The sequence below is a fragment of the Sporosarcina sp. FSL K6-6792 genome (assembly GCF_038004885.1).
Classification (GTDB): Bacteria; Bacillota; Bacilli; order Bacillales_A; family Planococcaceae; genus Sporosarcina; species Sporosarcina psychrophila.
This window is the reverse complement of sequence record NZ_JBBOSA010000001.1, coordinates 3,358,186-3,415,856: the sequence shown is the minus strand read 5'-3', so window position 1 is coordinate 3,415,856 and position 57,671 is coordinate 3,358,186. Positions and strand designations below refer to the sequence as shown.

The window sequence follows — 57,671 nt, the reverse complement described above, 5'->3', positions numbered from 1 at the left end:
CGTGAGCGCTTTTTTAAACATCATGCCTACACCATGCTCAAGCACTTTTTCCCGCTCGAATTTAATCTGACCCGCATATGAGATCATGGAGCCCATCTTTGCCCATACAAAGTCGGTTAAATTCACTTCCAGAATTCGCGGTGTTTCCAATTCAAAGTATTCACTTTCCCGCTCATCCTGCTTTGTTTGTTTAATGAATTCATTAATCGTATATTTCCCCATCTAAATCTCCCCTTTCGTAACAATGCCTATTACTTATTGGCGAAACTTAATCTTCGACTGTCATTGTACCAAGAAAAAATCCTGAGAGGTCTTCCCCTTCAGGACTGTAACTTCATTCAAACGGCCACTCTGGCAGCCGATTACTCAATTTCTTATCTTCACGATACCCAAGCACATATTCTGCCTGCATAACCGTATGGATCTCACGCGTTCCTTCATAGATGACAGGCGCCTTTGAGTTTCGCAGGAACCTGGCGACAGGGTATTCATCCGAATAACCATAAGCCCCATGAATCTGGAATGCATCATCCGCTGCTTTATTGGCAAAATCGCATGCCTGCCATTTCGCCAGCGACGTTTCGCGCGTATTGCGCAAGCCATTATTTTTCATGTCACCTGCTCGATAGACAAGAAGTCGGCTCATCTGATAGCCCGCTTCCATGTTAGCAATCATTTGTTGGACGAGTTGGTGTCTGCCGATTTCCTTACCGAACGTTTCCCGTGCATGACAATATTTCACGCTTTCTTCGAGGCAACCCATGATTAAGCCAACCGCTCCCGCAGCGACAGTGAAACGCCCATTATCAAGTGACGCCATGGCAATTTTAAATCCATCGCCTTCTTCACCTACTAAATTCGCAGCCGGGATACGCATATCCTCGAAAAATAGTTCGCCTGTATTGCCTGCACGAATACCGTATTTTCCTTTGATCGCTTTCGATGAAAAACCTGGTGTCGTTCGTTCGACGATGAACGCGCTAATACCATGGTGTTTTTTCGCTTTATCCGTATAGGCAAAAACGAGGAAATGATCCGCGACATCACAAAGGGAAATCCATGTTTTTTGACCGTTTAATACATAGTCATCTCCGTCACGCACGGCAGTTGTTGCCATTGCCGCAACGTCGGAACCTGCACCCGGTTCTGTCAACCCGAATGCACCTATTTTTTCACCCTTCGCTTGTGGTACAAGGTATTTCTGCTTCTGTTCTTCATCACCCCACTGCAGTAGACTCATCGAGTTCAAGCCGATATGGACCGATACCGCTGTCCTGAACGCCGTATCTCCACGCTCCAATTCTTCACACAGTATTGCGAGCGAATTATAATCCATTCCACTGCCACCATATTGTTCGGGTATACACACGCCCATGAAGCCAAGATCCGCAAGCTTCTTCCAAATCGCCTGATCGAATCCACCTTGTGCATCCCATTTCTGGATATGGGGCATAATTTCTGCGTCGACAAACTGACGCGCCGTTTTCCTCAGCATCTTCTGTTCTTCCGTAAATCCGAAGTCCACCTCTTCATCTCCTTTCATAAACCACTATGTCGTTAGTGAGATTAGAAACTATACGTTTTCAACATGGAACATTGTTCGACTCGATACTTTCTTCGATAACGACACCGCGCTTTTTCATCTCTTCAATATACAATTCACCGGGTACGATATTCTCTGGCGGATGGACTCCACGTTTCGAAATAGTGCCATTGCCAATCATTTGTGCCACGATGGAAATCGTATTTGCCGTCGCACGAGCCATCGCAGTCTCGTTTACTGCAGTGTCTTTCTCCGTAATAAGGTCATATTCGTATGTTACTGGCATAGCACTTTTTTCACCGCTCACAATAACGCGTAGCAACACTGCATCTGATTTCTTACCGAGGCGAAGTTGAGGCGACAGATGCTCTCTCATGACGTCGCGGACTTTCACCTTTTGACCGTCAACAGTCACTTCGTTGTCCCGAGATAACAAACCTAGATCGACAAGCAGCTGGAACTTCTCCGCGTGCCCTTTGTAACGAATCGTCTTGTATTCAAGTGTCTCCACGTCCGGGAACGACTTCGTTAGTGTCGACGTGCCGCCTGATGTATGAAACGCTTCAAGCTCGCCGTATTTATCAAAATAGATTGTTTCGATTTCGGACAATGATGGAACTTCCAACAGTTGCCCGTTTCGAATAACGTGGGAAGGGTCAGTGTAATGATCAAACACGCCTTCCAGTGAAAAGACGACATTATAATTAAGTGGCGGCTCCGGCTTTATCGGAATTCCTCCAACATATAGTTTGATGGAATTAACCTTTTCGAGTTTTCCCGCCCCGTAACCAGTAAGAATATTAATCATTCCAGGAGCTACCCCTAGATCTGGAATGATTGTCACGCCTTTCGCAATCGCCTGATCCGCCAGACCGAGCACCGCATCCGTAGCGCCACCGATATGACCGCCAAGATCAATGGAATGGACACCGATATCTACTGCGATTCGGGCAACCTTTTCATTAAACGTATAGAATAGCGCATTGATAACCACATCCCCTAGTGCCATCACTTCACTTAATTGCTTATCGTTTTTAGCATCCAGTAACAGGATATCAAGCTTATCGGACATGAGTTCCTCCGCAAAGTCTTCCGCTTGCTTGACGTTCAGATCCGCTAAATAAACTTTTTCAACGTCATCAGCCTTCACTAGATCGCGTGCCGCCTCTTTCCCCATTAAACCTGCTCCAAGTATGACAACCTTCATTTCCCCATCCCCTTACGTTAGGAATTAATCCGTGTCAATCTGCGCCCGTTGCAATTTCCCGCTGAAGTCTATATAAATACTCTTCCATTCAGTGAAGACATCCAGTGCAGCAACGCCAGAATCGCGGTGTCCGTTGCCCGTACCCTTTGTTCCGCCAAATGGCAGATGGATTTCGGCACCCGTCGTCCCCGCATTCACGTAGACAATACCTGTATCTAGATCACGTTGTGCTCGGAATACTTTATTGACATCGCGTGAGAAAATCGAACTTGAAAGTCCAAATTTCACACTGTTATTAACCTCAATGGCTTCATCTAGACTTGAAACTTCAATCAGCGAAACAACAGGTCCGAAAATCTCTTCTTGCGCAAGGCGGCTATCCCATTTCACATCTGTGAATAAAGTTGGTTCGTAATAATGACCATCTGCAAGCTTTCCATCTGTTAATATATGTCCACCTGCAAGAAGCTTCGCACCTTCATCCTTACCAATTCCGACGTAGCCATGAATTTTATCAAGCGCTTTTTGATTGATTACTGGGCCAATTTTCACTGATTCGTCCAGTCCATCGCCAATCGATAACACTTTCATCGCTTCCACGAGTTTTTGCTCGAGTTCTTCCTTTACATCTGTATGCACGATGACGCGGCTACATGCCGTACAACGCTGACCCGCTGTTCCGAATGCACTCCAAAGAATCCCTTCCACTGCCAGTTCGATATCCGCATCATCCATAACGATGACCGCATTTTTACCGCCCATTTCAAGCGATACTTTTTTCAAATGACGTCCACCTGTTTCCGCAACATGACGACCCGTTTCAGTCGACCCTGTGAATGAAATAACGCGAACATCAGGGTGTTCAATCATCGCCGTCCCAACTTCTGCTCCCGACCCAAAAACGATATTCGCAACGCCTGCCGGGAGTCCTGCTTCTTCAAATATAAGCGCCATTTCATACGCCATCATAGGTGTTTCCGTCGCCGGTTTCCAAATGAATGTATTTCCCGCGACAATTGCCGGGAACGATTTCCATGTCGCAATCGCCACCGGAAAGTTCCAAGGTGTAATAAGTCCGACAACACCGATTGGTGCACGGACACTCATTGCGAACTTGTCTTGAAGCTCTGAAGGCACTGTTTCCCCGAACATACGGCGTCCCTCACCAGCCATGTAGAACGCCATATCAATGCCTTCCTGCACTTCACCGCGTGCCTCTTCGATGACCTTCCCCATTTCTTTCGTCAACACTTGCGATAAGTGTTCTTTCTTTTCTTTCATAAGTCGTCCAATTTCATATAAAAAGTCTGCACGTTTCGGTGCGGGAACGAGTGCCCATTTTTTCTGAGCCTCTTTAGCCGACTTTACTGCAAGACTCACATCTTCTTTAGTCGATAATCTTACTTGTGCCAACTCCGTACCATTTGCTGGATTCAAGACTGCAGTATAATCTGCTCCCTCTGCCTCCTGCCATGTACCTCCGATATAATTGTTCAGTTGCATTGCAACATTCCCCTTTCTATAACACAGCATTTTGAAAGCGCTCACATCTATTTAACTAATTTCGACATTTCCTACGCAATTCCTTTAATCTTCCGACAACTATAATTTTACTTCCCTCCTACTTAAACACAATAAGCTATGAAAAACCCCCAATAACCAAGCTATTCGAGGGATGAGATTATTATTCATACTATGAACCCCATTTCCTCGAATTTTTCTCTCTGTCAGCACCACACCGAACGTGAGATAATTTCTCTTCACCTTCATCCCTGGTTAAAGTTCATATTCAAAATACCACGTCCGTTGATTAACCATTTTCTTGCATAAAGAGTAGGTAAGAAAGGCTTGAAAAACTCTATTTTCACTGAATCATTTCCGGTCTGCTTTCGGCGAACTATTCATGACATCTTTACCAAGTGGCAAGTATGGCTAGAAATGACTACGTCATTCCTAGCCATACTTGTTTCGGTCATCCTGTTGCGAATAGTTGCCTGTCGCGTTCCTACAACGTTCAAGTGAAAAATACAGCTGTTTTTTAAAAAGAATAGATGACTTTTTATTAAGGTTGTAAGTGCCCGAAGATACAATTTCGGGCACTCTAGCACTTTGTACAATGTTTTCCTTACTTACTTTTAGTAAAGAGTACGCGTCTTATCATGCGGCGAACTATAAGGAAGTGACTTTTCCTTAACTAAAAAAAGACAAGACTATGGAGAAGGCTTCAGCCGCCAAAATTGTATCTTTGGCGGCTATTATCCAGATAACAAGCGCCGCTATTCTTTCGTCCCGAAAAGTTTTAGCATTTTGTGTACGTATCCATTTGGAGCGCGATGGATGAATAAGCACCATACGATTACCGAAAAAATGTGTAGGAATGCGATGAAGTCGCATTCCTACACATCAAGACATCTCGGTAATCGTGTAGAGGTCGTTCAATCTAAAGCGATCCAAAAGTAATTGCACACGAATCGCCTAGTGTTGGATTCAGTTATTTACTGGTCGTTTTTGGGTAATCAACACATGTGACAAAATGCAGAAAAACTCCGCACTGGATGTATCAATCCCATGCGGAGTTTTCATAATGAAAAAATATTAAATTTGTACGTTATTTTGGTTTCAGGTTATGTAATACCCATTTGGTGTATATCCATTTCTGCACTATTGCTAATACTACGGATTATTCTTTTTCTTGCTGACGGCTCCGTTCGTACATTTCAATGACAAATTCACGGATGTTATCTGCATGTTTCATCATCGAACTTGTCGATACAACGAACAATTTCGCAATTTCAGCGTTCGTCAATTCTTCATCCTCCATAATTCCTAAATCAACTGCTACAAAAAATACGGCAGCGGCAATAACGCCAGGTTTACGGAAATTGGGGCGCTCTTTCAAAAAGTACGTTACGACAATATTTCTCAGTAATTCACGCGCTTCTTTAGGCGTATTTCTTAACTCAAGTACTTCATCCAGACTCTCGATTACTTCCTGCTGAACCGGTGTAAAATCATGCTCTATGAGTTCATCTACTGTTCGTGAATCCCTGGCAAGCAAAATTTCGTAGACATCCGTCATATGCTCTTTATAGAACGCAAGACTCTTATCGAATCCGCTTGACTCCGCAAGTTCAACTATCTGTTTTTCGAGTGCACCATTCCAATCATTAATGAACATAAGCGAAGAAATTACATAGATATCATTGTTCTGGTCCCGATTATCGGGTAAAACAATGCCGAATATGAATGAATGCTCTTCCAGTAGCATTCCTTCTTTCTTTTCAAGATTGAATATGCCCTCGCCAAGTATTTCTTGGACAACAACATATCCTTCCTTCACTTCTTTCACCTTAGCAAACAGTACAACAGGCTCTTTCCATAATTCCAGAACGGATCGAACTGTCTCTCTTATCGGGCTATTCAACACTCTTAGGAGGTGACGCTTCCACAAATCACGGCGTGCAACGAATAAGAAATATTCACTAACAGCCTCCTCAACATCATCCGGTCCCATCAGTTTTTCAAGTTTACTTTTCCAGTGTCTTCTATGGCTTTCGAACTCTGATATATCAGCTGGGCTTGTAGCCTGTTCATATGCACCAAAGATGATACGCTCAAGTTCCTCATCAATAAGCGTCTCTAAAGGTGATTCATTTTTCTCCGCACAACACTTTTTATATTTCTTTCCGCTCCCACATGGACACGGATCGTTTCGTCCAACCATTTTCCCACGTCCTAACAATTATACGTTAATAATATTTACCTCACATTCAATAGTAACAGAAACAAAAAAACTCCGCAGTGGTATATATATATACCCATGCGGAGCACTCTTTAATCCATCGCTTATTTTTTACTTTCCTCTAAATTAGTAAATGATTTTTCATTAGTTGGTAGTGCTACACGTTTCATGAAGAACGATAGAACCAAGGCAACGATCGCAACGATTGTCGATATGAAAAATGAGAAACTAATTCCATCCAACATCGCTTGTGCTTCGAGTTGCTCTTGTAATTTCGCAAGTCCCTCAGCGGTTGTTGGAGCATTGCCAGATGCTTGGGCTTCCGCAAATAGTCCTGCACCCGTCGATTCCATCCTTTTTGTCATAATCGTTAACAGAATTGCGGATCCGATAGCACCGGACACTTGCTGTAACGTGTTGTTCATAGCCGTACCATGTGGATTCGAGATCATTGGCAATTGATTCAACCCGTTTGTCATAACCGGCATCATTACCATTGAAATCCCTAACATCCGAATCGTATAAATCCACATAATGTAATAATAACCAGACTCCATACCTAGTCTACTTAAGTAGAATGTTGAAATGACAGTGATGGTAAGACCAATAACCGCCAAAATTCTTGCGCCGTACTTATCGAATAAACGGCCTGTAACCGGCGACATAAGCCCCATCACAATTGCCCCTGGTAACATCAGCAAACCTGAATGGAACGGTGAAATTCCCCGTATGGTTTGGACATAGAGCGGCGTAAGAATCATGCCCGAAAACATTGCAACCGATAGTACAATCGAGATGGCCGATGATAAAGCAAACATCGGATGTTTGTAAATCTTGAAATCCAACATCGGGTCATCCATACGTAGTTGACGCACAATGAACGCGATAAGTGCGATTGCACCAATAACGATTGTTCCATAGACTAGCGGTGAATCCCATCCCTTATCACCCGCTGAACTAAAGCCGTAAAGAAGACCGCCGAAACCGATACTTGACAAAATAAGTGAAAATACATCTAATTTCATGTCACGGTTCGGTGTAATGTTGCGCAATTTAAAGAACGCATAAACAAGTGTCAGAATTGAAAACGGCAAAACGATACCAAAAAGTGTACGCCATGTATAATGTTCAATTACCCATCCCGACAGAGTTGGACCAATTGCTGGCGCTGTAATCATTACTAGCCCAAAAATCCCCATTGCCGTTCCCCGGCGCTCAATCGGAAATGCCGTAAGCATAACGTTCATGAGAAGCGGCATCATCATTGCAGATCCACACGCTTGAATCATTCGAGCAGCAACGAGTACACCAAATGATGGTGCAATCATCGCTAAAATCGTCCCTAGAGTAAACAGCACCATTGCTGTTAAGAACAACCTTCTATTTGTGAACTTCTGAATGAAGAACGCACTTGCTGGTATTAAAATACCATTGATAAGCATATATCCTGTCGTTAGCCATTGGACAACAGACGGTTTCACATCGAACTCAACCATAATTGTCGGCAATGCAACGTTCAACAATGTATTATTTAGTAGAGCGACAAAAGCACCTATAAATAAAATTGCTATCATGCCGTAAGGCGGTTTTTCGTGCATTTTTTTTATATCCATTATTACTTCCTCCTATTTAATACGTAACGTATAAAATTTGTACCCCATGTACATCATGTTAAACATATTATACCGATAGTCCAAAACTTGCAACCTTAGAAAACGCTTTCACACAATAAAAACTTTTTCCGTTGATATATCAACCTTTTGGATATACCATAATAAATGTACTGATAGTATAAACCTGAATTCATTTCCAGGGAAACTCGACATATATAAGTTTATTAACACCCGTCAGATAAGCCGAATAGGTTCAACAACTAACTTTAGGATAAAGGTGATTAGTATGAATGATCGAAAACGCCAGGTTTTATTAACAGCGCAGCGACTTTTTATAGATAAAGGATTTTCTACCACGTCTGTCCAAGATATTTTAGATGAATCTTGTATATCGAAAGGGACATTCTACAATTATTTTTCGTCCAAAAATGAGTGCCTCATCGCGATACTCGTACACGCACGTGATGAAGCAACTGTAAGAAGACGTGAATTGCTTATTGGACAAGACTTATCAGATAAGAACGTTCTGGTAGAGCAGATTTTAATTCGTATGCACGTGAATCGCGAACAAAACTTGATGCCAATTTTTGAGGCAGTTTTCCATTCTGGTGATAGCGACCTAAGAACTTACATCAAGAACATGCTTTTAGCTGAATTTTCTTGGTTAACAAGAAGACTGGTGGATGTGTACGGCAAAGCTGCTGTGCCTTATGCAGCCGATTGTGCAGTGATGCTGTTCGGAATGATGCAACAAATACTTCATGTATGGTCAGCTGTTTCGAAAGAGGAAATGGACACTTCAAAACTTGTGAGATTCTTACTCCGAAGAATCGATTCCATCATCTTGGGTATGATCAGCACAAAAGACGCTTTCTTCACTGAAGATGTATTTTTCAAGTTAAGTGGGGATGAAGTAGAACAAACAGAAACAAAGGAGCAATTACTCGAACGTCTCACAGGATTTCTGGAGTTTCTTGGAGATGATACACTTCCTGCTGGCAAACAATATGTTCAATTTCTTTTGGATGAACTACGCGCCGAGTCTCCACGGGTATTCGTGCTGGAATCTGTCGTCCGCTCGTTCCGAGAAGCTTTCAAAGGATTTTCCCATGAACCTGAAGCCCACGAGCTTGCTTATAAAGTTTGGCGCTATATAGACACGGTAGAGTAACCGAAATTCTGTCTCAATTTCTTGAAACTTTTCCGACTTCATTTCGTATAGTTGAGTAGTAGAAAACTTATTTTAGGGAGGAACGAGACAAGATGAACAATCACGAAATTGATTACAAAATACATGGCGATGATATGCAGTTTGTAGAAGTCGAGCTTGATCCAAAAGAAACGGTAGTGGCAGAAGCAGGCGCGCTGATGATGATGGAAGACGGCATCGCCATGGAAACAATCTTCGGTGATGGATCCGGCTCATCAGGTGGAGGAATTATGGGCAAACTAATGGGCGCTGGAAAACGAATGTTGACTGGAGAAAGTTTATTCATGACAACATTCACGAATACGGGGGCAGGCAAAAAGCATGTCTCTTTCGCGTCCCCTTACCCTGGAAAAATAATTCCGATGGATTTAAGTGAGCATAACGGCAAAATTATCTGCCAGAAAGATGCCTTTCTTGCTGCCGCAAAAGGCGTGTCCGTCGGAATTGAATTTCAACGGAAACTCGGCACCGGCTTTTTCGGTGGTGAAGGGTTCATCATGCAAAAACTCGAAGGTGATGGTATGACGTTCATCCACGCTGGAGGTACGATTATCGAGAAAAGGCTGCGACCGGGCGAAATATTACGTGTAGACACGGGATGCCTCGTGGCAATGACACACAACGTTAATTACAACATTGAAATGGTAAAAGGCGTAAAAACAGCATTATTCGGCGGCGAAGGACTCTTTTTCGCAACACTGAAGGGACCTGGAACTGTTTGGATTCAATCACTCCCATTCTCTAGACTCGCAAGCCGTGTCTTTGCAGCTGCACCGCAAACACCTGGTGGAGGATCACGTGACGAAGGCAGCATTGCAGGCGGCTTGTTCAATATGCTTGGCGGTAAATAACTAATTCGTAGACATAACGTTGGATTATCAATCGTCTACATCCAAAACTCTCCAAACTAAAAAAGGGTTATATATCGATCTATTTTTCGACCGACGATATAACCCTTTTAGTATTAAATCTCACTTAATGAAGCAAAACTTATGTTTACTTCACACCATTCAACAACAGCCATATATACCGGGCTTCATCTTCACTACCCGGTTCAATCGCTTTAAATCTCGGGTACGGAATCGTTTTCGCTTTGAATGTCATCAAATGCCTAACATGGCCATTCAATTTCGTTGCAGCATTCAACATTTCTTCAGCATCTAACGATTTCCCTTCGGATGCTATGTGTTCAAGCTTCCAGTCAAGATAAAGATAAGCCGCGTCATGCTCGGAACCTTTTTCATAGCGCACCATGATTTCCGCCGCTTCTGTGAACCGTTCGGCGTGAATGAGCGAAGCCACCGCTTCATATCTGGCCCCAAGGTTGTCCGTACGGTTCATCTTCAATAGATCCGTGAACATCTCCGCCGCCTCTCCATACTCTTCGCGACTGAACAAGTGAACACCATACGCAAATGCCGAGCGCATGAATGGCCGATTCGGTATGTTTTGCCAAGGGTTCTCCCCCGGTTCAAATGTCCTGCTTGCAGACTGGATTGCTTTTTCATACAATTTAGCCGCTTTCTCAGCATCCTGTTCAACTTCCGCTTGAAGTAAGATGACATCCGGATTATTTGGTCCGATTTCCATAGCACTCTTCGCAAGTTTCCGACGTGCTTGTTCGGATTCCGCGCGATACGCCTCATATGCAAGAAGTTGCGCACGACCTTCTGCAATGCCAGGCTTCCGTTCAGGCTGAATAACCCCGCCCGTCGTCATCGATGTTTCCCAAAGTGCTTTTTCTGTCGGCCGAGGATCTGTTCCAATATCGTAAAGTCGTGCCGCCACCGGTTCATCCCCGCTATCCATCATGTCTGCATAAAGGGAGGCAAGTTCCACTTCATACAAGTGCATTCCTTCTTTTGATGCACTGTACTTCCGTAAAATGTCATCTTCTATAAGCCCTGTATCCTGTAGCACTCCAAGTTGAATGCCCGTTTTCACTGCAGCAGCAAGAAAATCACCTTCTATCGGAACATCTTTATTCTCATTCAGAAAGTAAGCGACGGCCAGTTTGTGCATGATTTCACGTCCATCCGCACTTTGATTCAGTTCACGAAGTGTGATGTCAAGTGCGGTCAGCGCACTCAATTGTGTGGGTACCAATACTTCTTCAACAAGCTCGTTCATGGAAGCCATGCTCCGTTTAATGAACAACTCGTAAATATCGAGCGTGTGGTCATCTAGAAATTGCTCAGTCGACTTGTCCGATACCGCATCTCTTAATTCAACGAGCGATTTTTTCGTCTGCTTGCTCCACTTCGCCAAAAACATCATTGAAGAAACAGGTGCAACCCCGAAGTCCCCTTTTCGAGGATCGTGGAGGACTACACCAAATAGTAACGTCCCCAAATCTGCCGGCATTCCCTCATTGCGCGTCACAAAATAATCCCGCTCACCAAACAGCTCCCGAACTTTTAGTCTACCTGACTCAACTTCGGTAATTTCTGCAAGGAGCATAAACGGTTCGTCCCACTTTTGTAATACTGAAATAACCGAATCACGTTTCATCTGTTCAAGCTGCTGTGCTAAATATGTATGCCAAATCTTTTTATTGTGGATGAATAAATAAAACTCACTTGCCGCCTCTTCAATATGTTCCTTTTCCCAGCTACCTGTAAGGCGGTTTACCCACTCCCGCATCATCTGCATCATTTCCTGGCGGTCTGTATCTTTCGGATAGTCATTAAAATAACCGACGAGCACACGATCAAGCTCTTCGTTGACAATCATATCAACAAGATCTGTTCCTTCCGTTCCACAACATTTCTTATATTTTTTCCCGCTTCCACAAGAACATGGGTCGTTTCGTCCAATCATTTAATTCTCCCCTTTCGGTTACAAAAAATCGTTTTACTCCTTATTTAATCATAACAGACAGACTGATTTGCAACGAATTAATCAGAAACTTTGTATTCGAAAAAACCCCCTACTTCCATTATGAACGCCTGTATAGCTGGAGAGACATACCTGTTTTTCATGTACGTCAAATACACGGTCCTTTCAAGTGCCCGGGAATCGATGATCTTACTTACAATCGAAAGATTATAAGGCCCCTGTAAGTAATTTTCTGGAATAAGCGCAATACCTAAATTTTCACCGACTAAACTTAATGCTGTTTCGAAACGCTCAATTTCATATTTAATTGTAGGGACAGTATCTTCCAATTCAAAAGCACGCAATATGTCCTCCCTCGTCTGAAACCCTTCGGTGCTAATGATGAACGGCTCCTGTTCCAAATCTTTCAGCATAATTGATTCCCTTGTAGCCATCGGGTGGTTTTCGTGAAGGACTAACACAAGTTTTTCCTTATACAAAGGGACCGTTTCTATATCCACTTCTTTAATTTGCTGGTTCGTGATAATGGCATGCGTTTCATATTTCCTCAACGAATTCTTCACATCGTCACCGCCTAACACCTCCATCAATCGAATGTGCATTTCGGGAAATTTTTTATTGTATAGAGAAATCACTTTTGGAATCCAATACTTCACCGATTCAATCATACCGATTTGGAGTTCACCTTTACCAATAAGCTTTACTTCTTCCATTTCCTTTTTTACAATCGCCATTTCTGATAAAAGATGAATCGCCCTGCCGTATAAAACCTCTCCAGCTTCTGTCAATCTACTATTCCTTGTATTGCGTTCAATGATTTGAAACCCCAAGTCTCGTTCCAAGTTTTTTATGGCGTTGCTTAATGATGGTTGAGAAATATGCAACTTCTCTGCCGCTTTAGAAAAACTCATATGATCCACGACTGAAACAAAATAACTTAACTGCTTTAAATCCATACTAACCACTCCTCCACTCAATTATAGATGCAGGCTATAAGTATATAGTAATTATATATTAGAATTAATAAATCATGTACTTTATAATAAATGAGTAACGCTGTATCTGAAAGTTCAGAAAGGGTGAGGCAATTGCTTAATAAGGTAAATGAACATGTATGGACCGGACGTACGGATCATACTGAAAATAGAACAAGTTTCCGATATCACCAAGTGGTTGAATTAGTAAATCTCGAGGTCATCTCCCAGTCACCCAACACATGTGCAATTATCGGTTTCGAAAGCGAGGAAGGCGTCCGCCGCAACAAAGGGCAATTGGGTGCAGCAAAAGCTCCCGATGCACTTCGCAGTGAACTTGCCAAATTGCCATGGAAATTCCCGGTAAATAAAAGGCTTATCGATGTTGGAAATATTCAATACATGGATACCAACCTGGAAAAAGCCCAACAACAGCTAGGCGATACGATTGCAAACGTATTAGAGAAAAAAATGACACCGATTATTCTTGGTGGCGGCCATGAAACCGCTTACGGTCACTATCTCGGAGTCCGAAAATCAATTGGTATGGAAGCTTCTCTTGGAATTATTAACATAGATGCCCATTTCGACTTACGCTCATACGATGAACAACCGTCTTCCGGCACGATGTTCAAACAAATCCTGGAGCATGATAACATGAGCAGCTATTTCGTCGTCGGAATCCAGCGCTATGGAAATACGCAGGAATTGTTCGATACAGCCGACAGGCTCGGTGTCAAATATGAATACGAAGATAATATGCATATCGGAAATATGGACAAATTAACATCGGATCTCGAACAATTCATCAACCAACATGATTATGTATTTCTAACATTATGCACGGACGTACTGAACTCTGCTTTCGCACCCGGTGTCAGTGCTCCTTCACCATTCGGATTAGATCCTTCCGTTGTTCGTTCAATCATTCGAACAGTTACAACACATAACAAAACACTGTCGTTCGATATTTCGGAAGTGAATCCCGTTTTAGATGAAAACAACCGTACAGTTAAACTCGGTGCTTACTTAACAAATGAAGCAATTACAACTTTTTTAGGAGGGGAAATTCATGACGCTAGTTCTTAATCAAGTCACCACAATTTTCCTTTCCATTGCATTGCTAACTTTAGGGATGGTGTTAGTTAAGAAAGTTGGTTTCTTACGGAAATTCTGCATACCTGCTCCCGTTGTCGGCGGATTATTATTCGCTGTTTTTGCGACCATTTTTAAGTCTCTCGGATGGCTAGAAATTACACTTGATACATCATTGCAAAGTTTATTCATGCTTACATTTTTTACAACAATCGGTTTAGGAGCAAGCTTTAAACTCATTAAACTCGGCGGAAAGGTTCTTGTCATCTACTGGCTGGCATGTGGATTTTTAGCGCTCGCACAAAATACAATCGGTGTATCCATGGCTTATTTGTTCGACCTGCATCCACTTATTGGAATGATGGCTGGAGCAGTTTCAATGGAAGGCGGACACGGAGCCGCTACCGCATTCGGACAGACGCTCGAAGACATGGGTATCAATTCAGCCCTTTCGATTGGAGTTGCAGCAGCTACATTTGGACTTGTTGCAGGAGGTCTCGTTGGTGGTCCTACTGTAAAATATCTTATTTCAAAACACAATCTCAAGTCATCTGAAACGGATACTGATCTCGGTATTCCTATTGAAAAGAAAGAAAAGCCGATTCAAACAGATTCGTTCTTCACACAAATTCTACTCATCACACTTTGTATGGCCCTTGGTACGTATTTGGGTGAACTATTTTCAACCGCAACAGGGTTCGTTCTACCGGGTTACGTAGGAGCCATGTTTGTTGCTGTTCTTGTTCGGAATATCGTTGACAAAATTAATCCTAAAGCGATCGACATGAAGAGTATCGGCTTAATCAGCGACGTTACACTGGGGATTTTCCTGTCAATGGCATTAATGAGCATCAAATTGTGGGAAGTTGCCGATTTGGCCCTTCCATTACTTGTTATCGTCTTCGTCCAAGTTGTCTTCATCGTCCTGTTCGGGATTTTCGTCTTGTTCCGTCTACTCGGCAAAGATTACGATGCAGCCATTATGGTAGCTGGTTTTACAGGACATGGTCTCGGCGCCACCCCTAATGCTATGGCAAATATGGCGGCCGTCACTGAAAGATATGGTCCTTCGACTAAAGCGTACCTCGTTGTTCCGATTGTTGGTGCTTTCCTCATCGATGTATTTGCGATGCCAATTATTATAACGACGATTAACCTATTCAATTGATAATAGTAAGCTTCCCTCATTACATTTCCATGTAATGAGGGAAGCTTTTTCGTTCGTTCAGATACTCATACACAGGTTTTATTCATAATCGCTCCTCTAAGCCGTATACTTATAATGTTCTGAAACCTGTTATTTTAATGACAGCCTCCTTAAAATACGCTACCCTTAAACTAAACGACTTGTTTTAAGTACATACATATTCGTTTCATCGAAAGGACTGACCTTATGCCTCAACAAGAACACTGGAAATCAAAAATAGGTTTTATACTAGCTGCTGCCGGTTCAGCAATCGGGTTAGGCGCTATTTGGAAGTTCCCTTATGTAGCCGGGACTGGCGGTGGCGGCGCTTTTCTACTGGTCTTTTTATTATTTACGCTGTTATTAGGATTCCCCCTCTTAATCGGTGAATTCATTCTCGGTCGTAAAAGTCAAAGTGACGCAATTACTGCCTACAAAAAGCTTGCGCCCAATTCAGGTTGGCATATAACAGGGATCATTGGCGTCGTAACCAGTTTCTTAGTGCTATCATTTTATAGTGTTGTTGGAGGATGGATTATCCTCTACTTATTCAAAGCATTAACCGGTGGTATTTCCGGACTTTCGCAAGACCAGTTCGGACCGTTATTCGACCAAATCATTGCAGATCCATTCGCTACGTTAGCCGGTCAACTGATTTTTATGGTGCTAACAATTGTTGTTGTAGCCCAAGGCGTTCAAAAAGGGATTGAGAAAGCAAGCAAGATTATGATGCCTGCTCTCTTCATATTATTTATCATTATCGTTGCCCGTTCTCTTAGCTTGGATGGGGCAATGGAAGGCGTAAAATTTCTGCTGGTACCGGATTTCACTAAATTAACGTCTGAAACGATTTTATTCGCTTTGGGACAAGCCTTTTTCACTCTCACATTAGGTGCCTCTGTCATGGTTACGTATGCTTCCTATCTTCCTAAAACGCAAAACCTGCCGAGCTCGGCGATGTCTATTATCGCTATGAATATCGTCATCGTTCTGTTAGCCGGCCTAGCGATTTTCCCGGGTGTGTTTTCATTTGGAATGGCACCGGATGCAGGACCGACATTGATTTTTTCAGTACTGCCAGCTGTATTCAACCAAATGCCCTTTGGGGTGTTTTTCTTCATTGCATTTTTGGTTTTATTCCTATTCGCGGCTTTAACTTCCGCTTTCTCTATGATTGAAATTATTGTTGCAACAATGACGAAAAATGATCCTTCAAAACGAAAACGATTCACTTGGATAATTGGAATGGCAATTTTCGTTGTTGGAATTCCATCTTGTTTATCATATGGAGTAATGGCTGATGTGAAGTTTTTCGATAAAACGGTATTCGATTTAGTCGATTTCGCAGTAAGCAATATATTGATGCCTCTTGGCGCATTATTGATTTCGATATTCATCCCTTTGAAAATAGCTAAAACAGATCTGTTCAATGAGATGAAGCAAGGTTCGAAAGTCGGAAAGACCTTCTTCAACATTTGGTTCTACCTATTAAAATATCTGACCCCTATCGCAATCATTATTGTTTTCCTTGATGCACTGGGTGTGTTTAACTTGTTCGCAAATCGGTAAAAATTGAACTGGCAATAAAAAAGGAAGACTCCTTCGACGAAGAGTCTTCCTTTTTTATCCTTCTTTCTCGCAGTTCAAATCCCACGTAAAGCCAAACTTATCTTTCACTTTCCCATACTTAGCTCCCCAGAACGTATCTTGCAGGGCCATTAGTACTTCTCCTTCTTCCCTCAGGCCGTCGTAGAGATGGTTCGCTTCTTCCACGCTTTCACAGTCGATAAGAAGGGTAACGCCGTTTTTGTTGTATTCAGACGGCTTGTCCGCAGAATCGGCAAGCATGATTTGAAATTCACCTTTTTTCAGATGGCAATGGAGGAGATAATCTGCTGCTTCCGGCGGATGCGGAAAATTAGCATCCGCATATTTCTGCATTCCGACTTCCTCAAGTCCTAGCAAATTCGCATAGAATTCAGCCGCTTCTTTTCCTTCTCCGTAAAACGTTAGATATGGAATGATTGGACCTTTCATATTGTTACCTCCTCCTATTCGACGACAGTCATCAAGTCAATTTAGACATAATTCATTCGTCTGCTGTTCTTTACTGAACGATACCTTTTGGCTTGCGGCCTTCAAGTACATCCGTAATTGCCTGTGCGTTCAAGTTCATCATCGCAAGGCGTGTCTTAATGCTGGCACTTCCGATATGCGGAAGGACTGTTACGTTCGGCAATGTAAGAAGCGGATGATCGAGTGGTATTGGTTCTTTTTCAAACACGTCGAGCCCCGCCGCCCAAATCGTACCGTTTTTCAATGCATCATAAAGAGCAGCCTCATCAACAATTCCACCACGAGCGACATTAATAAGAACGCCCGTATTTTTCATAAGGTCAAGTTCCCGTGCACCAATCATCCCGGCGGTTTCCGGTGTAAAGGGAGCTAGAATGATAACGAAATCCGCCTCTTTCAGCAGCGTATCCAACTCCCTGAATTCAAGTCCATACTCAGCTTCTGCGTCCGGCTTGCGGTTGCGATTATGATAAAGAACTTGCATATCAAAGCCTTTTGCCCGGCGCGCAACCGCTTCACCGATTCGTCCCATGCCAATGATGCCAAGTGTCGCTCCTCCAACATCCATGCCTGTAAATCTCATCGGCGCCCATGAAGTCCAATTGCCTTTTCTGATTTCATTTTCTGCAGAGATCAATTTACGTGCCGTCGCTAGCAGAAGTGCAAAAGCAAGATCTGCAGTTGTTTCAGTCAACACCCCCGGTGTATTTGTTACGATGACGTCATATTCCTTTGCCGCTTCCAAGTCAATATTATTATAACCAACGGCCATATTTGCAACGATTTTAAGCTTCGTACCCGCTTCAAAAACCTCGCGATTGATGCTATCCGCCAAAACTGACCATAGTGCATCCGCTTCTGCCACTTCTTTCAATAAAACAGCGCGAGGAACCGCTACACTTTCTTCGTCCCACATCCGCACATCAAATTTTTCATGAAGCGGCGCAACCGCCTCTTCTGTCAGCTTTCTTGTAATGAAAATTCTTGGCTTCACTTAAATCCCCCTATTCTAACAATTAACAATAGTGTAGCATATAGTGTGAACCAATTGGTCGACGATCAACTGTGTAGAAAGCCTGCCCAAGACTAATGCAAGTAGATACGGTTACTTCAAGATTGAGAGATGATTTCCATGAAACCCGCTACTTTACAATCCCGCATTTTTTCATATGGCGCACTCTTTGTTTCCATAATAGCAATCATTATCGGTGTATCCTTCTACTTTACAATGTCGCAAGGTATCGAGCAACAGATTGGGGACCAGGCGCTAAGTATAGCCAGGACAACAGCAGACCGCCCCGATGTCCGTGCAGGGTTTGGACATGCTGATCCAACGGAAATATTGCAGCCTATCGCCGAAGCGGTACGACTCAAAACTGGTGCTGAATATGTCGTTATCGGAAACAGCGAAGGTATTCGGTATGCTCATCCTGTTCCTGAACGGATTGGGCAGAAAATGGTGGGTGATGATAATGAACGTGCGCTTCTCCTGGGCGAATCCTATATTTCCGAGGCGACTGGGACACTTGGGGCCGCCTTACGCGGGAAAACACCAGTATTTAACGAAGATGGCGAGATAATCGGGATTGTTTCCGTTGGTTTTTTAAAGAAGAATATGTCCTCTATCTTTTTTCAGTATGCCGACAACATTTCCTATATCGTACTTATCGCAATCATTCTAGGTATTATTGGTTCCAGCATTCTGGCGCGCAATATTAAAAAAGAACTTTTTAATTTAGAACCTGCGGAAATAGCGAACTTATTCACCGGACGAAACGCTCTTATTGAGTCTGTGCGAGAAGGAATCATTATGGTTGACGCAAACGGTATCATTACAACTGTGAATGTGGCTGCATATGAAACCCTTTCCCTCCCTAATCAATCGGAACTAATCGGTCGGACGATTCAGGAAGTGCTTCCAAACACACTTCTTCCGAAGGTACTTGAAACCGGAGAACGGCATCTCGATCGCCCGATGGAAATTCGCGGCAAAAAGGTAATTGTAAATCGCATCCCCATCCGTGTTGGCGAACAGATTGTCGGTGCGGTTTCAACTTTTCGGCTACAATCAGACATTGACCAACTCGCAATGGAATTATCACAAGTGAAACGGTATACGGAGGCGCTTCGTGCACAAACCCATGAATACAATAACTTTTTATATACAATATCGGGTCTCATTCAACTCAATTCATACGACGAGGCACTAAGCCTGATTCACGAGGAAACAGCTGAACATCAATCGCTCATCCAATTCGTGACAAAGAGGTTGCAGGATCCCTTTCTAGGAGGAATTGTTATCGGTTTCTTCAACCGGGCAAAGGAATTGAAGGTCCGCTTCCTTCTTGATGAAGATAGTCTCTTAAAAAAACTCCCGAAACACTTAGAAAAAAACCATTTCGTTTCAATCATTGGAAACTTAGTTACAAATGCTTTCGAAGCGACCGACTCTTTTCCGGAAGAAAAACGAATGGTCCGCATCTTCATTCTGGATAACGGCGAAGAGATTTTAATTGAAGTTGAAGATTCAGGACATGGGATAGCTGATGAAGTGCTGAATGTACTCTTTCAAGAAAAGGTATCGACAAAAAAACAGGGTCACCGTGGATACGGACTTATGAAAGTAGCAGAGAATGTGAAAAATCTCAGCGGTTCTATCACACTCGAAAAAGGAGATTTAGGCGGTGCATTGTTTATCATTTCCATACCGAAAGGAGGTTTTTCAGATGACAACTCTAATTGAAGTCTTAATTATTGAAGATGATTTACGAATTGCCGACATCCATCAGCGGTTCATCGAGAAAATAGAGGGCTTTACAGTCGTAGGTTCCGCTCATACCGGTGATGAAGCAAAAGATTGGATTTCAGCATTGTTGCCAGACCTCGTTTTACTCGATGTCTATTTACCCGATGCACTTGGTACAGAGCTGATGGATTTCATCCACAAAAACAGCCCTGAAACAGACATTATTTTCATCACTGCTGCGGCAGAGATTGAAGTTGTAAAAAAGGCATTTCGCCACGGAGTCATCGACTACATCCTAAAACCGCTCACATTCGACCGATTTAAGGAAAGCCTCCTTTCTTATAAAGTTAAAAGGGAAACACTTTCAGGTGAAGGACTCATACAGGAAGATTCCATCAAATCTCTTTGGAATAAAACGCTACCCGCTTCATCAAACCCTGATTTCATTCCACCAAAAGGGATTGACCCCATGACGAAAGAGAAAGTGGTCAGCCATATAAAAAACATAGAAGGCGGAATTACTGCAGAAACTCTTGGATTGGAAATCCGCGTGAGCCGTTCGACCGCAAGACGTTATCTAGAATACCTCGTCTCAGAAAAACGTGCATTTACAGAACTTCTATACGGCTCAGTCGGGCGTCCCGAAAGAAGATACTTCATAAAAAAACGCTGAACAGTATGAACAAAATGATGTTTACTCTCATTATCGAACTTATAAACGATAACTTTTAATTGAATAAATATTCTGATAGATTGATGACAGCGAATGAAAACGCTGTCATCATTTTTAATTATAAGGGGGATTACATGAAGATGTGGAAGAAACTTACGACGGTTGCCCTAGCAAGTATGCTGGCACTCGGCCTCACAGCATGTTCTGCGGATGAATCTGAAGGAAAAGTGGAAGGCGCTACCTCGAAATATCCGGAGAGTAACATAACAATTGTCGCTCCATCCGGCGCAGGCGGTGGATGGGATTTAACTGCCAGAGCGATTGCAAAAACGATGAGTGAAACAAAGCTAATCGATAAGTCAATCGTAGTTGAAAACAAACCCGGCGGCGGTGGTGCTGTTTACATGGCAGAATTTGCAACAAAAGAACTAAAAAATGATCATGTCCTTCTTGTAAAATCTCCGCCAATCTTAATCAACAATAACAAAGCGGAAGGAAACAGTGCTTACGGCTATAAAGACACAACACCATTGGCTCAACTGACGCGTGACTACGGAGCTATTGTCGTCAAGGCGGATTCGAAGTTCAATTCATTGAAGGATGTACTAGAAGCAATTAAGAAAGACCCGAAATCGGTAACACTTGCCGGCGGATCGGCTCCGGGATCGATGGACCATCTTGTCGGCGTCTTGCCCGCATTTGAATATGGAATTGATCCAAAAACAGTAAAGTATGTATCGTATGATGGCGGCGGAGAGGCAGTCGCAGCATTGCTCGGTGGAAATGCAGACGTCATCGCCACAGATGCCTCCACTATTGGGGCGTATCTGAAATCCGGCGATGTCCGTGTCCTCGCTGTCAGTTCTTCCGAACGGCTTGGCGGTGAATTGACAGAAGTCCCTACATTTAAAGAAGAAGGAATTGACGCCGAATTCACCATTTGGCGCGGCATCTTCGGTCCAAAGGAAATGTCGGAAACGGCTTATGACTATTGGTCCGAGAAGCTAGAGAAAATGGTGGAATCAGATGAGTGGAACGCAGAATTAGAGAAAAATGGGTGGGAAAGCGAGTACCGTAATGCTGACGACTTCACTACCTATTTGGAAGAACAAGATAAAGTGATCGTGGAATTGTTAACGGCACTTGGAATGCAGAAATAACATTATTCGGGCGGCTTCAGCGCCGCCTTTTCTTTTAGGGAGGTGTCAAAGACTATGAGTAAAACGTTCGATCGATATGCCAGCATCGTCTTTTTACTAATCGGTCTCTTATTTGTAATCGAAAGTCAAAAAATTTCGGACAGTGCTTACGGATCATCAGTTGGACCGAAAATCTTTCCAATGTGGCTTGGTATTATTTTAATTCTTTTAAGTTTGAGATTGCTATTCGAAACATTTAAATACAAATCTGAAACGACAGCTGGAATGAAGCTTCAATACAAGAAATTCCTTATTATTATTGGCAGCGCGGTTTTGTATGCATTTCTATTGGAAATGGTCGGATACGTCATCTCAACGTTCTTATTTTTACTCATCTCTTTCCAAACAATGGAACGTGGCCGATTACTGCCCTCCTTCATCATTGCAGCGGCATTTTCATTTGGAATTTATTATTTGTTCGCGAAACTTCTTGGCGGGTCATTGCCAGGATTTCCTGTATTTTAGCGTGAAGGGAGTTAAGCTATGAGCACTTTACAGTTTTTAGCCGATGGTTTCAGTGTTGCTTTTCAATGGCATAATCTATTATTTGCATTCGTCGGGGTCATAATCGGCACGGCTGTCGGCGTGTTACCCGGCATCGGTCCAATGAGCGGTGTTGCCCTTCTCATCCCCGTTACTGCAACCATCACTTCTGGAATGCCGACAGAAGCAGCCGCTGCCAGTTCAATCATTTTACTTGCCGGAGTCTATTATGGAGCAATGTATGGAGGTTCTACAACATCGATTTTACTGAACACCCCTGGTGAATCTTCGTCTGTCGTCACGACGCTCGACGGTTATCAAATGGCTAGGCAAGGGCGTGCCGGAGCAGCTTTGGCTATCTCGGCAATCGGCTCATTTTGCGCCGGAATCATTTCGCTAATCGGTCTGGTCTTATTAGCGCAACCTCTTTCCAATGTCGCAATCAAGTTCGGCCCTGCAGAATACTTTTCCTTAATGCTATTGGGTTTGGCTGCTGTAAGTGGACTTGCTGGAAAGTCGATGACGAAAGCATTGATGATGACTGTTTTCGGACTTATGCTTGGAACAATCGGCATTGACGCAGTTTCAGGAATTGCCCGCTTTACATACAACCAGCCTATTCTTTTTTCCGGATTGGAATTTTTAACAATTGCTGTTGGATTGTTTGCGCTTGGTGAAGTATTCAAAACGGTATTGGAACGCGATGAAGAAGACGGAGCCATTGCAAAAATCAATCGCATCCTCCCGACAAAACAAGATATGAAAGACAGCGCAGTTCCCATTGTACGCGGTTCCCTACTAGGATTTTTCATCGGGGTACTTCCAGGCGCCGGGGCAACACTCGCATCTTTCTTCTCCTATATAACAGAGAAAAAGTTCAGTAAAAATCCCGAAAGCTTCGGAAAAGGGAACATTGCCGGAGTAGCGGGTCCTGAATCTGCCAATAATGCTGCTTCAGGGGGCGCAATGATTCCTTTACTTACATTAGGAATCCCTGGTTCCGGTACAACAGCCATATTAATGGGCGCACTTATCATGTATAACATTCAGCCTGGCCCCCTTCTCTTTGACGAACACCCGGATATCGCATGGGGGCTCATTGCAAGTATGTTTATCGGCAACTTGATGCTGTTAGTACTGAACATGCCGCTCGTTCGTGTGTTTGCAAAAATCATTCAAACGCCTAAGAAGTACTTATTGCCTATTATTATCGCCATTTCATTTTTCGGAGTTTATGCCGTACAGTACACGACTTTCGATTTATACTTGTTGCTTGGTTGTGGTGTAGCGGGTTATTTACTATCAAAAAATGATTATCCGGTAGCTCCATTAGTTTTGGCACTCGTATTAGGTCCAATGATTGAAAACAACATGAGGCGAGCACTCACCATTTCGAACGGTGAATTCAGCATCTTCTTCACAAAGCCGCTATCGCTTGTTTTCATCATAGTAGCTGCATTATGGCTTCTTGTTCCAATGTTGCTGAAACTCAAAGGACGCTCAGTCGTCGTGGAAGATGAAGGTTAATAGCGAACGTATATTTCGAAAGCGGATCGCCTTAGATGTAAGGCGATCCGTTTTTTTATTAAAGAGTGTAAGCAACGTTTTAAATAGACTTAACAACGTTTCCACGAAACTTCACAACACTTGAACAACTTAACAACGTTTTGCCCAAACTAGGCGACGTTGCAACTTAAGTTCCAAACGTTTTAAATGGACTTCGCAATACTCCCGTGAAACTAAGCAACAGTCTCATAAAACTAAACAAAGTCAGCATCCCCCTCCGTCTCTCTCCATAATAAAAAGCGTCGCCGCAGCAACGCTTCACCCACCTATATAACTCATACCAATCTTTTTCCGATTCTTCGCTGTCTGTTCAGTTCGCTCATCTGAATAACGGTCTCCACGGTTTTGCCACACGCCTGTAATGACTTCCAACAATTCTGCGTCTGTCAGTCCACTGCGAATTAATTCACGCAGATCGAACCCTTCTGATGCGAACAGGCACGTATACAGTTTACCGTCCGACGACAGTCTGGACCGCGTACATGTTGAACAGAATGATTCTGATACAGACGTGATAAAACCGACTTGTGCTCCATTATCCAAGTAACGATAACGTTTTGCAACTTCTCCGTAATAGTCTTCTTCCGCCGGTTCGATATCATAAACAGCACTGATCATTTCGTAAATTTCTTTTTTCGTGACAACCTTTTCAAAGCTCCATCCATTATCATTACCGACATCCATAAATTCTATGAACCGCAACGTAATATCACGCTCTTTAAAATAAGCGGCCATTGGTAGAATTTCTTCCTCATTTACGCCTTTTTGAACAACCATGTTCACCTTGATTTCAAAGCCGATCTTTTGTGCATGATCGATATTGGCTAGTATCAGTTCTGGTTTAATTCCGCGTCCATTTAATTTACCGAATGTTTCCGGATTAAGTGCATCGAGGCTCATATTCAAACGACGCAGACCTGCATCATAAAGAGGTTGTGCGTATTGTTTCAACAGTACACCATTCGTCGTCAACCCTATATCTTCAATTCCTTCAATCTTCATCAGTTTTTCAACCAGTTTTGGCAAATCGCGCCGCATAAGCGGTTCGCCGCCCGTCAAGCGGAGTTTTTTCACACCAAGTAACGCAAATAGCTTCGCGAACCGTTCAATTTCTTCAAATGAAAGCAGTTCGTTCTTGGGTAGAAAAACATAATCATCACCAAAAACTTCTTTTGGCATGCAATAGGCACATCTAAAGTTACAGCGATCCGTTACGGAGATTCGGAGATCCCGGATCGGACGTCCGAGCTTATCTTTAACTGTTTCCATTTCGTCATCCCCTTTCCAGGGTATCCGGCGTATTCACGTTCGTGAACATCCGTTTTTCATCGTCAGTCAGAACGCTTCCTTGAACCCACGCTGTAGTACTAATAGAAAGTAATTTCATTACACTCAGTTGGTTGTTTTTCAAGGCTTCTTTCACTGCATTTTTCATTTGCGTATCCCAGATAGACACGAGAGGATGATATCTACCATCCGAAATGACAGCCGTGACACATTCGTTATGAAGCGTTATCAACTTCGATATAGCCTTATCATCTACAAACGGCATATCACACGGCAATACTACATAGCGGTTCGCTTCCACGGATTCCATCGCGGACAGAATCCCTGCAAGCGGACCGAGTCCAGCATATTCCACTTTATCAGTCATCAGGTTTTCACCATCACCAAATTGTTCCATTAGTTCAGGTAGTGTCACAATAACAACCTCGTCACAGGATGCCGACATTGCTTCGACTGCAATTTTATAAAAGTACTTATCTCTGAGTTTAGCAAATGCTTTCGGTGAACCGAACCGCCGCGACAATCCGCCCGCCAGAACGATGCCTACTGTCTCATTCATCCCCCGCTCACAGGTGGGATGAATGCACAAATATCTCCCGAATGAATGACATCTTCCTTTAGGGCATATTCTTCATTCACTGCAACATGCACTGTATCTTTCCCAAAACCCGGATACATCATTTCCGCCCAGTCCAGCAGCTCGCGGACAGTCATCGATTCCCGTTCGATGGTTTCTTCCGCCTTGCCGGTCAATTCGCGCAGCCTTGCAAAATAGTTCACTTTAATCACTTTTGTTCGCCTCCTTTTTCAGGATACTTTTTTTGACCGCCAATCCATTCTTCGCCGTCTTCCCAGATTTCCTTTTTCCAGATAGGGACTATTTCCTTAATGCGTTCAATTGCATACTCATTCGCTTCATATGCTGCTTTCCGATGAGGGGAGGAAACTGCAATGACTACCGCAATATCCGAGATATGCATTTCCCCAATCCGGTGAGCAATCGCCACTTTCACGCCTGGCCATTTCGCTTCCATTTCTCCACCGATTTCCGCCAGTTTTTTTTCGGCCATTGGTACATAGGCTTCATATGCCAAATATAATGTTCGGACCCCGTGTGTCCATTCCCGGACATGTCCTGTGAAAACAGTGACAGCTCCTGCTCCAGCATGAAGGACATAATCAGTATATTTTTGCGGTTCAATCACTGTTTCAACAATTTCAAACGGTTTCATTGCCATCCTCCTTTTCAATCCAGTCAAGTAGCCACGAATCGAGTTGTTCAACATTCTGCGCAGATTCAATATGTGAACTAACAGCTGTAATTTCTGGACATCCGATAACTAGCTGTATGCCATCCAATCTGCTTAACGATTCCCAATCCCCGGCATCCCTAAGAAGGACTACTTTCTCCCCTTGTTCTTTCTTATACCCTTCAATGAGCAGAATATCCGGTTTTCCGATTGCTGCCAGCACCTTAAGCTCGGCAAATTCGGGCTCTTCATTCAACAGGATTTGAACCGCACCCCCACCTGCAACAACTGAAACGTCTGCCCCACTACCAAAAAACTGCATCGTATCCGTCGATGGATTTGGCATGGCAGGCTGCCCACCGTGGCCATGATGCTTTAATACAGCGACTGAAAGTCCTTTGTTTTTCAATAAACAAATCCATCTCGATGTAAGTGTCGTTTTGCCACTATTTTTATAACCGACAACTTGAAGTGTCTTCATAATACCCACTCACTAACGCCTTGCTCAGAACCGAGCAGCAAAATATCAACATGGGTTCCTGCTGTGTAACCGCGCGTTCCGCTTGGAAGAGCGATAAGGCAATTTCCCCGGGCAATCGATGATACTGCATTTGATTTATTAAAGCCTGCGGGTACTGCAACAATACCTTCCGATGTCATTTCCCAGAATGCACGAATGAAGCGGGTAAAAGGGTTCGGCTTTCCGAAATCTTCACCTAATATCGCTTGCATGCGCGGCATATACGGTGTGTTTGCACCTTGCATAGCAAGAATGGCAGGTCTAGCGAATAATTCAAAACCCGTGAAACAAGCAGACGGATTTCCCGACAGACCGAATAATAGCTTTTTACCAAGCACGGCGACCGTCGTTACACTACCCGGACGCATTGCAACTTTGTTGAATAGGACCTTAGCTCCCAGCCTTTCATAGATTGTGGGTAAATGATCATAATCACCAACAGAAACACCGCCTGTCGTAATAAGTACATCTGTTTCAATGAGAGCTTTTCTGACGACTTCTGTGCATGCATCTAGATCGTCTTCTTGCATGCCATATGATTTGTAACCTAATCCCATACGAGTTAACTGGGCAGCTATCATCGATCCGTTCGAGTTTCGTATTTTTCCAGGGGAAAGTTCATCTGACACATTTAGCAACTCCGTTCCCGTTGAAAGAATTCCAACAACTGGTCGTTTCGCAACTTTGACTGTTGCATAACCAAATGTCGCTAATAACGCGATTGTACCGGGATGGATAAATGCTCCCGATTCAACAAGGAGTTCCCCCTCCTTTGCGTCTTCACCCTTAAAGGATATATTTTCCCCTTCGCTAAACGGTTTACGCAATGTAAAACGATCTTTTCCTTCTGTCGTCTGTTCGAGCATGACAACCGCATTGGCATTATCCGGTATCGTGGCACCCGTCATGATTCTGTATGCCTCTCCAGGACCTACTCCACGAGCTGCTACATGACCCGCACCAATTTCACCAATTACAGTGAAAGGTATACGATTATCTCCAGAAGCACCCTCTGTGTCCTTTGCACGGACAGCGAATCCATCGTATGGCGATCTGTCGAATGATGGGACATCATGCTTTGCGATAATCGGTTCCGCAAGTATTCTTCCGTATGTATGTTCAAGTGGAATCGTATCAGTTCCACCTAGATAGCTATGTTCCATGACGAGTCGAACAGCCTCAGATACTAAGATAGGCTTTCTCATTTCTACCATGTAGATTCTCCTCCTTCTGCTATACTGAATGTATTAGATATGTACGAAAGGAATGACTCCATTGTCAGAGCTCACACATTTCAACGAACAAGGCCGTGCAAAAATGGTCGATGTTTCCGACAAAGCAGAAACCACTCGAACAGCTATCGCAAAATCGTCCATCATTGTTAATGAAACAATTCATTCACAAATCACAGAAGGTACCAATAAGAAAGGCGATGTATTCGCGGTCGCTCAGGTCGCGGCAATCATGGCAGCAAAAAGTACATCATCCATAATTCCTATGTGTCATCCGATCCCACTGACAGGTGTTAACATCCATTTCGAATGGAATATAGATAAATCATCTGCTCATTATGAAGTATTGATTGAAGCGGAAGTGAAGACAAAAGGTGTGACCGGTGTTGAGATGGAAGCACTTACTGCTGCCTCCGCTGCTGCACTCACTATTTACGACATGTGCAAAGCGGCCGGCAAAGAAATGGTTATTGGACCAACAATGCTATTACGTAAAACAGGTGGAAAAAACGGCGATTACGAAAGACAATTCTAATTCTCTTCCACGACTCACTTCAGGTGAGTTTTTTGGTCAGTAGAACCAATTTTATAATAGTGGATTTTGTATTGAAATCCTTACAAGGTTGATTTACACTCCAGGCGGACGCCTTCCGTTACAATCAACGGAACTCATCCATGCAAACTAATAATCGATATAGAAATTTCGTTAGCGTTAGGTTTTTATTTAAAATAAGTAATTACGGAATTAAGTTAGTCCTCTAGATGTTTGGTAAGTTCATGTACAATATGGTGAATTTCAGGCAAAATTAGCTTGTCCATTGCAAGTTCCACTGCTTTAACGGATCCGGGAAGCGCGAAAAACACCTTCTCTTTTACCACGCCTGCCGCAGCCCTGCTTAATAGCGCCTTTGAACCTACATCTTCTGTATAGCTAAGGTAACGGAATAACTCGCCGAATCCATCAATCGTTTTTGTGAAATAGGTCGACACAGTTTCAATAGTAACATCACGAAAACCAATGCCCGTCCCGCCTGTAGAAATAATGCCATGAACGTTAGGATTCCGTAGCCATTCTTCGACAATTGATTCAATTTCCATCGCGTCATCCTGACAAAGCCATGTTTCAAATACATGATGACCTGCCGATTCAAGCTTTTGCCGAATTGTCCAGCCACTGCGATCATTCGAGACATTACGCGTGTCACTCGTCGTCAGTACGCAAAAAGTGAGTTTCTTCTCTTTGTCCGATTCATTCAAATGTGACAATCTGATTCCTCCCTTTCATCCAAAAAATTGATGGTACAATTTACGTCCTATCTTTATATCCTTTAATCCATGAATTAACAAACGACCATTGCCAAATAGAATACAGCGATAACTATCCGCATTAAATTCCACAAAAAATGGTGTCACTTTATAGGGTGACCCCAGCCTTTTAGCGACTGTTTCCCCATCCTCAATCGTCAATGTGCGGTTTGCGTTCGGAATGATTTGCACTGTATCCCTACCGCATAACACTGCGTATCCGGTATCTTCTGCTCGATGCAACGCCGGGAAGGTCGGTGTATTTCCGCATGTCTCACATACTTCGTTTCGCATACGGGAAATCCCTGCTTCTATATGCTTATTGTTCCATACATCAAAATGGAATAGCTTCTTGCGCATTGCATCTTTATTCCCCGTTAACCATTTCAGTGCTTCTGCACTTTGATGTGCCGCTGTAATTTGAACAGCAGGCGCAATGATTCCTGACGTATCACACGTTTCATTAACCGACGGTAAAACCGGTAGCAAACAGCGGAAACAAGCTGACTCGCCTGGAATGAATGGAAAAACTGTACCTGAACTGCCTACACACGCACCATAAATCCAGGGAATATCTTTTTTCCATGCAATATCATTTATCAACAGACGCGTTTCAAAGTTATCCGTCGCATCCATGATTAAATCAGCGTCATCAATAATTTGTTCCATAATGGATCCATCCACATGATCAAGCACGGTTACGATTTCAATGTCTTCCCGAATCATTTTCAAACGAGCTTCAGCAGCAACCACTTTCGGTATGCCGTCCCGTGCATCTTTCTCGGTAAATAGCTGTTGTCTTTGCAAGTTAGACGGTTCTACATAATCTCGATCTGCAATCGTCAGTTTTCGCACTCCACCACGGACAAGTGTCTCTGAAACAGCTGAACCTAAAGCCCCGCACCCAATGACAACAACGTGGGAAGAACTTAACTTGTCCTGTCCTAATTTCCCAATTGGTTTGAACAGCGTTTGCCTTGTATAGCGATTTTCCAATGTCCACTCCTCCTATAAATTGAAGCGAGGGCTACCGGTCTTTACGACCGGATGCCCTCTTAGCCTCGCGGCGTTATATCACTGAATGTTCCGACGTAACGAGTTACATCTCCGGAACCATCCTTCACCGCACTGATTGACAGCAGTTCAAGGTATTCTTCGCCATTTTTACGTTTATTCCATATTTCACCTTGCCATAATCCATCTTGACCAATTTGACTCCACATAGACGTGTAGAATTCTTTCGAGTGTCTACCTGAACTGTACATATTCGGATTACTTCCAATCACTTCTTCTTCGGTATATCCTGTCAGCCTTGTAAAAGCAGGATTCACAGACTGAATTGTTCCCGAAGCATCTGTTACAAGAATCCCTTGACCCGTTGAATTGAAGACTTCTGCAGACATGCTAAGTCGATCCATATAATAAAGCCAAATGACAAGGACCAAGCTCGCAAGTGCAACTTGAGAGAATGCCATGAAACCGATTGAATAGGAACCTGTCATCGAATGAATAATCGATAGTAGTAAAGGTGGGAAAAATCCACCAAGCCCCCCCATCATCGATACAATCCCATTAGCAATTCCAGCTTGTTTGTTGAAGTAAAACGGAACAAGTTTGAAGATTACACCATTACCTATTCCTGCTGCAACAGCAATTAACATACTACCCGCTGTATATAATGCAATAGTAGGTGAAAATGCGAGAATAATAGCTGCAAATGTAAGTCCTGCAAAGACACCCATCAATAAGAACAACGGTTGGAATTTGTCAGCAAGCCATCCTCCGACCGGGCGCAGGAATGTTGCCACTGCAATGAAACCTGCAGTTCGCATGCCTGCATCCACTTTTTCCAGTTCGAAGTATGTGACCAAAAAATTCGGTAAAAATATTGTAAATGCAACAAACGAACCGAATGTAATGAAATAAAATAATGAGAAGAACCACAGTTTTTCATTTTTATAAACGCCTTTAATTTGCTCAAGTATCGGTGTTTTCACTTTCACTTCCTGCTTGTCACCAAATATGAAATTCAAAGCCGCGAAGATAAGCAACAGTACGAGATAGAATTTGACGGTCATTGACCAACCGACTTGTGTGGCAATTACTGGCGCAGCAAACGTTGAAATTGCAGTACCCATATTCCCCATACCGTAAATACCATTAACGAGACCATGCTTCTCTTTCGGGTAATACTTAGGTAGCGATGTTACACCCACGGAGAATACAGCCCCCCCGATTCCGAGGAACGTACCGCCAACGATCAAATCCGCGAACGTTGAAGCAGCACTTATGTAAAATACCGGAAACAGGAGTAAAATGAAACTCACAAAAAAGATAATTCTTGCGCCAAATATATTTGCATAATAGCCAAGTGGAATTCTAAGGATAGACCCCAAAACGACCGGAACAGCAGTTACAATCGCAAGTTTTTCGGCAGGAATAGCAATATCTTCCCGGATGAATGGCAATAGTGAGGATATGAGTACCCATACCATAAAACCGACTACTAAGTTCGCCGTCTGCAATGGAAGTTGTAATTTTTTATTCATTCAAATCAATCCCATCATTGTATTTTGAATGAAACCGACATTGATTCCCTGCTTTAATTATAATTGAATTAGTTCAGTGTAAAATAGTAGGTAGTCCCCGATAACCTATAAGGGTTTTCCCTACATCTAGCAATTTACGCAATATGCTTAAAGAATCGAAGTATATAATTGTTCATAGAGTTTATCCTGCTCTTTGATAGTAAGGATATTATTAACCATTAAAAATAGTACAGATTCTTCTTTCACAAAATGAACAGTGATAACCTCAAATGCTTCTGCGGCGTCTTGAACAACCTTCTTCATTTCCTCCAGCGTAAAGTGGTTTACATCACCGCGTGTGTGATGAAGAAAATGACCGATGTAGGCATCAATTTCACCATGTTCTTCCTCCGTTGCATTGACTGGTCCCTGTTCTGAACCGACGTATTGGGCAAGCATTGGAAACAAAAATTCTTCTTCTTTGTCTGTATGATTCTTTAACGGTTCAATGAAATCAACGATGAGTTTCCGAAGTGACTTCAATGCTTCGTGGCCTTCTTTGACAGTATAGATATCCCGTTCAAAAGCCAGAACAATTGTATGCCAGCCACTCATTAAATACTCTAAATAGCGATGTTCATTTTCAAGCACACGTAATGCTGGTAAGTCGAACTTGAACTTTTGTGCCTCAGCCATTTGAAACACACCTTTCTGCTAAAAGTTTAATAGTTTTTTGCGTAACGCATATTCAACGAGTTCAGGTCTGCTTTTCAACTGCAGTTTTTCCATAATCCTAGCTTTGTGCGCTTCGACAGTCTTAACAGAAATATATAGTTTCTCTGCAATTTCTTTGTTTCCAAACCCTTTTGCCGCAAGCGGAAGAACTTCAATTTCGCGTTTTGTTAAGATCTTGAAAGGATCATCTTCTACCACTTCCGTGCCCTTTTTAACAAACTCACGGACAAGTGAAGTGGTCATAGCAGGATGAATATACGTATCACCGGCGTGAACTGTACGTATTGCGGCAAGTAATTCACCATCGGGCGCATTTTTTAGAACATAGCCCGATGCTCCATTTTTTAACACATGAAATAAATACTCTTCATCATCATGCATTGTCAAAATAAGAATTTTTGTTTCTGGAAAATCTTCATTAATTTTACCGGTAGCAATTAGACCGCTCTCTCCGGGAGGCATGCTTAAATCCAACAGCAATACATCTGGTCGGTACTTTGCGACTAAAGCATATGCTTCTAGACCATCTGCGGCAGTGGCAACGACTTCCATATCACTTTGGAAATTCAGGATATGCATAAAGCCACTACGAACGACGGCGTGGTCATCCGCAATAATTATTTTCATTTGCTATCCTCCCCTTCCTCAGACGCTCTAAGTGGGATTTCCAATCGTACAGAAGTACCTTTACCAATACTCGATTGAATAACGAACTGGCCATTCACCAGTTCTGCTCGTTCTCTCATTCCATAAAGGCCAAGACCCGTACCAATTGGATTGATTTTATTTTTATCAAATCCTGCACCCTTGTCATACACACTCAATTCAAGGTTTCCTGAACGTTCAAACAACCGAACGTAAACTTCATCCGTTTCTGCATACTTAAGCGCATTGAGAATGGACTCCTGGCAAATCCGATAGACAACTGTCTCAATTTCACCTTCATATCTTTTAGCTTCAAGTTCAGCAGTAAAATGAACGATTAATCCATAATTTTTCTCAATCCATTTAAAATGTGTCCTAAAAGCAGCCTCGAGGCCAAGGTCATCTAAAGTAGCTGGTCGTAACTCAACAGACAAGTGACGAATATCATCCAGTAAACGCATCAATGAGCCTTCCGCTTGTTGAATCTTTTTGAGTACTTCAGAATCGACATTCATGTATTTCAACACACGCAAGTCAACAAGGGAACTTAACATTTCCTGGGCTACGCTATCATGTAATTCCCTCGACAACCTCTTGCGTTCATCTTCTTGTGCTTTAATGACATTTTTCATCATGGTTTTCTGGTTAAGTGTTTCTTGTGTCTTGTACTGCTTCGTCAAATCTCTCAACATGAAGACACGAATTCCATTTTCTTCATCGATGGTCTGATAACTTGCCGTGTACGGAGTTATTCCTTTGCCTTGCGTGTCCAGGTAAACTTGAAATGAGCTGAAATCTTTTTGTGGACTTACCAAATAGCAGGATAGGCATGTCTGAAGTTCCGATTCACTTGTATACCCTTTACAAGACATGCAAATTGCTTTTACATCTCCCGCAATCATTCCATTCAGTACTTCCGCACCTATAATAAGTTCCGCCGCACTATTCATAGCAATTACTTTTCCAGCTGAGTCAAAAAAGAAGATGGCCTCAGCTGAATTGTCGTACATTTTCATTAACAAGTCTGTCAACTGAAAACTCCCGATTTGCATCACTGTTTTACCATCTCCTTATTATAATACGGACCGAATCTCAGGCCGACATGATTTATAAAGCCTGAAAATTCTTCTGCAGTCATCCTTTTTCCCTCTCGATAAGCTACAAGTAACACACCATGGACGCGATTATATTTATAAAGAGGTATCGCTCCAAAACTTTTTAAGTCTTCTGCAATAATAATTGGATAGTTAAACAGATCCATTGAATCAAGTTCCAGGTCTCTATCGTGAACAAAAAATGGTTTTCCTGATTTAAAAACATGCCCTGCAACACCTTTTCCAGTTTGCAAAGTGATACGTTTATATCGGTTGCTACGATTGCCTGTTACGTATTTCCATTTCTGGACGAAACGCATTTCCGCTGACTCAACAAGAGCCAGAGCGACAAAGTCGAAACCAAAAATCGATTGTAACCGTTCTATTTCTTGCTGATAATCAAATCTTAATTGTTCATCCATTGCTATTTCTCCCTATATAGAAAAAAGGCAAAGCTGCCTTTTTTCGTTCATTAGTTTTCACGGTGCCTTCTATACAGGATATAGCTTCTTCCTACATAATTCAACGGTACACTCCAGACGTGAACCAATCTGGTAAACGGCCACATTGCAAAAATGAGGAACCCAGATAAAACATGAAGCTGAAATGCCAGTGGTACACCTATCATATAGGCACCTTCCGGTCGGAAAATCAGCAAGGAACGGAACCATATTGAAATTGAACTTCGGTAATCAAATTCTGGCTGTGTAATACTAGTTGCAATTACACTGTACATACCGATGAATACGATGAACAGCAATAGGGAGTTGACGATTAAGTCTGATGCAGATGACAACTTACGTACGCTTTTTAATGCAAAACGGCGATATGTCAAAATAAACATCCCCGCAAATGTGACTACACCAAAAAATCCTCCACCCCAAACAGCGCCCATATGATACATATGATCACTAACACCAAGCGCTTGCGTCCATTCCTTCGGGACAGCAAGCCCCACGACATGGCCCGCTATTACGGGCATGATGCCAATATGGAACAGTAAACTACCTATCATCAGTTGTTTCTTTTCTATAAATTCACTTGATTTTGCAGTCCAGCCAAACTGGTCGTTCCGGTATCTGAAAATATGCCCTACAACAAATGTTGCCATACACAGATAAGGGAAAATGACCCATAGAAATTGATTAGCCATTTGTAGGCGCCTCCTGACGAGCACATGACTTAAAGGTTTCCCTCATCCCCTTAATTAGATGGAAATAGGGACTATTATATTTCTCCAGCGCTTTTAACAGATGATATGTTCCGTCTTCCAAAACAGCGAGTAACATACCAAAACTTTGTTCTGCCCTCGGGTCACCTATCCATTCGCATGCGTAGATAAATTCACACATAAGCGGCAAGAAGTCGGACAGTTCACCGTCTGGCATATTCAGGCCAAACATTTCATAAAGCACTTTTAATTTAGCAAGCATTTGACCGCGATCTTTCGCATCCTGATACTTTACGTAAGTCATGAACAGCGTTGAATCCGTTTGGAAATCAAACGTATATGTATACATTTCCTGGATATCATCAAAGCTGTAGTCATGCATTAACTCCCAGTAAGTTTTAATATGCACATACGCCGGATGGGAAGAGTCAACTGACTCTTCCATGACTGACGGATGAAAGTTTATCTTTTCCGGGTACGTAAGTTGCTGTGCGAAGAAGCCAAATGTGTGTTTTTCGTTATACAGCTTCTGCAGATCAATCACGCCAAATCCCCCCGTAAAAGTTCTCTTCGTAAATTTCTTTACCTGACTTCGCTTGTGGTTGTGTACCACAACCATCACAGCTACTATCTTCTTGTTTTATACCTGCGTAGTTGTATGGACTTTCTGAAGTACCCATACTGTAGTCGCCCATTTCCACATAGCCTTCAGATCCTTGTGAACGGTATGCATTCATATGACCTTCTTTATGTGCTGTCGGGATAACAAAGCGATCTTCGTACTTTGCAATCGCCAGAAGTCTGTACATTGACTTCGTTTGATGAGCAGTCAGACCGACACGTTCTAGACGTGATTCATCGAATTCTTTACCAGATGACATGGCACGCATGTATGAACGCATCATTGCCATTCTTTGCAGTGCACCTTTCACTGTTTCGGTATCTCCTGCTGTAAGCATATTTGCGAGATACTGAATCGGAATACGCATTTCCTCAATTGCTGGGAAAATCATATCAGGATTCTTAATCGAGTCTTTACCTTCAAAATAGTTCATGATTGGGCTCAATGGCGGGACATACCATACCATCGGCAACGTGCGGTATTCAGGGTGAAGCGGGAAGGCAAGTTTATATTCAATTGCTAGTTTATAAACCGGTGAATTTTGTGCGCCTTCAATCCACTCTTCGGAAATACCATCTTTTCTAGCCTGAGCAATAACTTCCGGATCATTTGGATCGAGGAATAAATCAATTTGCGCTTTATACAAATCTTTTTCGTTCGGTGTAGAAGCCGCTTCTAAAACGCGATCTGCGTCATATAAAAGAACACCAAGATAACGGATTCTGCCTGTACACGTTTCAGAACAAACCGTTGGTAGTCCCGACTCAATCCTCGGGAAACAGAATGTACATTTCTCGGCTTTATTTGTTTTCCAGTTAAAGTAGACTTTCTTGTATGGACAACCGGTCATGCAATAACGCCAGCCTCGACACGCTTCTTGGTCTACGAGGACGATTCCATCTTCATCGCGTTTGTAGATGGCGCCTGATGGACAGGATGCCACACAACTCGGATTGAGACAGTGCTCACAGAGTCTTGGCAAGTACATCATAAATGCTTGTTCAAAGTTAAATTTAATTTCTTCTTCTATCTTTTCAATATTAGGATCCATTGGTCCCGTAATGTGAGCCCCAGCAAGTTGGTCTTCCCAGTTTGGACCCCATTCTAGATCAATGTATTCTCCTGTCACAACAGACTTTGCACGAGCAACGGGCGTATGTTTACTGTCTGGTGCCGAAGTTAGTTTTTCATAGTCATATGTCCATGGTTCGTAATAGTCCTTCATTTCAGGCATATCCGGGTTATAGAAAATCTTCCCTAGAGCAATTTTTGATAGCTTCGAACCGGATTTCAATTCGAGTTTACCTTTTTTATTAATTTGCCATCCGCCTTTATAAAGCTCCTGGTCTTCCCAGCGTTTTGGATAGCCTATCCCCGGTTTTGTTTCGACGTTATTAAACCACATATACTCTGCACCTTCACGATTTGTCCACGTCGTTTTACACGTAACACTACATGTATGGCAGCCAATACATTTATCCAGATTCATTACCATTGCAACTTGTGCTTTAATTTTCAAGCCAGTTTACCTCCTTCATCTTACGGACTGCAACGTACTCATCTCGCTGATTTCCGATTGGTCCGTAGTAGTTGAATCCGTAACTGAGTTGCGCATAGCCGCCAACCATTTGCGTCGGTTTCATGTGAATTCGCGTCGGCGCGTTATGGCTTCCGCCTCGTTCCTCTGAAATTTCAGAGCCTGGTACTTGAATATGCTTGTCTTGCGCGTGATACATGAACATGGTTCCTTTAGGTATTCTGTGACTGACTACGGCACGTGCAGTAACAACACCGTTTCGGTTGTAAACTTCAAGCCATTGGTTGTCGTCAATACCATGCTCTTCGGCATTTTCACTGGAAATCCAGACAGTCGGTCCCCCACGGAATAACGTCAGCATATGCTGGTTGTCCTGGTACGTCGTGTGGATATTCCATTTACCATGCGGCGTCAAATACCTAAGTACAAGTGAATCTTGACCGCCTATGATTTTTTTGTCTCGCGGTCCGAATACCATTGGTGGAAGCGTCGGTTTGTAAACGGGTAGACCTTCTCCGAAATCCAGGAATAATTCATGGTCAATGTAGAAGTGCTGTCTTCCGGTCAATGTCCTGAACGGAACCAGTCGTTCGATATTTGTCGTAAAAGGCGAGTAACGGCGCCCGAGTTTATTCGAACCGGAGAATACTGGTGTCGGTATGACTTCACGCGGCTGTGCAGTAATGCTTGCAAACGTGAAGCGCTCTGCCGCGCGATCGGCTGAAATATCTTTCAGTTCAACGCCGGTATCTGCTTCTGCTGCTACGAAAGCCTTTTGAGAAACGCGACCATTCGTTGCAGAAGATAGTGTCAGCATTGCTTCTGCCGCATGTTTTGCTGTGTGCAGTTTAGGCAATCCGTTTTTGATAGATTCATCGAAATAGGTGCCGTTGATGCCCTTCATCATTTCATATTCATCGGCTACAGAAAAACTGACGCCGTGCGCTCCCACTTTACCAGTCGATAATAATGGTCCAAGCGTGACGTATTTATCATAAATTTGTGTATAATCACGTTCGACAATTGTCATAGCTGGCATTGTTTTACCCGGTATCGCTTCAACTTCACCTTTTTTCCAGTCCTTCACTTCGCCATAAGGCTGAGCAATTTCCTGGATAGAATCATGCGCAAGTGGTGAAGTGACAAGGTCTTTATAAACGCCTGGAAGATGAACTTTTGCCATTTCCGAGAATGTTTCCGCAAGTGCGCGGTAAATATCCCAATCAGAACGAGATTCCCAAAGCGGGTCAACTGCTGGGTTGAACGGGTGAACAAATGGATGCATATCTGTTGAAGAAAGATCGTGTTTCTCATACCAAGTTGCTGCTGGAAGAACGACATCTGCGTACAACGGAGTTGTTGTCATTCTGAAATCCAGTGCCACAAGAAGATCGAGTTTTCCTTCCACATCATCGCGCCAAACAATTTCTTCAGGCTTAACATCTTCATTTGGTGTTGCAAGCAGAGCGTGGGAAGCGCCGAATAAATGTTTCATAAAGTATTCCTGACCTTTTGCAGAACTCGACACTAAGTTGGAGCGCCAAACAAATAGAGAGCGCGGGAAGTTTTCCGGTGCATCCGGATCTTCAATTGCAAATTTTGTTTCGCCTGACTTGATTTGTTCCAGTGTATAATTAACGATTTCTTGTGTTGTTGTTTTTCCTTCTTTGGCTGCCTCTTCTGCAAACGTCAGGCTGTTCTTGTTGAACTGAGGGTAAGATGGCAACCAACCAAGTCGTGCAGCCAAGACGTTATAGTCTGCGGGATGCTGATAGCGGGCTTTTCCTCCTGTCGGTGACATAAGAAGATCCGCGCCCATTTCCTCGTACTTCCATTGATCAGTTGCAAAATAGAAATAAGATGTCGCGTTTTGAAGTCGTGCCGGCGCTTGCCAGTCACGTGCAAATGCGATTGTGCTCCACCCTTCAATCGGACGGCATTTTTCTTGACCAACGTAATGGGCCCAGCCACCACCATTAACGCCTTGACAACCAGTCAACATAACGAGGTTAAGGATCGATCTATAAATGGTGTCACTGTTAAACCAGTGGTTAATACCCGCCCCCATAATAATCATGGAGCGACCGCCTGTTTCAAGCGCGTTATGTGCGAATTCTCGCGCGATTTGGGTAACCAGTTCAGGTTTCACACCTGTGATTTTCTCTTGCCACGCCGGCGTGTAGAATGATTCTGCATCGTCATAACCAGACGCTTCAAAATCACTGCCAATTCGGTTAACACCATATTGGCTGAGCATCAAATCGTGAACAGTTGTTACAAGACTTTCGGTTCCGTCTGCAAGTGTTACTTTTTTCACCGGAATCGGACGTTTGAATGTTCCGTTTGACACGTTGTCGAAGAATGGGAAAACAATTTCTTTCCATTCCGCCCCATGATCAGCCACTGACAAAGCCGGTTCAACGCGTGTTCCGTCTGCATTATCAAGAATTAGGTTCCACTTCTTGTCCTCTTCCCAACGTTGTCCCATCGTACCGTTCGGAACAATAATTTCATTTGTCGTTTCATCAAAAATAACCGGTTTCCACTCAGCGTGCTGGGATGCTTGCCCTATATCACTTGCCCGTAAAAATCGACCCGCTTTATAAGAATCTTCATGTGTATCGAGTGTTATCAGGAAAGGCATATCTGTATATTGTTTCGCGTAATTCAAGAACATCGGCTCTTTACGCTGTTCATAAAATTCATCGAGAATGACGTGCGTCATTGCTTGAGCAACTGCAGCGTCCGTTCCGGGATTTGCCGCAATCCAGTCATCCGCATGTGTAACACTTTCTGCGTAATCCGGGGCCACAGAAACTACTTTCGTTCCTTTGTAGCGCACTTCTGTCATGAAGTGAGCATCTGGCGTTCTTGTTAGCGGTACATTCGATCCCCACATAATGATGTAACCAGCGTTAAACCAATCACTCGATTCAGGGACGTCTGTCTGCTCACCCCAAATTTGTGGTGAAGATGGTGGTAAATCCGCATACCAGTCATAGAAGCTAAGCATTTCGCCGCCAAGAAGAGAGAGGAATCGTGCACCCGACGCATAGCTGACCATTGACATTGCTGGAATCGGTGTAAATCCAGCTATCCGATCGGGACCGTACTTTTGGATTGTGTAAATAAGCTGTGCCGAAATCATTAAGGTTGCATCTCTCCAGTTAACCCGGACATGGCCGCCTTTGCCGCGCGCTTTTTTATATTCATCTGCCTTATCAGGATCTTCTACGATGCTAGCCCATGCTTTTACAGGGTCTTTCAGTTCAGAAACTGCTTTAGTCCACATACGCCATAACTTTCCTCGTATGTATGGATACTTCACGCGAAGCGGGCTATATTCATACCAGGAAAATGAAGCTCCACGGGGACATCCACGCGGTTCAAATTCAGGCATGTCAGGACCACATGAAGGATAATCAATTTGCTGGTTTTCCCAAGTGATAATGCCGTTTTTCACAAATACTTTCCAACTGCATGACCCTGTACAGTTCACGCCATGCGTTGTCCGAACCACTTTGTCATGAGACCAACGTTGGCGGTACATATTTTCCCAATCTCGACTTTTTTCTTCTAAAATTGACCAATTTCCTGAAAAACGTTCAACTGGCTTGAAATAATTAAGTCCAAATTTTTTCTTCATTGGAATAGCTCACTCCTTTTTAGAATAACTAACGATCTATGACGGGAATCAAAGACTTATTCATTCACATACTATTAATTTTAAGTATCATCCTGATTCTTTCCTAGTAGGGATGTGCCTATTTGATGTGGGGAATACCCTTATAAAAAGAAAAGCGGAAAGCGCCCGGAGCTGACCAACGTTCCATGTTGAAAATCTATAGTTTCTATCTTCAAATTAAAAAGCCGCCTACTCTGCCCATTACGGACTAGAATAAGCGACCTTTTTCGAAACGATATATACGTGTTATTACTTTCTCTGTCTCTATCAGTATTGCTCCAAACTTACCGAGCACCCTGGCGAACGTTAAAACGACCCCCGCTAGCAAACCTAGCCATGCAAGTGGTTTCATACTATCCCAGACTCTTTCATATCTATTTCTATAGTCATAACGGACTTCGCTAAACCATTACACACAAAAAACCACCTTTGTAGATAGGTGGTTTTTGTCCTTTAATCAATCACAGTGCGACCCTGACACGGTCGAATAAGTTGTTATTTTCGAGATGGACATGTTCAAATGTGTCTTTTTCAAGTTGTGCAAGACGTGCGTACACGAGTCTATACGTTCCGCAGGCTTCGTCTGGTAGCGTGAAATTATTCGTTAGATCACGTATTTCAAATAATAATTTACCTGCGTGTTCGTGCTCTTGCTCAAGTTCCGTTACAAGCGGCTTAACCTTTTCTTTCAATTCAGGTGTAGGATTTTCTAAAAACTCCAGAATTAGCGGAAATACGTTGGCATCTTCGTCTGCCGTGTGATCAAGAAGTTCACTTCGTAATTCTTTAAAAATCTCTTGAACGCGAAGTAGATGCGGATGATTTTCTCCGTGGACACGGGCAACTTTTGTAATGTACGGTGCGAGAAGCGGTAATTCTTCCCGTAGCCCAGTATGATACTTTTCTTGAATATAGGAGACGAGCGTTTTTGAACCGAATGACGTCGGATCGATTCCACTTTGCTGCTCGCGTTTCTCCTCTATTTTTTTGACACTATTTAGAACCTCTTCAGGATTGAGTTTTCGTTCTTTGGCTGCATCTTCAAGAGCAATTTTTCCACCGCAACAGAAATCGATGCGCAAACTTCTAAACAAATCAGCACTTTGAGGGAGCTCCGTGACGATATCACAAACTTGTGTATCAAGTGTTAGTCGACTCATAATTATTTCCTCCTCTGCTTGTTTTAATGAGAATTATTCTCACCCTTAGTTTACAAGGCAGCAATTCGTACCGATAGTAGGGTTTGCCCTATTTAAGATACTACCTCCCCATTCAAATCCCTTCTTACTTGAAAAAAATAAACGCACACGATTTTTCACGTGTGCGTTCATATACTTACAAATCATCAAATCCATTAAGATCGCTTGTTTTAACGTATTGACGTGAAGATTGTTCAAAGAAGTCCGTTTTTGTATCGTCGAAGCTGTCGACATATGCACGAATCCATTTCATTGGGTTGTCAGTGAACTCCGGATAAATTTCACTAAGTCCGAGCATGCGAAGCATTTTGTTCGCGCGATATTTCACATAGCCTTCCATTTCGGCAAGTTCGATACCTTCAATATCTGCTAGTACGTAACGACTCCAGATGACTTCCTGTTCGACCGAATGTTTGAACTGATCGTAAATCCAAGCCGTGAATTCATCTGTATTTTGTTCAGGGTTTTCTGCAAGTGCTGCGCGGAAAATGTCACTAATTGCTTTCCCATGTTGCAATTCATCACGGTTAATGTACGAAATCATTGTCGAAGTACCGACCATTTTCTGATTGCGTGCGAGATTGTAGAAGAATGCGAATCCACTATAGAAAAATAGCCCTTCAAGCAGCGTCGTATAGACCATCGCTTTCAATGCTGATTCGATTGTCGGACGCTCGGCGAAGTCATTGTATACTTCTACAATGCGCTCATTCCGTTTCAATAGCACTTCGTCTGAGCGGCCCATTTCAAATGAAGCCATCTGCTTATTAAGTGTCGTAACGGAAGATAGTACGTACGCATAGCTGTGATTATGTTCACTTTCTTGATCGGCAATTGTGGCCATAATTGATTTAACAGAAGGATCGGTTGTATAATCCGCCATTTTCAAAGCGATTGTCGTCTGTGGTCCGTCAAGTGTCGCAAGTAAGCCAATAATTTTAAGAAATGCGTCTTGTTCCGGCTTTGTCAGCGTCGAGAATTGCTTAACGTCTTGTGTCATATCGACTTCATTGGCCGTCCAGAATAGTGAACGGATTTGTTGACGCAATGTATAGAAATGGGGATGTGCGATGTCATTCCAGTTGAGGATACCACTCGCCTTGCCCCCGAAAATAGCCGTTGATTTGTTTGGATGTGCAGGTTCCAAGACCTTCACTCGTTTAAGTTTTTCCAATTTCTGATGACTCCCTTCGACCATTCAATTACTTTTTCTTGCTGTATGCCACGTGGACTTTGTTCGATTTTAAGCGGCTCATAAGGGGATGCGTAAAACCGCGCTAACTTCACCGCTGCGTGGCAGAATAATGCATCGCCGCCAAATTGGGTATCACCCGTTCCGAAGACGTATACATTATCCGGTTTATACCCTACATCCGCTACAAAGTCTTTTACTTCATCAGGCGTTGAGCCTTGCTCCCACGTGAATGACCCCAAGAGCATCGCATCGAAATCACGAGGGTTCGGAATGACGCCCCCACCGATTCGATACGTTGTAACAGCTATATTTTCTGCTACTAGCGTTTCTTCAATCATTTCAGCAACTTCCTGCGTGTTTCCGCTCCACGATGCGTAGACGATTAAGAATGACACCATTCACACTCTTCGATATCCGTCGCAGTTGAACGTGTGTAGTATGTCGTTTTCATACCAGACTTCCACGCTTGCAAATGAAGTTCAAGCAGAACCGATGCGCGAATTGAATTCGGAACATAGATGTTGAAAGAAATTGCTTGGTCAATATGGCGCTGTCTTGCTGCGTTTTGTTTGATTGACCAACGCTGATCGACAATATAAGCGGAGCGTCGATAGACGTCATATGTGTTGTGATTAAGGTCAGGCGCAACAACTGGAAGCTTATAATCTTTCTTTTCTTCATGATAAAACGGTTTGAAAACCGGATCAATTGATGCAGTTGATCCTGCGATAATAGACGTCGAGCTATTCGGTGCAATTGCCATCAAATAACCATTTCTCATACCATTTGTTGCAACATCGATGCGGAGTTCATGCCATTCCTTCGAGTCATAGTTCTTGTTGTCGAAATAAACGCCAGACTGCCATTCAGATCCTTCATATAATGGGTACGATCCTTTTTCAGTAGCCAGTTGCATCGAAGCTTTAATCGTCAAATAAGCTATTTTCTCATATAATTTATCAGCATAATCCACTGCTTCGTTTGATTCCCATTGAATGTTTTGCAAGGCAAGCAAATGATGCCAGCCAAATGTCCCTAGACCGATTCCACGGTAACGCGCGTTAGTTCGCTGCGCTTGGACAACCGGTATTTTATTAAGATCGATGACGTTATCAAGCATACGCACTTGAATTGTAATGAGTCTTTCCAAAACGCTTGCTGGAACAGCGCGTCCAAGGTTAATGGATGATAAATTACAGACGACGAAATCACCCGGTTTTGAGCGCGTCACCACGATATCGTCTTCGAGCGTAACAGACTCGAATTCAGTCGGGCTCATATTTTGCGTGATCTCTGTACAAAGATTCGACGAATAAATCATGCCTTCATGTTTGTTGGCATTCGCACGGTTCACTTCATCACGGTAAAACATGTACGGCGTTCCTGTTTCCAATTGGCTACGCATAATCCGTTTCATAAGATCGATAGCAGGAACGATTTCCCGGCTAAGTTCAGGATTATTAACACACTCTTCGTATTTCTCACGGAACGAACCTGCCCCTTTTGTTTCATCGTAAAAGTCCTCTAGTGAATAACCCATAACCACCCGAACTTCATGCGGATCAAACAAGTGCCAGTCTCCACGTGCATCAACTTGTTCCATATAAATATCAGGAAGGCAGACGCCCGTGAAAATATCGTGTGCGCGCAAGCGGTCGTCTCCGTTGTTTAACTTGAGGTCAAGGAACGTAAAAATGTCTTTGTGCCAAACATCGAGATAAACGGCGATTGCACCTTGTCGCTGACCAAGCTGGTCAACACTTACTGCCGTGTTGTTCAGCTGCTTAATCCATGGAAGTACGCCACTTGAAGCGCCTTTAAATCCACGAATGGATGAGCCACGACTGCGGACTTTCCCCATGTAAACACCAATGCCGCCACCGTATTTCGACAAGTTAGCGATATCCGTATTGCTGTCATAGATGCCTTGCAAAGAATCGTCGACCGTGTCGATAAAGCAACTTGATAACTGGCCGTGCGGTTTTCCAGCATTCGACAATGTCGGTGTTGCAACCGTCATATAGAGACTGCTCATCGCCCAGTATGATTCCGCTACTTTTTCAAGCCGGTTAGTTGTCTCATCCTGCATCAATGTCATCGCAATGACAAGCCAGCGTTCTTGCGGAAGTTCAACCGATTGTTTGCTAAAGTCAACAGCGACATAACGGTCCATAAGTGTTTTCAAACCGATATATGTAAATAGCTTGTCCCGTTCTGGTTCGATTAGATTACCGAGAATAACAAGATCTTCGCGTGAATACTTTTCCGTTAAGACGGGTGTGTATAATCCCTGCTCGACTAGACGAGCAACGTTTTCAGCAAAATCCGTATAGACCTTTGCACCGCGAAGCTGAGCTTGACGATTGTAAACATCACGTAAGTGAATTCGGGCCGCAACGAAAGTCCAGTACGTCGATACCTCATCGATATTGCTGAGCGTTTCTAGAATCATCGCTTTTGTCCATTCTGATGCGCTTGCTCCAGGATGACGCTCATTCCATTTTTCACTTGCAGTAAATAATGGACGAATCTTCTCCCCACCAAACTCGTTCTGTAAGTCTTCCAATAGCATCTCCGTACTCGTCTTAGTAATATTCATTGTCATTTTCATCGGCTCCTTTATCAAACCTAATTTTTCTATTTCCAATAAAAAACGATAATCCCACCTTTTTCAGGCAGACCCATCGTTTATGAATTTTATTTACTGAGGGATAATTTGTTGGCTGTAGTTAGGTAGTCAAGAACTTATTTGACACTCTAAATTCCTATTTGTCAACAATACAGCTTTCGTTCAATTTCGCCACTAACACTATATGTAGTGTCTTAATCATTATACATACCCTAACATGTTGTGGTCTAATCGTAAATAGGGAAAAAGTTTACTTGCCCTACCATCAATAACTTATCCACATATCCACAGTCATTTTCTCGTGTCGCTTTGACCGTCATCATCGTCATTCTTGCAAACGATACACAAGTTATAAACATTAATTTAAAATCTAAAAAAATATCCTTTTTTCTCGATGTTGGTTCTATTTTGTCATTCAGCACTAAATGCAGTGTTCTACACATAGTTTAGAAGTTAACTCCAAACAGTTTTCACTTGTGAATTATTGTTACTTTCCATTGACACCCAATCACCATTTTGATACATTCAACTACAATATCTGTGATGAAGAGAGTAGCAATGATTTCTTTTTCAGCGAACTGGGGAAGGTGGAAGCCCGGTAAAGAATACTTGTGAACCGCACTTCGGAGATGCTTTTCCAAGCTTTTTAGGAAAAGCCGGTGTCTCGCCGTTATGAGGAAGTGGCCCTATACGGGCAATTTGAGTGGTACCGCGGAAGTAAGCTTTCGTCTCATTAATTTGAGATGAGGGCTTTTTTTTACGCTTTTTTAGTTCAATCAACCAAAAGGAGTGTTGACAATGAAAATGGATGTCTTGCAAGTGCTGCAACAATTTAGTCCGATTCCCTTGAATGAAAACATGCTAGAAAAGCCTGTCCATGCACATTTAGGCGATTTGGCTTTACCATGCTTCCCATTCGCAAAGGAACTTAGAAAATCGCCTGTTGTCATTGCCAATGAAATCGCCCTGGCAATCGAACATCCGCTAATTCGTAAAGCAGAAGCCGTCAACGGATATGTGAATATCTTTCTGAACCGTACTACAATTACCAGTGCCCTACTGCAGAAAATTCTGGATCCATCCGTTTCCTATGGCTCATCTAATGAAGGGAATGGCGGGACTGTCACAATCGATTTGTCGTCCCCAAACATTGCCAAACCGTTTTCCATGGGGCATTTACGCTCCACAGTCATCGGGAATTCGATTGGGCTACTACTTGAAAAGAATGGTTTTAAGACCGTGAAAATCAATTATATCGGCGATTGGGGCACACAGTTTGGCAAGCTACTGACAGCCTATCGGAAATGGGGCAACGAACAAGAGGTCCAACAAGCGCCAATCCAGACGCTGCTAAAACTGTACATCCGTTTCCACGAAGAAGCGGAACAAAATGACTCCCTTAACGATGAAGGCAGAGCGGCATTCAAAGCCCTGGAAGACGGAGATGTAGAAGCGCTGGCATTATGGAAGTGGTTCAAAACGGAATCCCTCAAGGAATTTCAACGCATTTATGATTTACTCGGTATCGCCTTTGATTCCTATAACGGCGAGGCCTACTATAATGACAAGATGGAACCCATCGTTAAAGATTTGGCGAATAAAGGACTTTTAAAAGAATCGAATGGTGCACTCGTCGTTGAACTGGGTGAGGATATGCCGCCTTGTTTGATTATGAAGTCAGATGGCGCGACGTTATACGCCACACGCGATTTAACCGCTGCAATCGATAGAAAAGAAACGTATGATTTCGTGAAATCTCTCTATGTCGTTGGAAATGAACAAAGTCTCCACTTCACACAATTCAAGAAAGTACTCGGTAAAATGGGCTACGAGTGGGCAGACGATATCCAGCACATTCCTTTCGGTCTCATATTAAAAGCTGGAAAAAAGATGTCCACCCGCAAAGGGAAAATTGTTTTGCTAGAACAAGTTTTGAATGAGGCGATTTCACTTGCACAGTCGACAATTGAAACGAAGAATCCAAACTTAGCGAATAAAGCGCAAGTCGCTGAAGAAGTTGGCGTCGGTGCCATCATTTTCGGTGACCTGAAACAACATCGCAAACACGATATCGAATTTAACTTAGAAACAATGCTCCAGACAGAAGGTGAAACCGGTCCCTACGTCCAATATGCTTTCGCACGGGCCAAATCAGTGTTAAGAAAAGCTGGCGACATACAGCCCTATAGCGTGGATGACGTCAATGATTTCGAATGGGAAATCATTCGAGCATTGGAGCAATTCCCACAAACAGTCAAGCGCGCTGCGAATGATTTAGACCCTTCCATCATCGCAAAATATGCAATCGATCTCGCTCAAACGTTTAGCTCGTTTTACGGCAATGTCAAAGTGCTCTCAGATACAGACCATCTACCGTACAGAATTGCGCTGATCACGAGTACCGCGATTGTCTTGAAAGAGGTGTTACGTTTGTTAGGCATGAAGGCACCCGAGGAGATGTGATCGGAAATAAATCATACCGAAGTCAACAGGTCCGTTCAGCGGTAAAAAAACAGAAAAAAAGCTCTAGTGAATTGCCAAACATTTACGTTTGGCATTTCACTAGCGCGATTCATTAAATTCTCTTGTTGATTACTTGTTCTTTGTTCAACTAACTATCATTAGTTGAGCTAGAATGGATTTTCTCCTTTATTAAAAGGAATAAAGACGACATAAGCCGAGACAATAAAAAGTACCCAAAAAACCTTGGATTTCATACGTTTTTTAAACAATTGGTTATTTTCATTTGTAAATAGTACACGGATTGTTGTATAGAAAAAATACAAAAGATACGACAACCCGAACCAATTAACCCATACGTTCCCCATAAAACTAATCCCGAAATCTTCATAAATTACCCCTAATACATTTTCAGTTAGGATGAAACCAATAGCCAAATAAATTAACACTTTAAAAAATGTAATAGCATCCCTTTTCAAAGCTGACAATTTTATTCCTCCTTACTCATCTATTATATTAGGCCAAAATACGAATCTCTTTTCCAACTCTTTTTCTCCTATTGTTCAAAAACTTATTTGGTATATTTTTTGTAGCAGAGTATCTGTTTTTTTGAACTCTAAGTATTTCTACCCTATCAAACCTATCCTACTTCTTAATCCAATCTTATATATGTTGAACTAATGATTCTATATAATCTCCAGCGAAGGTGCCTCATAGGGGTAGCCGAAGTAATAAGACTAACAGCGGTTTTCGAGGGCACTGAAAAAGTACGATTACCTTCAATACCGTTGATTTCCGTTCCGAGCGGACGCTTTCCGCGGGCACGGCTTCAGCCTCCTCGTCACTGCGTTCCTGCGGGGTCTTCAGCTCGCGCTGTTCCCACCGGAGTCGCCGCTCTTCACTACAATCAACTAGTTCTTACTATAAAAAAGAACTTTTTCAGTGGCCTCGCGGTTTTCTGTTTGGCTTATTGCGGGAGGCATCCCCAAGCGCCAAGCGTTGTTGAGAGGATTCTCTATGTCAACATTTATAGTCATTGGAACGTATCACTAACCACAAAGTATACCATTTTCTCCCAACACAAACCTGTACAAAATTAAAAAACCACCTGAGTAGACTGACATAGCGATATGAAACACATATAAAACACCTTTATTAGGCTGCCGTGACACCATACTTTACGGGTGTTAGGTAGCCTAATTTTTCTTGGATACGTTCTTCATTATAATAATTTAAATAGGTAATTACCCGCTCAGTTACGTCTTGATTACGTAATGAATTAAATTTAACATATTGAAATTCCTCAGACTTCAAGTTCGAATGAAAAGATTCAATCACCGCACTATCCCAACAGTTTCCTCTACGCGACATACTGCTGGCGAGGTCGTTATCCTTAATGCAGGCCTGGTACGCATATGACGTGTAGACACTTCCTTGATCTGAAAGCACAATCACGCCTTCGAGGTGATTACGGACAACCAGCGCCTCCTTTAACGTGTCAATCACGAGCGGGGTTTGTTGATAATCATATAATTTGTAAGCGACAATTTCGTTATTGAATAGATCCATAATAGTCGAAAGATATTTTGTAGTACTGCCATATTGGATATATGTGATGTCTGTCACCCACTTCTTGTTCGGTTTACTAGCCGTGAAATCGCGGTTAAGAAGGTTAGGGGCAATTATGATACTTTCACCTTGGGATTTCCACTTCCGTTTTGGCTTGATACGACACTGTAAGTTATGCTTTTGCACGAGGTTCTGAACTGTATTGAGATTCAATTCTATATTATAGTTCTGCTTCAACATAGCCTTTATTTTTCGATGACCATTCCGATACCTAGTGCTTTTATACAGTTCCATAATGGATTTCTCTTCTACTGAAAGCGGCTTATTGATAGCTTGAAGACACCATCTATAATAGTTCTCCCGTGGTACTCCTAACGCGGACAAAATGGCTGTAATCGTGTACTTCTTTTTAAGTTTCTCTACACTCTGTAGAACTATTTCTTTTTTAACTCCCTTTCGATCTCCATGTACTTTTCAAGATTTCGTTCTCCATCTTCAAATGAGATAATTGACGTTCCCGCTTGTCGTCTTCACTGGCTAACTCGGGACCGTGACCAAATGTATATTGTTTACCGATTGGCTGATCAAATCGATAAATTTCTTTCGCACGGTACCATTTCATCCAAGTTTCAACCTGTGATTTATTTTTGATTCCGTGTTTTTCCATAATTTCATTAGTTGTCAATTCACCACTTAGTTTATCTTTAACAACTGCCCATTTAACTTCGCTTGAATATACGTTTTTGCCCATGCAAAAACACCTCCGATGTAAGTACATTTTACAAGTGTACTTACATCGGAGGTGTTTTATATTGTCTCAATAATTTAGGTTAGTCCAGTTCAGATATATGGATAGGTCGCTTTTTAACAAATCATCTTGACTTTGATTTCAGCTTAAAGGTTCATCGTGAACAGTATCAAAAATACCCTTATAACCCATTTTTATATAATCAATATTCTTAGGGTCTTTAGAAAGGATATTGATTACGTCTCCGCTCGCTCCGAAATGGATTAGATACTTACTCGTAACAATAATAAATAAAGCATTGAAAGCACAAGTGTTTTTATTGAGAAGTACATCTATTGTATATAAGATTGCCTCACTTACTGGTACATCTTTTATTGATGCAATCTTACCAAACCCATCGTCAAGATCAAACTCTTCACTTGTTAGTTTATATTCTTTCCAATTAACTAAGCATATACGCTTTGATAAGTTATTAGAAATATATTTCTTTCTCCTATTGTATTCTAGGGAAATGAATAGATCGATAGTTGGCTCACCCATCGTGAGGTCGTTAATAAACTTTTGAATACCTTTTACTCGAACTTCACTAAAAAAATCCGTGGAGAATCTAACACGATTCTCCATGGGTGCATCAAAATACATAGAAGAACTCCACGGTTCAGTTAGGAGAACCCCGGACTTAGTATTAATCGATTTAGTCGGCGACCCTGTCGAGTTTCGTATCATACGTACCACTCCTTCTATCTTTTGAACAGAGATTTTGCGGCGAAGTGCCACCTTTCCAAGCAGCCTTACCGCTATGATTATCTATATCACGAGATATATAACCAGGCACTTTTGTGGATTTTTTCACCTTATCAAAAATCGCGGCTTTACCACATTTCTCACTAATTTTTTTATAACCAAGTTTTTTTGCAGCTGCTTCTGCTTCCTTTATGCTTCCACCATAAACAGTATATATATCATCTCCTTGATAATCTTCTAATAAAACTCCTTCATCGGATGACTCTAACTCTTTTATTATTTCGAGTACTTTCAAATCATACTTAGTAAGCTCACTTTGTGGGCTCTCTTCCAGTCGGTTAAAATCGGTGGAAGTTAGAACCTCTCTTTCTTTTGCACTTGCTAAAGGAACCAAAATAGTAGTGCTGAATAAAACTAAAAGACTTAATAACGTAATAACTTTTTTCATCTTTTCCATTCATAACTACCTCCAAATATTTACTTTAAAGCCAAAATCGATTATCACACACAGGATTAACCAGATACAGGGTATCATGTATCATTTTACCAAATTGAATGTATATTTTTCTTCTATTTTGTTGCAGAAAGAGGATAAGATGTGGCAATTATCAACGGGAAATGTCGCAACTCTACTGGCAGACTTCCACGTAGAGAAAGAAATCGTTCGAAAAGAAACCGAATTGGCTATACTCGAATTTTATTTGGGGGAAATCCAACAGGGGTTGCAGTCTCCTATTCACCCTCGTTTCATTAAACAATACAGAATAGGTTAACATAATGCCTCTTCCCGGAAGTAGTTACCCCTTTTTTGCGGTCTACTTATGATACTTAGTTACGACACCACTCTCGGGATGCCCTCTAATTTAATGGATATTGGTCCACCCAGTAGCCAATTAACTCGCTTACACTTATATTTAAACTATCAGCTATTTTACGGATTTCCTTTTTATGCGTTGGTGTCAGCATGATTGACATTTGTTCTTTTCTTTCTTTTAGAGAAGCTTTTATTTCTCCTAGCTCTTTGACTTCTTGCTGTTCTTCAACTTTAGCTATTGAATGCAACGCTATTTTCATAGCTTCTTGCTGTTCACTTGTCCAGTTAGCCCATGTTAATCCAGCTTGTATTATTTTTTTTGCTTCTTTTAATTCCATAACTATTATCTCCCCTTATTTTATAATTAAGCCTGGTTAAATTTAAGAACAAAGCAGGAACGAACAAACCGTATCAACGGTTTGTTCGTTAGATTAATTATATGGATTTTCCAACAATAAATTAAACTAGAAAAGAAGTTTTCATGGCAGTAGGTACCTCTATTACTCAATAAATAAGCTGCCATGAAAGGCAGCCAATACTTCAACTAGAGGACCCGTTAATTGAACAAGCACCTACTCTACAATTTCACATTATGGTCGTACCGTGACGTTAAAATTGCTCGTCTCTATTTTCTTCATCTGTACATAAGCATTCATTTTTGGCTTTTGATTTACCGCAAATTAAACAAATAATTTCTTTTTGTGCCATTTCATGCAAAACATCAGCAAATGGTTTTAATATTGGAAAATGTTTAAATATCTCTTCATCACTCATTCTTTCAGTCATTTTCTGCTCCCCTTTCGTTACTTCGCATTATGTGTCAAATACGACATAAATCTTTATTCCCTTCTCCAACTAACCTGCCTAAGTTAATTGGAGAAGGAAAAGGATTAGTTACATAAGATCAAACTGTACAAACAGCGATCTGATCTACGAGCAGCCAATTCTTTGCGAGCTTTTACGTCTCTTTTCCCTTGGCCCTGTAGTAGCTGTAGCCCCTAAATGACAATAGAGTTACTTACTATGTTCGAATTGCCCAGCATTTCAATAATCAATTCCATGAACGCAATTATCATATGTCCACTGAATGATTTTTTCATCATTATTCGTTTCATAGAACTCTGATAACAATTGATTCCAATGCTCTAATTGTTGTTCACTGATATTAACGATCCCTAAGCCGTTTAACATCATAATCGCGTTTGCAGAGACAATTGCTGTTCGCTTATTCCCATCCCAAAATAGCTGCGTTCGCATCGCATAATACATATACTTCAAGGCTTTGTATGTGAGTGAGCCTTCGCTACCGATAATTTCATTAAGTGTAGAGACGACTTCTGATTCAATTGGAATTGTAGGTGTATAGTCAACCCCGTGTATTCCTACATTCCCTGTTCGCAAAACGCCCCACTCCAGTGATTCATTATAGGATATAAAACTGTTTATTTTGCAAGCTGTCATCAGGCTAAATGTAGTATCACTAGGCAGTTTCAATACATATTGATACGCGTTTTTGAGATTGAGAATAATCTGTACATCATCCATGCTAATCCCACTTACACTCATCCCTTCTACAATTGTTTTTGTTTGCGGAAAGGTTGTGTTCACCTTTTCTAAGCGTGAAGCTGAATGGATCAGGCCAATTACACTTTTCTTTAATAAAAATTTCGATTCCCGTTCATTAAGGTTGTACTTATTGGAAATAGTCATTAGTGTCCCTCCATCTTTACGCTACATTTTTAAACACCTTTATTTTACTGAATGGAAACAGGTTGCTTCGAATAAAGTTCCCTGAACCTATCATTTTCAACAGACTTTGTTATTAGTATACAGTTGATACGTTAAGAGGCATTCCGATGGATGGCCTTAGAGGTCCAGGGCTTGAACAGCAGCATCCATATCGTCCTGTGTGATGCCGATATACCGTAACGTAACACTCTCGGAACTATGGTTAAACATCTTCATCAAGAGCGTAATATTGGTCCCTCTCTTTATCTGATGGTAACCGAACGTTTTCCGAAGGGAATGCGTCCCGATGTTTTCAATGCCTAACTCGTTCGCTGCATCACTCATAATGGTCCAGGCCTGGACCCGGCTAATCGCTTGATTCGTCCCTTTCCGGCTCCTGAATAAATAGGCTTCCGGATCCCCCTCATAATACTGGCCAGCATACGCCTCAATCGCTTTTTTGACTCCTTTAGAAAGAGCCACCTTGGTTTCCTTCCCTGTCTTTTGTTCAATCATGATTAAGTGCGAACGCACGCTATTTTTGGAATCTAATACATGCTTGAATTGCACCCTGATTAAATCCGAAATGCGATAGGGGGAATTGATGCCAAGCGTAAATAAGAGATAGTTCCTTTCGCTTTGCGCCAAAAGGATTTTTTTCATGCTGCTAATCTTGTTAAGATCCCGTATTGGTTCCACGAATTTCATATGTTCAGTATCCCATTACGCAAAAGGGATACACCTCCTCACGTATTTTAACGTACAAACCCCAATCCAACTTAAGCTAATTCTAACATACGTTAAGTTAGATTCAAATGAGCAATAGAAAAAATGCACGGCTAAAAAACAGCCTCATCCCTTGTGTACCAAGGGATGAAGCTGTTTTTTGAATCCAACATATTTACATTGTGTTAGATTCATTTTGTTTTCTTGAGCAGAATTTAATAAACCTATTGTTCTAATTCAAAAAGTCTACCATTAAATTTAATTAAAAATACCAATTTCATTATTCTAAATCTTCTAGTTTACTATGTAATTCCTCTATTTCTTTGCTATCAATCATTGGAGGTTCGGAATCATTTTCCTTTAATTTCCGACTAATAATCCCACTTATCAGAGCAAATAATAATGCGCCCTGCCAAGAAATCATGATAGTTTCCATGAAATGATCAATAGTTGCAATTAATATAAAAGCTAATCCTATATCTAATATAAATGACAACCATCCCTTACTCGATTCAATAACTCCAACAGTTTTTAGAGCTCTTGGTATATTATCTGCAATAAGCGAAAGTGGTACTTCTAGGAATAAGTAAATTAAAAAGAAAATTACTAAAGCACCAAATGAATCATATTGCAATCCTAGTAATTTTAGTAATACAAATTCAAACAAGACAATTCCCAATAAAATAAAGGCTACTATAAGCCCACAAATCACAATTGTTTTGACCTTGTTCACATGTCTCCCCAAAATAACATACTCCTTCTTGGTTAATTATTTACCTAACAAACATGCGGAACATTTGTCGAACGTTACAAAAACCGCTTCCCCCCCAAGTTCAAAAACAAAAAAATCTCCGCCTGCAGCCGTTGTTTTTTCCTAATGCTTTTTCATGATAAAGAACACTTCTACTATTAATTAGAAATCCCTTTATAAATCAGTCCATTAGGTTAATTCACCCTTGGTTCAGGTGATATAATCAAATCTTATGGAGAATTTAAGTAAAAGGGAGGCTATTCATTGAGTTGGAGAGATATTAAAATTGATCACATTGATTATGTAGAGAAGTGTGTAGGTGAGTTCGAAATTACTGCTCTACGTTTTTTAAAAAAGGTATACGAAGGAGATACTATCCATTACGGTGCTTTTAAAGTGAAGGTTTATGAGAATCAAAATATTCAACTTAGACCTTATGAGAGTAATGGATTTACAGGGGTTACGAATCTTAGATTAAAGGATCCAATGGGATTAGGTGGCTATGAAGGTGGAATAGGATTTGGAATGACTGTAGAACAAGCTCTGGATGAAACAGTACGTAAATTTTTGGGGAATATAATGGATTATAAGGCTGAGAAGAAAATGGGTCTCTGTAAAGAGGATTTTGTTCTAATAGATTATAATGAATTTTAAAGGAAAAAAAGTCCTTGGAGTGCTTCACAATTCGTTCTGAGCGCTTTAAGGGCTTTTTGCTTAGATTTATTATGTGGTTTTTCTTAAAAGGACTTCAAAAGGCTTGTAGACACTTTTGAAGGTTTGATTTCCGGATTTTAGAATGAGTTCTCTTTCTCTTGATTTTCTCCACGTGTTAGTTAACTCGATTTATTTGAGTTAACTATTAAAAATCGCAGTTTACCAGTGGTTATCGAGGTTTACTGTCAAGTCCAGAAATTTTTAGGCTCATACATCCTGATCCTTGTTCTTGTACTTGGCATGGATGTATGAAGAATGCACCATCGGTTGACATAACACTCGTTCATGGAAGTATTTAGCTCTATTTCAATAAGAATCGGCTGCCCTGTAAAGGCAGCCGATTCTTCCACTAAAGTACCCGTCAATTGAACAAGCACCATCTAGATAAAAAAGACAAAAAATAGGGGTTTATTTTAGTTCAGAACCTAAAAACAAAAAAGATCCCCGAAATGGGTATCTTTTTTTGCCTACATTTCATTAGCTTCCCTCCTGAAGCTCTCATTTTCATTTTTAAGCTGTTATAAAAATTTTCGAATACTAAAATACACCAAGTGGATAAAACGTAAGAAAAGCCGTTTTAAATCGATTTAAAACGCATACCATTTGTTCTTCCTTCCCTAGTTTGTCTGTTG

At 42.1% G+C, this 57,671-nt stretch carries 55 protein-coding genes and 1 other annotated feature (1 of these 56 running past the window's edge); of the genes, 14 read left to right on the top strand and 41 right to left on the bottom strand.

Annotated features, from left to right (window positions below):
• The 6 genes from MKZ26_RS16750 to MKZ26_RS16725 form a co-directional block, all read right to left on the bottom strand.
• Positions 1–222, bottom strand: the beginning of a protein-coding gene (locus tag MKZ26_RS16750; RefSeq protein ID WP_340766864.1) for an AIM24 family protein. The gene continues 477 nt to the left of window position 1, outside the view; only the first 222 of its 699 coding nucleotides appear in the window; it begins with the start codon at positions 220–222; its stop codon lies off the left edge, out of view.
• Positions 223–334: 112 nt separating this feature from the next.
• Positions 335–1,525 carry an acyl-CoA dehydrogenase family protein gene (locus tag MKZ26_RS16745; protein ID WP_340766863.1) on the bottom strand — a complete coding sequence of 397 codons (1,191 nt, stop codon included), beginning with the start codon at positions 1,523–1,525 and terminating at the stop codon, positions 335–337.
• A 58-nt stretch (positions 1,526–1,583) separates the two neighbouring features.
• A complete protein-coding gene (locus MKZ26_RS16740) occupies positions 1,584–2,750 on the bottom strand; it encodes a saccharopine dehydrogenase family protein (RefSeq protein ID WP_340766862.1) in 1,167 nt (388 codons plus the stop codon).
• Between the two features lie 24 nt (positions 2,751–2,774).
• Positions 2,775–4,253, bottom strand: coding sequence for an aldehyde dehydrogenase family protein (locus MKZ26_RS16735; RefSeq protein ID WP_340766861.1), 1,479 nt, complete (start codon positions 4,251–4,253; stop codon positions 2,775–2,777).
• Positions 4,254–5,430: 1,177 nt separating this feature from the next.
• Positions 5,431–6,474: a YecA family protein gene (locus tag MKZ26_RS16730; RefSeq protein ID WP_340766860.1), complete on the bottom strand. Its 1,044-nt coding sequence runs from the start codon at positions 6,472–6,474 to the stop codon at positions 5,431–5,433.
• A 122-nt stretch (positions 6,475–6,596) separates the two neighbouring features.
• Entirely contained in the window at positions 6,597–8,105 is a 1,509-nt protein-coding gene (locus tag MKZ26_RS16725) for a DHA2 family efflux MFS transporter permease subunit (protein WP_340766859.1), read from the bottom strand.
• Positions 8,106–8,391: 286 nt separating this feature from the next.
• Between MKZ26_RS16725 and MKZ26_RS16720 the strand changes: the two genes are divergently transcribed.
• Together MKZ26_RS16720 and MKZ26_RS16715 are read left to right on the top strand one after the other, a co-directional pair.
• Positions 8,392–9,276, top strand: a complete 885-nt coding sequence (locus MKZ26_RS16720; protein ID WP_340766858.1) for a TetR/AcrR family transcriptional regulator — start codon at positions 8,392–8,394, stop codon at positions 9,274–9,276.
• 92 nt (positions 9,277–9,368) lie between these two features.
• Positions 9,369–10,166, top strand: a complete 798-nt coding sequence (locus tag MKZ26_RS16715) for a TIGR00266 family protein (protein ID WP_067213399.1) — start codon at positions 9,369–9,371, stop codon at positions 10,164–10,166.
• Positions 10,167–10,311: 145 nt separating this feature from the next.
• Here the strand turns inward: MKZ26_RS16715 and MKZ26_RS16710 are convergent, their stop codons facing one another.
• Together MKZ26_RS16710 and MKZ26_RS16705 are read right to left on the bottom strand one after the other, a co-directional pair.
• On the bottom strand, positions 10,312–12,135 hold the full coding sequence (locus MKZ26_RS16710) for an SEC-C metal-binding domain-containing protein (RefSeq protein ID WP_340766857.1): 1,824 nt from the start codon (positions 12,133–12,135) through the stop codon (positions 10,312–10,314).
• Between the two features lie 77 nt (positions 12,136–12,212).
• Positions 12,213–13,109: a LysR family transcriptional regulator gene (locus MKZ26_RS16705; RefSeq protein ID WP_340766856.1), complete on the bottom strand. Its 897-nt coding sequence runs from the start codon at positions 13,107–13,109 to the stop codon at positions 12,213–12,215.
• Positions 13,110–13,241: 132 nt separating this feature from the next.
• Between MKZ26_RS16705 and hutG the strand changes: the two genes are divergently transcribed.
• From hutG to MKZ26_RS16690, 3 genes are all read left to right on the top strand, one after another.
• Entirely contained in the window at positions 13,242–14,216 is a 975-nt protein-coding gene (gene hutG, locus MKZ26_RS16700) for a formimidoylglutamase (RefSeq protein ID WP_445683431.1), read from the top strand.
• On the top strand, positions 14,200–15,390 hold the full coding sequence (gene gltS, locus MKZ26_RS16695) for a sodium/glutamate symporter (RefSeq protein ID WP_340766854.1): 1,191 nt from the start codon (positions 14,200–14,202) through the stop codon (positions 15,388–15,390). The genes hutG and gltS overlap by 17 nt, the downstream gene beginning before the upstream one ends.
• 225 nt (positions 15,391–15,615) lie before the next feature.
• Positions 15,616–16,977, top strand: a complete 1,362-nt coding sequence (locus tag MKZ26_RS16690) for a sodium-dependent transporter (RefSeq protein WP_340766853.1) — start codon at positions 15,616–15,618, stop codon at positions 16,975–16,977.
• Between the two features lie 54 nt (positions 16,978–17,031).
• On the opposite strand, the gene MKZ26_RS16685 is transcribed toward MKZ26_RS16690, so the two are convergent.
• Together MKZ26_RS16685 and MKZ26_RS16680 are read right to left on the bottom strand one after the other, a co-directional pair.
• A complete protein-coding gene (locus tag MKZ26_RS16685; RefSeq protein ID WP_340766852.1) occupies positions 17,032–17,445 on the bottom strand; it encodes a VOC family protein in 414 nt (137 codons plus the stop codon).
• 70 nt (positions 17,446–17,515) lie between these two features.
• Entirely contained in the window at positions 17,516–18,478 is a 963-nt protein-coding gene (locus tag MKZ26_RS16680) for a 2-hydroxyacid dehydrogenase (protein ID WP_340766851.1), read from the bottom strand.
• Positions 18,479–18,616: 138 nt separating this feature from the next.
• On the opposite strand from MKZ26_RS16680, the gene MKZ26_RS16675 reads away from it, so the two are divergent.
• The 5 genes from MKZ26_RS16675 to MKZ26_RS16655 all read left to right on the top strand — a co-directional run bounded on the left by MKZ26_RS16675 (position 18,617) and on the right by MKZ26_RS16655 (position 24,112).
• Entirely contained in the window at positions 18,617–20,227 is a 1,611-nt protein-coding gene (locus MKZ26_RS16675; protein WP_340766850.1) for a sensor histidine kinase, read from the top strand.
• Complete coding sequence (locus MKZ26_RS16670; RefSeq protein WP_340766849.1) at positions 20,211–20,903, top strand: response regulator; 693 nt, start codon at positions 20,211–20,213, stop codon at positions 20,901–20,903. Before MKZ26_RS16675 ends, MKZ26_RS16670 begins: the two co-directional genes overlap by 17 nt.
• A gap of 140 nt (positions 20,904–21,043) precedes the next feature.
• A complete protein-coding gene (locus tag MKZ26_RS16665; protein ID WP_370569925.1) occupies positions 21,044–22,063 on the top strand; it encodes a Bug family tripartite tricarboxylate transporter substrate binding protein in 1,020 nt (339 codons plus the stop codon).
• Positions 22,064–22,117: 54 nt separating this feature from the next.
• Entirely contained in the window at positions 22,118–22,567 is a 450-nt protein-coding gene (locus MKZ26_RS16660; protein ID WP_338654845.1) for a tripartite tricarboxylate transporter TctB family protein, read from the top strand.
• A gap of 18 nt (positions 22,568–22,585) precedes the next feature.
• Positions 22,586–24,112, top strand: coding sequence for a tripartite tricarboxylate transporter permease (locus MKZ26_RS16655; RefSeq protein ID WP_067213428.1), 1,527 nt, complete (start codon positions 22,586–22,588; stop codon positions 24,110–24,112).
• Between the two features lie 297 nt (positions 24,113–24,409).
• On the opposite strand, the gene moaA is transcribed toward MKZ26_RS16655, so the two are convergent.
• From moaA to MKZ26_RS16625, 6 genes are read right to left on the bottom strand one after another with little or no spacing between them, the layout of a single operon-like run.
• Positions 24,410–25,420, bottom strand: a complete 1,011-nt coding sequence (gene moaA, locus MKZ26_RS16650; protein WP_067213432.1) for a GTP 3',8-cyclase MoaA — start codon at positions 25,418–25,420, stop codon at positions 24,410–24,412.
• A 4-nt stretch (positions 25,421–25,424) separates the two neighbouring features.
• A complete protein-coding gene (gene mobA / locus MKZ26_RS16645) occupies positions 25,425–25,997 on the bottom strand; it encodes a molybdenum cofactor guanylyltransferase (RefSeq protein WP_340766848.1) in 573 nt (190 codons plus the stop codon).
• On the bottom strand, positions 25,994–26,227 hold the full coding sequence (gene moaD / locus MKZ26_RS16640; RefSeq protein WP_067213436.1) for a molybdopterin converting factor subunit 1: 234 nt from the start codon (positions 26,225–26,227) through the stop codon (positions 25,994–25,996). Before moaD ends, mobA begins: the two co-directional genes overlap by 4 nt.
• A complete protein-coding gene (locus MKZ26_RS16635) occupies positions 26,224–26,670 on the bottom strand; it encodes a molybdenum cofactor biosynthesis protein MoaE (RefSeq protein ID WP_187046079.1) in 447 nt (148 codons plus the stop codon). Before MKZ26_RS16635 ends, moaD begins: the two co-directional genes overlap by 4 nt.
• Positions 26,657–27,169 carry a molybdopterin-guanine dinucleotide biosynthesis protein B gene (gene mobB / locus MKZ26_RS16630; RefSeq protein WP_338654840.1) on the bottom strand — a complete coding sequence of 171 codons (513 nt, stop codon included), beginning with the start codon at positions 27,167–27,169 and terminating at the stop codon, positions 26,657–26,659. Before mobB ends, MKZ26_RS16635 begins: the two co-directional genes overlap by 14 nt.
• Positions 27,166–28,422, bottom strand: coding sequence for a molybdopterin molybdotransferase MoeA (locus MKZ26_RS16625; RefSeq protein ID WP_340766847.1), 1,257 nt, complete (start codon positions 28,420–28,422; stop codon positions 27,166–27,168). Before MKZ26_RS16625 ends, mobB begins: the two co-directional genes overlap by 4 nt.
• A 61-nt stretch (positions 28,423–28,483) precedes the next feature.
• Between MKZ26_RS16625 and moaC the strand changes: the two genes are divergently transcribed.
• On the top strand, positions 28,484–28,975 hold the full coding sequence (gene moaC, locus MKZ26_RS16620) for a cyclic pyranopterin monophosphate synthase MoaC (RefSeq protein ID WP_067213447.1): 492 nt from the start codon (positions 28,484–28,486) through the stop codon (positions 28,973–28,975).
• A gap of 215 nt (positions 28,976–29,190) precedes the next feature.
• On the opposite strand, the gene MKZ26_RS16615 is transcribed toward moaC, so the two are convergent.
• The 15 genes from MKZ26_RS16615 to MKZ26_RS16540 form a co-directional block, all read right to left on the bottom strand.
• Positions 29,191–29,706, bottom strand: a complete 516-nt coding sequence (locus MKZ26_RS16615) for a MogA/MoaB family molybdenum cofactor biosynthesis protein (protein WP_231885732.1) — start codon at positions 29,704–29,706, stop codon at positions 29,191–29,193.
• 15 nt (positions 29,707–29,721) lie between these two features.
• Complete coding sequence (locus tag MKZ26_RS16610; protein WP_340766846.1) at positions 29,722–30,741, bottom strand: ThiF family adenylyltransferase; 1,020 nt, start codon at positions 30,739–30,741, stop codon at positions 29,722–29,724.
• A 59-nt stretch (positions 30,742–30,800) separates the two neighbouring features.
• Entirely contained in the window at positions 30,801–32,294 is a 1,494-nt protein-coding gene (locus tag MKZ26_RS16605) for a nitrate/nitrite transporter (protein ID WP_067213451.1), read from the bottom strand.
• A gap of 147 nt (positions 32,295–32,441) precedes the next feature.
• A complete protein-coding gene (locus tag MKZ26_RS16600) occupies positions 32,442–32,969 on the bottom strand; it encodes a hemerythrin domain-containing protein (protein ID WP_340766845.1) in 528 nt (175 codons plus the stop codon).
• Between the two features lie 18 nt (positions 32,970–32,987).
• Positions 32,988–33,635, bottom strand: a complete 648-nt coding sequence (locus MKZ26_RS16595) for a response regulator (protein WP_067213456.1) — start codon at positions 33,633–33,635, stop codon at positions 32,988–32,990.
• Entirely contained in the window at positions 33,632–34,705 is a 1,074-nt protein-coding gene (locus MKZ26_RS16590) for an ATP-binding protein (RefSeq protein WP_340767674.1), read from the bottom strand. Before MKZ26_RS16590 ends, MKZ26_RS16595 begins: the two co-directional genes overlap by 4 nt.
• Positions 34,705–35,169 (bottom strand): GAF domain-containing protein, encoded by a 465-nt coding sequence (locus MKZ26_RS16585; protein WP_340741024.1) that lies wholly within the window; start codon positions 35,167–35,169, stop codon positions 34,705–34,707. Before MKZ26_RS16585 ends, MKZ26_RS16590 begins: the two co-directional genes overlap by 1 nt.
• 50 nt (positions 35,170–35,219) lie before the next feature.
• Positions 35,220–35,900, bottom strand: coding sequence for a respiratory nitrate reductase subunit gamma (gene narI / locus MKZ26_RS16580; RefSeq protein ID WP_067213468.1), 681 nt, complete (start codon positions 35,898–35,900; stop codon positions 35,220–35,222).
• Positions 35,893–36,462: a nitrate reductase molybdenum cofactor assembly chaperone gene (narJ, locus tag MKZ26_RS16575; RefSeq protein ID WP_338654830.1), complete on the bottom strand. Its 570-nt coding sequence runs from the start codon at positions 36,460–36,462 to the stop codon at positions 35,893–35,895. The genes narI and narJ overlap by 8 nt, the downstream gene beginning before the upstream one ends.
• Positions 36,455–38,059 carry a nitrate reductase subunit beta gene (gene narH / locus MKZ26_RS16570; protein WP_338654828.1) on the bottom strand — a complete coding sequence of 535 codons (1,605 nt, stop codon included), beginning with the start codon at positions 38,057–38,059 and terminating at the stop codon, positions 36,455–36,457. Before narH ends, narJ begins: the two co-directional genes overlap by 8 nt.
• Positions 38,049–41,723 (bottom strand): nitrate reductase subunit alpha, encoded by a 3,675-nt coding sequence (locus tag MKZ26_RS16565; RefSeq protein ID WP_340766844.1) that lies wholly within the window; start codon positions 41,721–41,723, stop codon positions 38,049–38,051. The genes narH and MKZ26_RS16565 overlap by 11 nt, the downstream gene beginning before the upstream one ends.
• Positions 41,724–42,223: 500 nt before the next feature.
• Entirely contained in the window at positions 42,224–42,922 is a 699-nt protein-coding gene (gene ric / locus MKZ26_RS16555; protein ID WP_340766843.1) for an iron-sulfur cluster repair di-iron protein, read from the bottom strand.
• Between the two features lie 175 nt (positions 42,923–43,097).
• Complete coding sequence (locus tag MKZ26_RS16550) at positions 43,098–44,159, bottom strand: ribonucleotide-diphosphate reductase subunit beta (RefSeq protein ID WP_187046088.1); 1,062 nt, start codon at positions 44,157–44,159, stop codon at positions 43,098–43,100.
• Positions 44,114–44,554 carry a flavodoxin gene (locus MKZ26_RS16545; RefSeq protein WP_340766842.1) on the bottom strand — a complete coding sequence of 147 codons (441 nt, stop codon included), beginning with the start codon at positions 44,552–44,554 and terminating at the stop codon, positions 44,114–44,116. Before MKZ26_RS16545 ends, MKZ26_RS16550 begins: the two co-directional genes overlap by 46 nt.
• Positions 44,539–46,755, bottom strand: coding sequence for a ribonucleoside-diphosphate reductase subunit alpha (locus MKZ26_RS16540; protein ID WP_421103204.1), 2,217 nt, complete (start codon positions 46,753–46,755; stop codon positions 44,539–44,541). The genes MKZ26_RS16545 and MKZ26_RS16540 overlap by 16 nt, the downstream gene beginning before the upstream one ends.
• A 561-nt stretch (positions 46,756–47,316) precedes the next feature.
• Positions 47,317–47,521, top strand: a binding site (T-box leader).
• 62 nt (positions 47,522–47,583) lie between these two features.
• Between MKZ26_RS16540 and argS the strand changes: the two genes are divergently transcribed.
• Positions 47,584–49,248, top strand: a complete 1,665-nt coding sequence (argS, locus tag MKZ26_RS16535) for an arginine--tRNA ligase (protein WP_340766841.1) — start codon at positions 47,584–47,586, stop codon at positions 49,246–49,248.
• Positions 49,249–49,415: 167 nt separating this feature from the next.
• On the opposite strand, the gene MKZ26_RS16530 is transcribed toward argS, so the two are convergent.
• From MKZ26_RS16530 to MKZ26_RS16510, 5 genes are all read right to left on the bottom strand, one after another.
• A complete protein-coding gene (locus MKZ26_RS16530; protein WP_067213489.1) occupies positions 49,416–49,733 on the bottom strand; it encodes a hypothetical protein in 318 nt (105 codons plus the stop codon).
• A gap of 667 nt (positions 49,734–50,400) precedes the next feature.
• Positions 50,401–51,252 (bottom strand): IS3 family transposase, encoded by an 852-nt coding sequence (locus MKZ26_RS16525; RefSeq protein WP_340767673.1) that lies wholly within the window; start codon positions 51,250–51,252, stop codon positions 50,401–50,403.
• A gap of 7 nt (positions 51,253–51,259) precedes the next feature.
• Entirely contained in the window at positions 51,260–51,565 is a 306-nt protein-coding gene (locus MKZ26_RS16520) for a helix-turn-helix domain-containing protein (RefSeq protein WP_187046094.1), read from the bottom strand.
• Between the two features lie 138 nt (positions 51,566–51,703).
• Positions 51,704–52,204 carry a hypothetical protein gene (locus tag MKZ26_RS16515; RefSeq protein ID WP_340766840.1) on the bottom strand — a complete coding sequence of 167 codons (501 nt, stop codon included), beginning with the start codon at positions 52,202–52,204 and terminating at the stop codon, positions 51,704–51,706.
• A 52-nt stretch (positions 52,205–52,256) separates the two neighbouring features.
• Positions 52,257–52,763, bottom strand: coding sequence for a toxin C-terminal domain-containing protein (locus MKZ26_RS16510; RefSeq protein ID WP_340766839.1), 507 nt, complete (start codon positions 52,761–52,763; stop codon positions 52,257–52,259).
• A gap of 139 nt (positions 52,764–52,902) precedes the next feature.
• On the opposite strand from MKZ26_RS16510, the gene MKZ26_RS16505 reads away from it, so the two are divergent.
• Positions 52,903–53,079 (top strand): hypothetical protein, encoded by a 177-nt coding sequence (locus MKZ26_RS16505; RefSeq protein WP_340766838.1) that lies wholly within the window; start codon positions 52,903–52,905, stop codon positions 53,077–53,079.
• A gap of 85 nt (positions 53,080–53,164) precedes the next feature.
• Here MKZ26_RS16505 and MKZ26_RS16500 read toward each other — a convergent pair whose 3' ends face one another.
• From MKZ26_RS16500 to MKZ26_RS16480, 5 genes are all read right to left on the bottom strand, one after another.
• On the bottom strand, positions 53,165–53,458 hold the full coding sequence (locus MKZ26_RS16500; protein WP_340766837.1) for a hypothetical protein: 294 nt from the start codon (positions 53,456–53,458) through the stop codon (positions 53,165–53,167).
• Positions 53,459–53,729: 271 nt separating this feature from the next.
• On the bottom strand, positions 53,730–53,906 hold the full coding sequence (locus tag MKZ26_RS16495) for a hypothetical protein (RefSeq protein ID WP_340766836.1): 177 nt from the start codon (positions 53,904–53,906) through the stop codon (positions 53,730–53,732).
• A gap of 258 nt (positions 53,907–54,164) precedes the next feature.
• Entirely contained in the window at positions 54,165–54,830 is a 666-nt protein-coding gene (locus tag MKZ26_RS16490; protein WP_340766835.1) for a Fic family protein, read from the bottom strand.
• A gap of 156 nt (positions 54,831–54,986) precedes the next feature.
• Positions 54,987–55,556, bottom strand: a complete 570-nt coding sequence (locus MKZ26_RS16485; protein ID WP_340766834.1) for a site-specific integrase — start codon at positions 55,554–55,556, stop codon at positions 54,987–54,989.
• 298 nt (positions 55,557–55,854) lie between these two features.
• On the bottom strand, positions 55,855–56,319 hold the full coding sequence (locus MKZ26_RS16480) for a YrvL family regulatory protein (protein ID WP_340766833.1): 465 nt from the start codon (positions 56,317–56,319) through the stop codon (positions 55,855–55,857).
• Between the two features lie 270 nt (positions 56,320–56,589).
• Between MKZ26_RS16480 and MKZ26_RS16475 the strand changes: the two genes are divergently transcribed.
• Complete coding sequence (locus MKZ26_RS16475; protein ID WP_340766832.1) at positions 56,590–56,979, top strand: hypothetical protein; 390 nt, start codon at positions 56,590–56,592, stop codon at positions 56,977–56,979.
• The last annotated feature ends 692 nt before the right edge of the window (positions 56,980–57,671 follow it).

Excerpts from the sequence above, each read along its gene's own strand:
- MKZ26_RS16740 (WP_340766862.1), bottom strand. The coding sequence starts at position 2,750 with ATGAAGGTTGTCATACTTGGAGCAGGTTTAATGGGGAAAGAGGCGGCA.
- MKZ26_RS16735 (WP_340766861.1), bottom strand. The coding sequence starts at position 4,253 with ATGCAACTGAACAATTATATCGGAGGTACATGGCAGGAGGCAGAGGGA.
- MKZ26_RS16730 (WP_340766860.1), bottom strand. The coding sequence starts at position 6,474 with ATGGTTGGACGAAACGATCCGTGTCCATGTGGGAGCGGAAAGAAATAT.
- MKZ26_RS16725 (WP_340766859.1), bottom strand. The coding sequence starts at position 8,105 with ATGGATATAAAAAAAATGCACGAAAAACCGCCTTACGGCATGATAGCA.
- MKZ26_RS16720 (WP_340766858.1), top strand. The coding sequence starts at position 8,392 with ATGAATGATCGAAAACGCCAGGTTTTATTAACAGCGCAGCGACTTTTT.
- MKZ26_RS16715 (WP_067213399.1), top strand. The coding sequence starts at position 9,369 with ATGAACAATCACGAAATTGATTACAAAATACATGGCGATGATATGCAG.
- MKZ26_RS16710 (WP_340766857.1), bottom strand. The coding sequence starts at position 12,135 with ATGATTGGACGAAACGACCCATGTTCTTGTGGAAGCGGGAAAAAATAT.
- MKZ26_RS16705 (WP_340766856.1), bottom strand. The coding sequence starts at position 13,109 with ATGGATTTAAAGCAGTTAAGTTATTTTGTTTCAGTCGTGGATCATATG.
- gltS (WP_340766854.1), top strand. The coding sequence starts at position 14,200 with ATGACGCTAGTTCTTAATCAAGTCACCACAATTTTCCTTTCCATTGCA.
- MKZ26_RS16690 (WP_340766853.1), top strand. The coding sequence starts at position 15,616 with ATGCCTCAACAAGAACACTGGAAATCAAAAATAGGTTTTATACTAGCT.
- MKZ26_RS16685 (WP_340766852.1), bottom strand. The coding sequence starts at position 17,445 with ATGAAAGGTCCAATCATTCCATATCTAACGTTTTACGGAGAAGGAAAA.
- MKZ26_RS16675 (WP_340766850.1), top strand. The coding sequence starts at position 18,617 with ATGAAACCCGCTACTTTACAATCCCGCATTTTTTCATATGGCGCACTC.
- MKZ26_RS16670 (WP_340766849.1), top strand. The coding sequence starts at position 20,211 with ATGACAACTCTAATTGAAGTCTTAATTATTGAAGATGATTTACGAATT.
- MKZ26_RS16665 (WP_370569925.1), top strand. The coding sequence starts at position 21,044 with ATGTGGAAGAAACTTACGACGGTTGCCCTAGCAAGTATGCTGGCACTC.
- MKZ26_RS16660 (WP_338654845.1), top strand. The coding sequence starts at position 22,118 with ATGAGTAAAACGTTCGATCGATATGCCAGCATCGTCTTTTTACTAATC.
- MKZ26_RS16655 (WP_067213428.1), top strand. The coding sequence starts at position 22,586 with ATGAGCACTTTACAGTTTTTAGCCGATGGTTTCAGTGTTGCTTTTCAA.
- moaA (WP_067213432.1), bottom strand. The coding sequence starts at position 25,420 with ATGGAAACAGTTAAAGATAAGCTCGGACGTCCGATCCGGGATCTCCGA.
- mobA (WP_340766848.1), bottom strand. The coding sequence starts at position 25,997 with ATGAATGAGACAGTAGGCATCGTTCTGGCGGGCGGATTGTCGCGGCGG.
- MKZ26_RS16635 (WP_187046079.1), bottom strand. The coding sequence starts at position 26,670 with ATGAAACCGTTTGAAATTGTTGAAACAGTGATTGAACCGCAAAAATAT.
- mobB (WP_338654840.1), bottom strand. The coding sequence starts at position 27,169 with ATGAAGACACTTCAAGTTGTCGGTTATAAAAATAGTGGCAAAACGACA.
- MKZ26_RS16625 (WP_340766847.1), bottom strand. The coding sequence starts at position 28,422 with ATGGTAGAAATGAGAAAGCCTATCTTAGTATCTGAGGCTGTTCGACTC.
- MKZ26_RS16605 (WP_067213451.1), bottom strand. The coding sequence starts at position 32,294 with ATGAATAAAAAATTACAACTTCCATTGCAGACGGCGAACTTAGTAGTC.
- MKZ26_RS16600 (WP_340766845.1), bottom strand. The coding sequence starts at position 32,969 with ATGGCTGAGGCACAAAAGTTCAAGTTCGACTTACCAGCATTACGTGTG.
- MKZ26_RS16595 (WP_067213456.1), bottom strand. The coding sequence starts at position 33,635 with ATGAAAATAATTATTGCGGATGACCACGCCGTCGTTCGTAGTGGCTTT.
- MKZ26_RS16590 (WP_340767674.1), bottom strand. The coding sequence starts at position 34,705 with ATGCAAATCGGGAGTTTTCAGTTGACAGACTTGTTAATGAAAATGTAC.
- MKZ26_RS16585 (WP_340741024.1), bottom strand. The coding sequence starts at position 35,169 with ATGGATGAACAATTAAGATTTGATTATCAGCAAGAAATAGAACGGTTA.
- narI (WP_067213468.1), bottom strand. The coding sequence starts at position 35,900 with ATGGCTAATCAATTTCTATGGGTCATTTTCCCTTATCTGTGTATGGCA.
- MKZ26_RS16565 (WP_340766844.1), bottom strand. The coding sequence starts at position 41,723 with ATGAAGAAAAAATTTGGACTTAATTATTTCAAGCCAGTTGAACGTTTT.
- ric (WP_340766843.1), bottom strand. The coding sequence starts at position 42,922 with ATGAGTCGACTAACACTTGATACACAAGTTTGTGATATCGTCACGGAG.
- MKZ26_RS16550 (WP_187046088.1), bottom strand. The coding sequence starts at position 44,159 with ATGGTCGAAGGGAGTCATCAGAAATTGGAAAAACTTAAACGAGTGAAG.
- MKZ26_RS16545 (WP_340766842.1), bottom strand. The coding sequence starts at position 44,554 with ATGGTGTCATTCTTAATCGTCTACGCATCGTGGAGCGGAAACACGCAG.
- MKZ26_RS16540 (WP_421103204.1), bottom strand. The coding sequence starts at position 46,755 with ATGAATATTACTAAGACGAGTACGGAGATGCTATTGGAAGACTTACAG.
- argS (WP_340766841.1), top strand. The coding sequence starts at position 47,584 with ATGAAAATGGATGTCTTGCAAGTGCTGCAACAATTTAGTCCGATTCCC.
- MKZ26_RS16520 (WP_187046094.1), bottom strand. The coding sequence starts at position 51,565 with ATGGGCAAAAACGTATATTCAAGCGAAGTTAAATGGGCAGTTGTTAAA.
- MKZ26_RS16515 (WP_340766840.1), bottom strand. The coding sequence starts at position 52,204 with ATGTATTTTGATGCACCCATGGAGAATCGTGTTAGATTCTCCACGGAT.
- MKZ26_RS16510 (WP_340766839.1), bottom strand. The coding sequence starts at position 52,763 with ATGGAAAAGATGAAAAAAGTTATTACGTTATTAAGTCTTTTAGTTTTA.
- MKZ26_RS16505 (WP_340766838.1), top strand. The coding sequence starts at position 52,903 with ATGTGGCAATTATCAACGGGAAATGTCGCAACTCTACTGGCAGACTTC.
- MKZ26_RS16500 (WP_340766837.1), bottom strand. The coding sequence starts at position 53,458 with ATGGAATTAAAAGAAGCAAAAAAAATAATACAAGCTGGATTAACATGG.
- MKZ26_RS16495 (WP_340766836.1), bottom strand. The coding sequence starts at position 53,906 with ATGACTGAAAGAATGAGTGATGAAGAGATATTTAAACATTTTCCAATA.
- MKZ26_RS16490 (WP_340766835.1), bottom strand. The coding sequence starts at position 54,830 with ATGACTATTTCCAATAAGTACAACCTTAATGAACGGGAATCGAAATTT.
- MKZ26_RS16485 (WP_340766834.1), bottom strand. The coding sequence starts at position 55,556 with ATGAAATTCGTGGAACCAATACGGGATCTTAACAAGATTAGCAGCATG.